We start from the raw sequence: 57,450 nt of genomic DNA on the forward strand, positions 1-57,450 counted from the left end.
CGGCCCCGGACGCACACGCATCCGGGGCCGCCCGGCACCTGTCAGAACCTATTTCTTAGAGCCGAACGCCCGCGTCCACGCCCAGCGGGTCAGCACCGCCGTGCCCACCGCAACCGCCATCGGCAGCCACGCACTCGCACCCTGACCCGTAAAACCAATCAACAACGTCAACGCAGACAACGGCGCATTCATCGACACACCCAAAAATGCCGCCGTACCCGTCAACGCCGCCGCATACAACACCATCGACGCGCCACCCGGCACCCCGCCCAAACCGGGGAACGCCCACAGCACCAGCGCCGCCACACAAAACGCAGCCGCCGCACCCAACGCCAAACTCGGCGTCAACGTACCGCCATACGAACCCGAACGCAGACTCACCACCACCACGGTAGCCTTCGCCACACACAACGCCAACACATACACTGCCGCCGCCGCAGACAAGCCGTCCGCCGCCGCATCCAGAGACGCATTAAACGTGTGCTGAGTCAGCAGACGACCATTGCCCAGAATCTCCGGAAGCCACAGCGAAACCACTGCGACCAGCACAAACGACAAAGGAATACGCCATAAAAGAGAACGGTCCTTCGCCTTAATCTTCTCCGCACGCTGCGACAACGCCCTAAAACCCAACGCCAACGGAGTCAACACCGCACCCGTTAGCGCCGCCACCGTCAGCGTCGTCGCATCCAACGGAAGCTGCGGCACCGGGTACGTCGGCTCATTGACAATCACCAGATTCGCCGTGACCGTCGCCGTCCACACCGTCACCGCACCCACATACAGCGACCACAAGCTCAAACCCGCAGCCATTGCCTCCACAAGGTACACCAGACCACCAATCGGCACCTGATACACCGCCGCCAAACCGGACGCCGCACCCGCCGCCACCAGCAGGCGACGCTCACAATCACCCAGCAGCGGCGAACCATCCGGGCGAGAGCCACCCACACGCTCCAGAAAACGCGCGCACCGACCCGCAGCCAGCGCACCCAGCTCACGAGGCGCGACCTCCTTACCCACCGGGGAACCCGCACCCACCGCAACAATCTGAATCACCGAATGCGAAATCTGCCGCCACAGTGACGGCGCACGATTCTCCTCAGTAGCACCCGCAATCTGCGACTTCACGCCGACCACACGCCGACCACCCGACTGCAGGTAATACCAAACTAGCGCCACAAATGGGCCCAACGCCGCCAGCAGCAGGGCACGACGCGCCGGGTCAGCGCCGTCAGTGACCATCGGGTGATGTCCCTCAGCCTGACCGAAAGTTAGCTCCTGCATAAAATCCAGAACATAATGCAGGGCAATCGCACCCAGGCCGCTGAACACGCCCGTGACCAGCGCGGCAAGGGTCAACACCAGAAGGAGGCGAAACAAAAAAGAGCGGGAACCAGCAGGATTCTGCGGGCTATTCGAAGAAGAACCAGTATGAGAAGACATAGAAAAAGGGGTGTGCGTTGCGTGCTGTGTGTTGTTGAAGGCTTCATGCCCGGCACAAACTGCCGCGGTTGAAGTTGCTTTCATTCTACGCCTGCACTTTTGGCGGCTTATGGGCGGGCCACAAGGTAGGAAGCTGAGCCCGGCGCGTTGGGACCCGGCGCATGGCGGCACGCTGAGTGAAGCCGCCACCCAGAAAGCCCGGAAGAAGCACGAACCAGGTCACAAGCCCGTAGCCGCACCCGCTATGCTGGAAGGGTACGCCTCCACACGTCCGCCGCGCACAGCACACCGCGCACCCGCAGGGCGCAGGCACCCCATTAGGAAGGATCAACGATGACCGCAACTATTGCTTTTCTCGGCACCGGCTCCATGAACGGCTCCATCGCCGCAGGTCTGCTCGCTGCAGGCCACGACCCCGCCCACATCCGCGCCACCGTGCGTAGCGAAGAATCTCGCGCCGCCCTCGCCCAGCGCCTCGGCGACAAGGTCGAAATCATCACCACCGGCGGCGAAGCTGACGGCAACCACAAGGCAACCGCCCACGCAGACGTCGTGCTGCTCGGCGTGAAGCCCTACGGCATCGTTGAGCTTGCCCGTGATATCGCACCCGCCCTCGCGCCGAACGCTGTTGTGGTGTCCGTTGCTGCTGGAGTGACCCTCGAAACCCTCGCCGAGTGCCTTCCCGCAGGTCAGCCCATTGTTCGCTGCATGCCGAACACCCCCTCCTCCGTGGGCAAGGGTGTGCTCGCCATCTCCACCACCGACACCGTGAAGGACGAGCAGAAGAAGCTCGTCGAAGAGGTCCTGGGCACCGTCGGCTTGGTTGTTGAGGTTCGCGAAGATCAGATGGATGCGGTCACCGCCGTCTCCGGTTCCGGCCCGGCATACGCGTTCCTGCTTGCTGAGGCGATGGCAGCCGCCGGCGAGAAGCTTGGCCTGGACGCAGACACCGCCCTCAAGCTTGCCAGCGCAACCGTTGCCGGTGCGGGCTTCCTACTCGACAGCAACCCGGATGCGCCCGCCCTGCGCCGCGCCGTGACCAGCCCGAACGGCACCACCGAGCGTGCACTGAACACTTTCGTGGACGGTGGCCTCTTCCAGCTGACCGAGGACGCGATGCGCGCCTGTGCGGCACGTTCGGCGGAAATGAGCCAGCTGTACACCGCTGACGAGGACTAATCAGCGGGAATTAACCAGTGGAAACTAATCAGCGGGGACTAATACCGTCCGGTAGCATCCCTCTGACTAGATGAAACTACAGAAAAACAGCCTCCTCCCGGCAGAACGGGAAGAGGCTGTTTTTCTATGTCTATTTGCGGGCTCCTCGAAACCAGCAGAGCTGGGGAAGATAATCGCCGCAGCGCGGAAAACTGCGCTTAGGGTCGCGCCGCAAAACGCTCGATCAAATCCACCTGACCGGACACAATCAGAATGTCGCGCGAGTGAATGCGGGTGGTCGCGTCCGCGTAGGTGAAGTCCTCACCGGGGGACTTAATACCGACCACGGACACGCCGTACTTGGAGCGAATATCCGACTCGGCGAGGGTGAAGCCGTGGGTTTCCTTCGGCGGGCGCATTTTCGCAATCGCGAAGTCGTCATCAAACTCAATGTAATCCAGCAGTCGACCCGAGACGAGGTGCGCGGCGCGGCGGCCGGCATCCGCCTCCGGGTAGACCACGTGGTGCGCGCCGATACGCTCCAGAATCTTGCCGTGCGCGGGGGTAATAGCCTTTGCCCAAATACGCTCCACGCCAATGTCCACGAGGTTCGCGGTAATCAGCACGGATGCCTCCACGGAGGTGCCCACACCCACCACGGCGGAACCGAAATCGTCCGCACCCAACTGGTGCAGGGTGTCGATATCGGTCGCGTCGGCGGAAACCACGTGTGTCAGCACGCCGGACCACTTCTGCGCGAGTTCGGGGTCCTTCTCAATGGCAAGGACCTCCTTGTTCTGCAGGCGCAGCTGCGCGGCAACAGCAGCACCGAAGCGGCCCAAACCGATCACGAGGACGGGGGCGTTATGTGCACTAGCCAATGGTGGGCCTTTCTTCGGGGAACTTGTAGAGGCGGCGGCGTGAACGCATCGCCAGGCCGGTTGCGGCGGTGGTCGTGCCGATACGGCCAATGAGCATGAGCAGGCTGAGCACGTACACACCCGCAGGTGGCAGGCTTGAGGAGAGCCCGCTGGACAGGCCGCAGGTGCCGAAGGCGGAGATGACCTCGAACATAACTTCCTTGAGGTCTGCGCCGCTGATCATGACCAGGGTCGCCGCGCCGATACACACCATGGTAGCGCTCATAACAAGCACCGAGATAGCAATGCGTAGGGACGACTCGGGGATCGTGCGGTTGAATGCGACGACCTTCTGGTCGCCTCGCGCTTCGGCGAGGATGGACAGGGCAATCACGGCGATGGTAGTGACCTTCACGCCGCCCGCGGTCGAGCCGGAGCCGCCACCGATGAACATGAGCACGTCGGTGAGGAGGGTGGAGACGGGCGTGATGGTGTCCATATCGACCAGGTTGAAACCGCCTGAACGCATCATCACGGAAGCAAAGATGGCGTTCAGAATCTTATCGCCGGAGGAATAAGAACCGATGGTTGCGGGGTTATTCCACTCGAAAAGGCCCCAGAAGAACGCGCCAAAACCGAAGAAGAAGGTCGTGGTGACCACGGTCAGCTTTGCGGTCAGCTGCCAGCGGGAGGGGTGGAACGGGTTGCGCTGAACCGCAATGAATACGGGGAACCCGAGCGAACCCAGGAACACGGCGGCGCAGATGGGGCCGAGGATGAACAGGTCGTGGCCGTAGGGTACGATGCCGTCGGAGTGCGGAGTGAATCCGGCGTTGTTGAAGGCGGAGATAGCGTAGAAAATGCCATGCCAGAGAGCCTGGTGCGGTGCTTCACCGAGCGCGAGGAATCGCGGGGTGAGGAGCATGGCAATGAACGCTTCGATGGAGAAAGACGCGTACGCCACTGCTTTGACGATGCCGCCAACCTCGCCGAGTCGGCTAATGTTCAGGTCTTCCTGCGCAATGAGTTTGGTGCGCAGACCCATTTTGCGGCCGATAGCCAGCGCCAGCAGGGAGGTGATGGTCAGCGTACCCAAGCCACCCACCTGGCAGGCGAGAAGAATCATTGCCTGACCGAAGGTTGACCACTGATCCGCAGTGGAGATGGTGGTCAGACCGGTCACGGTGACCGCGCTGGTAGACGTAAAGACGGCGTGGTGTAGCGCGATGCGCTGCCCGTCTGCTGAAGAAATCGGCAGGGACAGCATGATGGTGAAGAAAGCGATGACCAGGATGAAGGCGCTGATTGCGGTGCGCGAGGGTGACGCCAGAACGGAGGAGTCGATGAAGTCGCGGAAGCGTTCGAGGGTTTTCCGGTTGAGCTCTAGCGGGTTGTGTTTGCGTTGAGCGTCAGGGCTCTCGTGGCTGTGGTCGCGCAGGGCGGGCATGCGGTCGAGCTTAATACCGGGCACGCTGGTGAGAATGCTCAGGTTTTCGGCTTCGATGCGGTCGCGGCGGCTTCGTCGAACCTGTTGATTTTGTGGTTCGGAAGTGACACCGCTGAGGGTGTCCCAGCGGCGGTTGAGCTGGCCGTGGGGGTGGTTGCGTCGGCGCCGGGTGTGGCGGATGATGCGTCCCATGCGCCTCCTTCAGCGGGTGTCTGGGTGTTGGTGTGTTGGGTGGCGGTTTGAGCCTGTGTTTAACGCCTTCTAGTGTATCGCGCCGGGTCCTGCTGAGGGGGTTGAGGCTTTGGTGGTTTGGGGGTAAATATGTGAGCTTGGAGAAGGCATGGGGTTGGTTTTGTGGGTGGAACCACGAAAACTATATATTCTGCATTAGCTATATAAGTATTGAGGGTTTGAGTGGCTCGCATATGCCTAGGATGAGATACAGGAAATCTTCATTAGATGTGATAGACACTTTATGCTTTTCTCCCTTTCAGGGCTCCATGTTGGGCTAGTGTTCAGGGGGCTTTCAGAATTTTTGAAGGTAATTTCTGTATCAGCCTCATTCTAAGCTTGAGGCGCTACTTTATATGTCATAATCGCTATATGCATTCTGATGTTTTTTCTGTCATCGCGGATCCGACTCGCCGCCGAATTGTGCGTATTCTCGCTGAGCAAACCCACACGGTGGGCGCAGTGGTTGAAAAGCTGGGCATGAGCCAGCCGACCATTTCAAAGCACCTGAAAGTCCTTCGCGATGCAGATGTGGTCTCCGTGACCGTGGAGGGGCAGCGTCGCCTCTACTCCCTGAACCCGGATGTGTTCGCCACCGTGACCGAGTGGATTAACGAGACCGTTCAGATTGCACACCAGTCCAATGAGGCGCACGTACCCGTGGCACTGCCCGGTGGCGTGACTGCATCTGCCTCCGATAAGGCGACGGCTGAGAAGACCTCTGAAAAGAGCGCTCCGAAGCCCGTAGCCGAAGAGCCCGCTCAGAAGCTTGCACTCGCTGCGGCGGCACCGACTGTAACTGCGCCGGCTGCATCCGAGAAGAGCGAAACCGCGGAGAAATCCGAGGCGACCGACTCGGAGACTCTTGCCGTTGAGGCTCCCTCCGCTGAGGAAATCGAGCAGGCACGCATTCAGCGCGCCCGCGCCCAGTACCTGACCCCGAGCGCACGCATCTACTCGCGCCCGGCGGACCAGGCATCCGAAAGCGCCACCTCCGAAGCATCTGCTGAGAAGACCACTGCTGAGCCCACCTCGCAGGAAGAGGCAGCGGATAGCACCCCGATGCGCCCCTTCACTCCCGCATCGTACGGCTACGACGCTGGGGTGACCCCCGCAGCATCTGCAACCCCCGCCCAGCCCGCTACCCCTGCGGCACCTGCTGAGGTGAAGCCCACTGAGACCACCAAGACCACTGAGGCTAAGCCTGTCGTAGCGCAGAAGCCGGTGGTATTCCCTCAGCCTGCGGCTGCGGTGTCTTATGGCACCGACCCCGCTGCAGTTGTGGGTGGTTCGATTCAGCCTATTGCTGTGACCCCCGAAGCTCCTGCTGCCGAGGAGCCCGCGGTGGCTGAGAAGACTGTCAACGAACAGCCCGCAGAAAAGGCTGAGGAGAAGCCCCCGGTTGAAGAAACCGTAGCTACTGAGAAGCCAGCAGTTGAAGAATCTGCCCCCGAGAAGACCGCCGTAGAAGAGTCTGACAAGGCTGAAGACACGTCTGAGGCTTCCTCTGAGGAGACCGAGTATCAGACCATGCCCGCCTACGATTCGGTGTACCGCCCCAGCACTGAGACGACCAGTACCGAGGCAAAGGACAACCACCGCGGTGGCCTCTTCGGCTTCCTACGTGGCCGCCGCCGCTAAGACGCGCCCTGACGCCGTTCAACCTCCGGCATAACTCATCGATAAAGCACACACACTCTCACTCACCTTTATCTAACCGAAAGACGCATTCACGTGGCTATTCATCGTAAAATTCTGCGCTGGCTCGAGAACGAACTGTTCGAGGGTAACATTCAGCTGGGCCAGGACCTGCCCAGCGATAGCGAGATTGCACGCGCTATTGGTGTGAGTCGTTCCCGCACCCGCGAGGCTCTACGCACCCTGGAAGATATGGATCTGGTGCAGCTGTACAACGGCCGCGGCAAGGAAATGCTGGTGCACCTGAGTGATGAGCCTGCCGCTGCCGCGAGTGCCGCTCTGCGCCTGCACATGTCCAGCTCGCGTTACCCGACTCGTGATCTGGTGCAGACCCGTATTCTGCTGGAAAGCTGGGCGATTGCGCGTATTGACCCGAAGACCGCCTCCTTCGCGGAGATGGACGAGGTCCTGGAGCAGATGGAAGATTTCGATCTGTCGATTCGTGACTTCCTGGAGCTTCTGTTGACGTTCCACCACCAGGTGATGCGTTGTGCCGGTAATGAGCTGCTGGTGGGTCTGCTCGCATCGGTGCGTCAGCCTAGCTTTGAGTCGATGCTGTCGCTGGTGGGTCGTATGCCGCTGTGGAGTAGCGCTGTGGAGCGTCTGCGTGCTGAGAGTCGCGCCATTGCGGAGGCTCTGAAGGCTGGCGACGCTGCGACTGCGCGTGCCATGGTGATTGGTCAGCTGCGCGGCATGTATTCCGACGCCGGTATTGACCTGGAGCAGGAGGCAACCTCTGCGAATGGTCTGCCGGGTGAGCCGATTGCTTCTGAATTTGCGCCGGTTGATGTGGATGAGTTTGCCGCTGATGACTTTGACGATTTGATGCAGGACGATGCGTCCTTCGCCGATGTGGGGGCACTTCCTGCCGCTGAGGCTCCTGTTGCGGCGTCTGCTGAGCCGACTCAGGTTCCTGCTCCGGTTTCTGCTGCGGCGTCTGCGCAGTCTGCTGACGTGGAGTATGAGCAGTCTGAATCCGAGGCTGCCCACGTTGAGATTGTCTACATTGAGGAGACGGCGTCTGAGATTCCCTCCGCGCCGACTGATACCTCTGCTGAGACTACAACTGGTGCGGATGTTTCTGCTTCTGACAGGGTAGAACGTTCCATTCCCGCTGTTGCTCAGCCCGCATCTGCTGCAGCTCATGCTGCTCCCGCGCAGCCTGCCGCTCATTCGGTGAGCCCCGATGTGCCGCTGAGCTTCGGTACCCCGCGCCGCAGCACTCCGGTAGCGCAGACTGCCCCCGCTGCTTCTGCGGCTCCGGTATCTGGTGTCCAGGCGCCGGCCTCCCAGACTCTCGCTTCCCAGCCCCTCAGCTCGCAGACTCTCAGCTCCCAGACCCCCAGCGGTCAGTTGCCGAGCGTCCCTGATGCTTACGCGCAGGAAGAGGCTGAGAGCCCCGCGAAGGTTCTGCGTGCTTCTACGGCGGCTCCGCGTCGTCGTAGCGGTCAGATTATTTCTCCGGTGCGTGCGACCATCATTAAGCCCGTGGATCGCAGTAAGGTGCTGACTGCGCCTGCCCGTACCGCCCGTCCTGCGGCTGTTGTGACTGCCGCGGCGCCTGCGGAGTCTGAGTCGGCTGAGAAGGTTCTGCGTGCACCTGCGCGCCAGGAGGCGCCCGCTGCTGAGCCTGCTGAGCCTACCCGTCTTGAGGCGGCTGCGACCATTCACGATACCTACGAGAAGCTTCCGCATGATGAGCCGGTGCAGGAGCGCGGCGGTATCTTCTCGAAGATGAAGCGTTTCTTCGGTGTGGATGTGTACGAGCCTGAGCATGACGAAGCGCAGGAGAGCGCCGAGAAGAAGCAGGTTCTGAAGGCTGAAACGAAGCCCGAGTCCCAGCCTGAGCCTCAGCCCGTCATTGATGAGGAGGCGCTAGCTCGTGCCGAGGCTGAGCGTGCTGAGCGTTTGAAGGCGTTGCACGCGGCGGTTGAAGAAGAGGCTGCTGAGGAAAGCGCCATTGAAGAGGTTTCGGTGGAAGAGCCGGTTGAAGAACCCGCTGAGGCTTCTGATCCCGCGCAGGAATCGGTAGAGGCCGCCTCCCCGGCTGAGGAGAGTACTCCTGATGCTGCTGTAGCTTCTTCCGGTTCGGTGCTGTCTCATGGCGGTGCTAAGGGCTCGAAGAAGTCGAAGAAGAAGCGCCGTTAGGGCTACCGAATCCCCGTTTTCGCCCCGAGATATCCTCAATATACCCGCGGGAAAAGCGGAAATTCAGGGAAAAACTCCTGAAAAGCCGCTCTCGAATGGTGAAAATGGGGGTAAACCTAGTACTCTAGGTAGGTAGCGCTCTAAAACGCAAGGGTATTTCTGTGCCTAAAATGCGTTTTGGATCGGTTATACCGGTATAAATATCCCCGGGTAGCTACCGAGTCGAATGGCTCGGCCGGGTACGAGTAAAGTGAGGAAATCCTATGGGTTCCGTTATCAAGAAGCGCCGCAAGCGTATGTCCAAGAAGAAGCACCGCAAGCTGCTTCGTAAGACCCGCCACCAGCGCCGCAACAAGAAGTAAATAGACTTCTTTCGCCCCGCCCTCCGTATGGAGAGGCGGGGTTTTTGCGTTCCTACAGTTTTTGCGGGCCGGGTTTTGTATTTGTAGAGGGTATGTGCGGGTCACCTGTTTGGGGCGCGGCGCGCTATCTGAGAGACTGGGATTATGACTGAAACTTCCACCATTAAAGTTCACCTCATGCGTCACGGCGAGGTGCACAACCCCGAGCGTATCGTGTACGGCCGTCTGCCCGGCTACCGCCTGTCCGATAAAGGCCAGCAGATGGTGCGTCTGAGCGCTGAGGAGTTCGCGGCTCGTGCTGAGCGCGGTGCCCGTTTCGTGCATCTGGTCTGCTCGCCGTTGCAGCGTACCCGTGAGTCTGCCGCCCCGGTTGAGGAGCTGCTGTGCCTGACCGCGCAGCCGGATGAGCGCGTCATTGAGGCGGATAACTACTTTGAGGGTCTGCATGTGAACGCGCAGGAGCTGCTGAGGAACCCGCGTCACTGGACGAAGCTATACAACCCGGCGCGCCCCTCCTGGGGTGAGTCGTACCTGGATCAGATTCGCCGTATGGCTGCGGCTGTTCAGGATGCGGCGCGTACCGCCTACGAGCGCGGCGGCGAGGGTGCGGAGGCGATTATTGTGTCGCACCAGCTGCCGATTTGGATTACTCGCCTGGGCGTTGAGGGCCGCATGCTGCAGCATGACCCGCGTGCCCGTGAGTGCAACCTGGCGTCGATTACGACTCTGGCGTTTAGCACCACTGATTTTGAGCATGAGATGCCGCATTTTGTGGGGTATTCGGAGCCAGCGGCGCCGCTGTACGGTGGCGTGATTCAGCTACCCGGTAGCTAAAACATCCGGTAGCTAGTTCCTGAAGCTGTTTTTGAGCATAGAGAAGAGGCTGTGAGCCCATCCGTTGCGGATGCGCTCACAGCCTCTTGCTGTAAACCTTGAGGGCGCACGAGCTGCAAACCTAACTGTCCTGACTAGTTCTGCCCGTTACCCTGATTCGGCGTGCCGTCCTCAGGATTCTTATGCTCGGGGTCCTGCTTGTTGTTCGATTCTGCTTCGCGGCTGCGGCGTTCGCGTTCTGCTTTTGCTTTGAGCCAGCGCAGGTACTCTTCATCGTCGTCGGGGGAAGACACCGAGGGCGCCGGGGAGCTGCGTCGCTGACCGAAGCCGGGGCGAGGAGTGCCTGCTGCGGGCTGTGCTGCTGGCTGTGCCTTGGGGCGGCCCAGGATAAGCCACATGAGCGGGCCCACCACGGGGAAGAGCAGGGTGACGAGAACCCACAGCCACTTGGGCAGGGTTCGCGCCTCGTGTGCGGGGGTGCGGACGGCGTCCAAGAGGGTGTAAAGGGTCAGCCCCACGATGAGGGCGGCGCCGCCAATAATCAGCATGGCTCGAATCATAAGCACTACTATGACATACCGCCGCGTTATTGCGGAACTATGAACCGGGTGCCCGCCAACGGCGTAATGGCACGGTAAAAGAGCCCGATGCGAGGTAGTGCAGAACCGGAAGCCGGCTTAGTAGCCGGTGAATACCTGAACCTCGTGGCTAATAATATCCAGCGAGCCCAGCCACACGGCGAGGGCAAGAATAACCGAGTACACGAGCGCCACAATACCCGCCTGCTTGAGCACGGGAATCAGGTCGCGGCCGCCGCGCGTCCATACGGTCACGCAGGAGTGGATGGTCGGGCCGACCAACAGGAAGATCAGCAGGAACCAGGGGTTCTCATCGAGCAGGAGTACGCCCAGACCCAGTGCCAACGCCATCTCCACGATGTAGGTGATGCGAGACCAGCGTTCGCCCAGGCGGACCGCCATGGTCAGCTTGCCCGCCTCAATGTCGGTGGGAATGTCACGTACGTTATTCGCCATGAGCAGCGCACAGGAAATCAGACCAATGCCGATAGCACCAACCCAGCCGAGCAGGGTCAGGGTGTGTGCCTGCGTGTAGAGGGTGCCCAGGGTCGCAACCAGACCAAAGTAGACGAAGACGAACACGTCGCCCAGGCCCATGTAGCCGTAGGGGTGCTTGCCGCCGGTGTAGCCCCACGCCGCGAAGACGCTGGAGGCGCCAATCGCCAGGAACCACCACTGGTTCGCCAGAGCCACCAGGGCAAGACCGGCAAGCATCGCCAGGCCGAAGCAGGCGAAGGCGGCGTACTTGACGGAGCGGGGGCTTGCCACGCCGGAACCGACGAGGCGTAGCGGACCCACGCGGTCTTCGTCGGTGCCCTTGATGCCGTCGGAGTAGTCGTTGGCATAGTTCACGCCGACCTGCAGGAAGAACGCGACAAGGAACGCCAAGAACGCGTAGAGCGGCTTGAATTCGTTGACCTCGTAGGCGGCAGCTGAGCCGGCAATAATGGGGGCGACGGCGAGCGGCAGGGTGCGCAGGCGAGCGCCTTCAATCCATTGGGCGGCAGTTGCCACGGGGGTTCCTTCCGGGTCTAAATGCGTATGATGCGTGGGTTTTGTGCGTGACGGTCAGGGCGTGCGGGCGGCTGCGTGTGCGGGGTGAAAACCCGCGGATGAGCCTGCTTTAGCCCTGACGGTAGTCTCTGTCCAGGATACTGTATATTTCTGCGCGGTCCGGCTTGCCGGTGCTGGTGAGCGGGAAATCCGGCAGGATGCTCAGCTGCTTGGGGGCGGCGGGGGCGCCGAGCTTTTCGGCGCAGCGGGCACGCAGCAGGGCGCAGAGTTCTTCGTTCAGGGCGGGGCGATTCTCGGTAGGTGCAGCCGCTGCACCGGCAGAAGGTACGAGCGTGACCGCGGCGGCAATGGCTGTGCCCCAGCGGGCATCGGGCAGGCCGACTACGCAGGCTTCGCGTACGGCGGGGTGCTCTTCGAGGACAGTCGCCACGGCGCGGGCGGAGATTTTTACGCCTCCGCTGATGAGTACGTCGTCGCTGCGGCCGAGCACCTGCAGGCGTTGCTCACTACAGTTCTTGTTGCTGTCGGGAGCTAATAGACCGTAGTCGTCGGTGCGGTACCAGCGGGTGCCGTCGGCGGCGGTGAAGAAATGCTCGGCGGTGCGGGCGGCGTCGCCAATGTAGCCGCTGGCGAGGTGCGCGCCGCTGATCCAAATACGACCCACCTGTGCGGGCTTCCCACCGGTATCCGGCACGGCGGGCATACCTTCTTCGGGTACGAGCTCCACCCTCACGCCGGGCAGTACGGAGCCGGAGTAGACGCATCCGCCGGCGGTTTCGGCACTGCCGTAGGTGGTCACCGTGTTCAGCCCCAGGGCGGTGGCGGCGGCGAGCAGGTCGGCGCTGGCGGGGGCGCCTCCGAGCAGGATGCCGGTGAAGGAGCTGAGCGTCTCATGAATTTCAGCGCCCAGGTGCGGATCGGTGTCCGCGCTTTCGAGCAGCTTATGGAGCTGGGTGGGCACCAGGGAGATAAACCGGCGTGCCGAGCTCATGCGCTCAACCGCCTGCAGGAACACCTCGGGGCTAAAGTGCACGGGCTCAATGACGGAGCGGGCAATGACCGGGGCGGTGCCTGCGAGCACGGAGCGGGCGAGCACCTGCGCGCCAGCAATATAGTGCGCCGGAAGAGCCAGGAGCCACTGCGATGCCGCATCGGAGTTTGAGTCGAAGAAGCGTTCGGTGGCTGCCGCACTGGCGGCAAGAGCTCGCGCGGTCAGCGCGGTGCGTTTGGGGGTTCCGGTGGATCCGGAGGTTCCCACCACCAGGGCGATAGGCCCCGCAGCCGCATCCGCCGCGTACCCGCCCAGTAGCTGCTCAAAGGCACTCAGCATGGCGTGAGGGTCGGCGGGTTGATTGGCGCGCACCTGTACCGCCTGCGGGTGCAGGGCAGCCTCCTGCGGGGCGGGTGAGGGCATGAGCCCGGGTGCGGGGGTGTTCATCATGGCTAAATCCTTAGCGGCTGTTTGTAGCGGCTGCGTGCTGTTATGCGCCGGCGTCATATGCCGGTGTCATATGCCGGGGCGGCATCAAATGCGCCGGAGCCGGATTCTTAGCTGAGGTTCTCAGGGTTGAATCCGGCTCCGAGCCTATGCATCTGAAACTACTTCTGTAGAAGGGGCTGTCTCTTAGAAGTAGTAGGGGTAGTTGGACCAGTCCGGGTCACGCTTCTGCAAGAACGCGTCGCGACCCTCCACGGCCTCGTCGGTCATGTATGCCATGCGGGTTGCCTCGCCGGCGAAGACCTGCTGGCCGAGCATGCCGTCGTCGGGCAGGTTGAAGGCGTACTTGAGCATGCGGATTGCCTGCGGGGACTGGCGGGCAATGTGCGCTGCGTATTCCAGGCCCTTGTTCTCGAGCTCTGCGTGGGGGACGACGTCGTTGACTGCGCCCATTTCGTACATGCGCTGTGCGTCGTATTCCTTGGCGAGGAAGAAGATTTCGCGGGCGAACTTCTGACCCACCTGGCGTGCGAGCAGCGCCGAACCGTAGCCTGCGTCGAAGGAACCGACGGTTGCGTCGGTCTGCTTGAACTTACCGTACTCTTCGGAAGCGATGGTCAGGTCAGCAACCACGTGCAGGGAGTGGCCGCCGCCTGCAGCCCAGCCGGAGACGAGGGCGATAACGACCTTAGGCATGGTGCGGATGAGGCGCTGCACTTCCAGAATGTGCAGTCGGCCTGCGCGTGCCGGGTCAATGCTTTCTGCGGTGTCGCCGCTGGCGTAGTGGTAGCCGTCGCGGCCGCGGATGCGCTGGTCGCCGCCGGAGCAGAATGCCCAGCCGCCGTCCTTGGCGGAGGGGCCGTTGCCGGTGAGCAGCACGGTGCCTACGTTGGAGGTCATGCGGGCGTGGTCGAGGGCGCGGTAGAGTTCGTCCACGGTGTGCGGGCGGAATGCGTTGCGGACCTCGGGGCGATCGAATGCGATGCGCACGGTGGGCAGATCGCGTAGGATTTCGCCGTTTTCGTCGCGCTCAACCTGGCGGTGGTAGGTGATGTCGGTGAAGTCTTCGAAGCCTTCGACGACGCGCCAGTCGGCGGGGTTGAAGATGTCCGAGACCTTTTCGGGAAGTTGTGCAGTCATAGACCCTATTCTACGTTGCCCGGGCATATATGAAGGCCCGGACCGCGTGTGTGCGGCCCGGGCCTTAGAGATTGGGTAAGGAACCTTACCCGGTCTTGGTTACCTAGGGGTTACTTGACCTTTGCGAGCTCTACCGCGCGGTCGAACTCTTCGTCAATGACCTGGTTCTTCTTGTAGGTGACCAGGGAGACGATGATTGCGACCAGCATTGCCGACGCGAAGCCGGGAACCATTTCGTAGAGCACGGACTTCATCGGGCTCTGGCCCCATGCGAATGCCACAACGGCACCGGTGATCATGGAGGCGAGTGCACCCTGGGTGGTCAGCTTACGCCAGTAGAGGGAGAGCAAAACGGTCGGGCCGAATGCCGAACCGAATCCAGCCCAAGCGAATGCGACCAGCTGCAGAATGGAGCTGTTGGGGTTCCATGCCAGGGCACCGGCGACCAGTGCCACGATTGCCACGCCTGCACGGCCGAGCCACAGGGACTTGGATGCGCTGAGCTTCTTCGAGGAGAAGATGCCGTAGAGGTCCTCCACCAGAGCGGAGGAGCACACGATCAGCTGCGAGGAGAGGGTGGACATAATTGCCGCCAGAACCGCAGCCAGAATCAGGCCCGCAATGAGGGGGTGGAACAGAATCTGGGAGAGGTCCAGGAAGACCGACTCAGCGGTTTCCGGGTTGGTGAGGGATGCTTCGGGGTGGCGTGCAAAGTATGCGATACCCATGAATGCGCCGCTCAGTGCGCCGAACACGGTCAGGACCATCCAGCTGATGCCGATGCGGCGGCCGGACTTAGCGTCTGCGGGGGTGCGCAGCGCCATGAAACGCACGATAATGTGCGGCTGGCCGAAGTAGCCCAGACCCCATGCGAGGGACGAAACGATACCGGCGAAGGTGGTGCCTGCGAAGAGGCTCAGCGCATCGGGGCTTACCTGGCTGATGGACTCAACCACGGGGCCCACGCCGCCGAGGTCAATAATGGTGACGATCGGAACGGCAATGAGTGCTGCGAGCATGAGCAGGCCCTGAACCATGTCGGTGTAGGATGCGCCCATGAAGCCGCCGAAGAAGGTGTAGAACACGGTGATGCCTGCCAGCAGGAGCATACCGGTGTGGTATTCCTGTCCGAAGGAGGACTTGAAGAACAGGCCGCCGGACACCATGCCGGAGGAGACGTAGAAGGTGAAGAACACCAGAATCACGACGCCGGAGACGATGCGCAGCACGCGCTTGGTGTCATGGAGGCGGTTGCTCAGGAAGACAGGGACGGTCACGGCGTCGCCTGCTACTTCGGTGTAGCTACGCAGTCGCGGTGCCACGAACTTCCAGTTGCACCATGCGCCGATGGTCAGACCGACGGCGAGCCACGCCTGGGAGAGACCGCTGAGGTAGACGGCGCCGGGAAGACCCATGAGGAGCCAACCGGACATATCGGAGGCGCCCGCTGAGAGAGCGGCGACGGTGGGGGAGAGCTGTCGCCCGCCCAGCACATAGTCGTCAAGACTGTTGTTTTTGCTATTTGCCCATAGGCCGATTGCGATCATGGCAACAAAATAAATCGCCAGCGCGATGACCTGGTATGTACTCGCGGCCATAATGTTCCTTCTCTCCTGGTGATAGTGTGCGCCTGTGTGTATTTATGCGCTACCCCATAACTTTATGAGTGGCATAGGATACAGTCTAGGCTTTGAAGGGCTGAAAATAAAGTCTGTTTGACGTTTAGGAATGAGAAGCTGTGGAATAAATATGTGTTTGCTGTGTAAATTTTGTGGTCGTACAGGTGGGGTGCTGTGGGAGCGTGTGCGAAAAAGTGCCCGAAAAATCCCTGGATTTCAGGGTTTCGGGCACTTGAGTGAAAGATATGTAGTTGAAAAGCAACGCAAACGCTCAATGGCATATGCATCTAAAACGAATTAAACGAAAAATTTAAAAGCCGTTCGGAGTGTTGAACTGTTACACAACAATGTCACAGAGGCTTAGAGATCCCTCACGACCCATGGCTCAGAAGCCATACGAGCCGGGTCAAAACGCTCCAAAATCGCCGCCGCATTAGGCACCGGAACATCCGCGGAATGGGCGGAGCCATCAGCGTTATACACCGGAATAGACGCGGCAATCCAACCCAAAATCGTCGGAATCTCGACACCCGCCTCGCGCAGCTGCGGCAGGGTCACCGCACCGTCACGCTTCGCCAGGCGCTTACCCCCCTCGTTAAGCGCCAGCGGCACGTGAGCGTAACGTGGCTGCGTCAAACCCAAAAGCTGCGCCAAATACGACTGGCGAGGCGCCGAAGGGAGCAGATCATCACCGCGCACAATCTGCTCAACCCCCACAAATGCATCGTCCACCACCGAGGTCAAGTTATAGGCGTAGGTGCCGTCATTGCGCACCAGCACAAAATCATCCACCAGCCCCGTGTAAGCACCGTAAAAATCATCCTGCACCGTGTAGCTCGTGCACTCGGCACGCAGACGCAGAGCCGGCGAACGCTGAGCACGGCGCTCCTCCCGCTGCGCTTTGCTCAGCTCACGGCAGGTGCCCGGGTATGCGCCCGGCGCACCGTGCGGGGCGCTCGACGCCTCCTGAATTTCGCGGCGGGTACAGAAGCACTCATAGACGAGGTTTGCCTCGCGCAGCTGCGCAAGCGCCTGCTCATAGGCAGCAAGGCGCGTGCTCTGGTACAGCACACCTACTTCCTTGCCCTCGGCGCTTTCGCTGCCCTCAACGCGCTCTGTCGGGGCACCGGCTGCCGGGGTACCAGGGCTTGCATCCCAATCCAGACCCAGCACCGCTAAATCAGCAATCTGACGCTCTGCGGCACCCGGGCGCACGCGATCTAGATCCTCCACGCGCAGATAGAAGGGTTTGCCACCGCGGCGAGCCATCGCCCACGCCAAAATAGCGGTACGCAAATTGCCCAGATGCAAATCCCCCGAGGGGGAGGGGGCGTAGCGTCCGGTACCGCTGGGGAAAGGCAGGTTCGAAGGGGTGGAAGACGAGGTCGGGGAAGAAGTCATACTCCTATCCTATAGGGGTGTTAGATGCGGGTTAACCGTGCGCACGACTCTAGGTTGAGTGGCATCGTGGCATAAATATTGCTTCTACGGATGCGCGCCGGACTTTTCGAGGGGCTCCTTTGGCGATGATGTGCTGTTCAAACAAGCCGGAGAGGTTGATAAGGCTCACCACTTTCTTGTTGCTAGAGATAAGTTTGCGCAAAATAATGCACTTTCATTGCCTTGAATTGTTACCGAACCGTAAATTTCTGTTCTCTGAAGCCCGAATAACTCCTCAGCCGCTAAAAATTCCAGTAGGGTTGTATCTATGGCTCGTACTATTGAACTCGCAGACGGCGTGTACCGCATTGCGACCGACAACTACCGACTGAACACCGGCCTGGTCCTCGGACTGGACCGTGCACTAGTCGTAGATACCGGCGCAGGTCCCCGTCAGGCAACCGAAATTTATGATGAGGTTCGCCGTCTCACGCGCCTTCCTATTACCGTTGTAAACACTCACGGACACTATGAGCGTTTCTTCGGCAACGATGTTTTCGCGGCAATGGGTACCGAAGAATTCTGGGCGCATCCTCGCGCCGCGCGTGCAATCCGTAAATACGGTGAGGCGCAGCGTCCCTACGTCGAGACGCTGGAACCGGAAATGGCACACAATCAGGGTGCCGCCACCAATATTGTTGTTCCCAACCGCCTGGTCGCCAATAGGGGCGACGGCATCACTTTCACCCCCATCGACCTGGGTGAGCGTAGCGTAACCCTCATGTACATGGGTCCCGGCCACACCGACGGTGACATTATGGTCGGTGTTGAGGACGTGCTGTTCATGGGCGGTCTGATTGAAGAGGGTACCGACCCCTACTTTGAGGATTCTTTCCCCGACCGTTGGATTGATACTCTCGGTGCCGTGCTCGAATTTGATCGCTACCGCGTGTTTGTGCCCGGTAACGGTGAGCCGGTAGACCGCACCTTCGTGGAGCGTGAGCGTAACACCATGGTGACCGCTATTGAGTCGATTCGTTCCTCCACTTTAAATCGTGATGACGAGGCGACGACCGCGGCAATGTATAAGCTGCCGTATGCACCGGGTGCTACGCGCTTCCTGCTGGATCGTTTGGCTCAGCTTGAAGGCGCACCAGTAGCGGCGTACCTGGAGGCGGATCACCCGGATACCAGTGGTTTCACGGGTCCGATTACTCTGGGTCAGGCTTCGTACTAAAACCCCGTATGCAATATGCCTCATGGGGCACAAATACAGGTGAGGGCTGGTTTCTATGATAGAAACCAGCCCTCACCTTTTATATACCCATAACCTTAGGGCACGTATTTAGCGCTGAACGTACTGGGCGTGCATTGCCTCGCAATCAGCTGCCAAAGAAGCCGGGACTTCACCCATTGCCTCGCACAGCTGCACGAAACGATGACGCCAATCCAGGTGTTGCAGCGCCTGACGAATCTGCAGCTCACCCTGCGCCGGAGTCCAGCGGGAGACCGCATCGGCAACCTGCGCGAGGCCTGTGCGTGCATCCGCGTGATCAATGTCGATGGTTGCGCCATCCCAAAGAATTTCACGCACGGTGGTGGTGTTCGGAACCTTGCCGACCACGGTCACGCCCGAAGCCAGGGCGTCGGTCCAACGACCGGTGATGTACTCCTTGGTCGGGTGAGTGTATGGCGCCGGGCTGACCGAAGTGGAGAACGCCAGCAGGAACTTCGCGCGGTTCAGCGAATCCTGCAGGTGCTGAGCCGACTCGCGGTCATTTGCACCGAAGGGCGGGCGGCCCTTAAAACTCAGACCCAGCTCGCCGGCGAGGGCGGCGGTCGCCTCGTCATCTTCGTAGGCGGCGGGCTGACGGCCCACGCGCAGCAGGTCGGTGCTCTTCGAGCCCAGCGCAGCCAGACGGTCAGAGAAAGCACTCCAAACATCCGCACCCCAGGGCAGAACGCCGGGAGTCTTCACGCCCGCGGCAGTCCAGGGCTGAACGTCGTCAACGTCCGCAACGAAAATACGGTCGTAGGTGGAGGACTTAGCCACCGCGGGAATACGGTCATCCCAGAAGCTATCAATCACCCAGCCGTAGATTGCGCCGTAGCGGCGGAACGCGAAGGAACGCTGCGAAATGGCGTACAGCTGACCGGGATCAGAAGCAATCACCAGGCAACGCTTGGAGCCGCCCTTGAGGCGGGGCAGACGCGCCAGAAGCTTCGTTTCCTTGCTGAGGGATGCGCCCACATCCACGGTGTGGACGGTACCGCCGGTGTAGCGGGCGAGAAGCTCCGCCATGGCGTGTACGGGAACCCAACCGGCTCCGGAGGGGACAGCAACAATAATATCGAGTGAGCTCATGAGAATCCTTGGGAGCAACGCCCGCCGCAGGCACCGGGCTCACCGGGGTAAAACCTCGGGTCGCGGGCGGTGTGCATCAGCGGCGAGAGCGTGAATGTCAATAAATGATAGATAGGGTGCCTTGCGTCAGCAGGCGCGCAGAAAAACGCGAATGCAGCGGCGAGTGAAACCGCTACAACCGGCTAGCTTTCAGCCACGGAAGGCTACGGCACAGGTAGTTTTCAGTATATCGGTCAACCCTGCGCACGGGGCTTAGCCTGCAGCCTTTAGAAACGGCTTTAGGGCGTGTGAATGCGCACCTCAATGCCCGATTCGGTACCAAAACCGGCAGCCATGCGCGCCAGATCAGTATTCGGGGCGGCAACCACCGTGAAGAAACGATTCACAGCGGCGGTGAACTGCTTCTGACGAGCCATATCGCCGTGTTCAAGGGTCGTGAAAATACCGCCGCCGGCATCGTCAAAGACCTCAACCCGCAGTTCGGGCAGAAGCTCAGTATTCGGCAGGTTTAGTGAGGACACATCGTGCTGGAAAGTCAGGTCACCGCACAGCAGGGTCACCGGCAACGCGGCGCCGCCAATGACCGGGCGGGAGTTCTCATCCACGCCGGCAGGGTAGTAGCCCGACAGGGACACACCAATAGCGGTCGCAATCGTGCCGTCAATACCGGCAAGACCGCGATTAGCAAACACGCGCGCGGGGGCGGGCTCGCCCAGGGCGGGGGCTGCCGCATCCAAATCACGCACCAGGTTTGAGGATCCCAGTACGAGCAGGCGGCACTGAGCCACCGCATCCTGCCAGACGCGGCGGGCGTAGGAGCGGCCAGCGGTGCGGTTGCGGTAATCGGTGTAGTCAACCGAGCTCTCGGCATCGGGGTGTTCGTAGGCGGCAATGGCGTGCAGGCACTCATCCTGTAGCTTGCGGGCGGGCTCAACCCACTGCTCTAGCCAGCTCAGCTCGTCCACCAGCTCATCAGCGGTAGCAGAGGATGCGCACGCAAACTCGGCGAGCTCGTGCGGGGTCGACAGTTCCACGAAGGAGCGGGCGCCCGGCTCGTACCAGCTGGCGCGGCGCGGGGTGTAGAACGCGCACTGAATATCTTCGCGTTCCAGCAGCGCCGTAATCGGGCGCGAAAGCGTCGGGTGGCCGAAGAGCACCACACGCTCAATCTGCGCGGCGGGGGCGAACGAATCATCAGCGAGCAGCTGCGGGTAGTGAGGAATGGAGGTTACGCCGTGGCGCGCCTCGGAGGAAGGCTCCGCGAACAGCGGCAGGTTCAGCACGCGCGCGAACTCCGCCGCAAACTCGCCGGCACCGTCAGCGGCAACCACCACGGTGCGGTGCGCCGGAGTGAACTCCGCAAGGTCCGCCTGCGCCTCCAAAGAATCCAGAAGCCAACGCTGCTCGGCGCTGGAGAGCCCGGAACCCTCAGCGTGGACGGCGCGGGCGCGGCCCTCAGCCTGCGGGTCGTAATCCTCCAGCAGGCTCTGTGCCCACTGCGGCAGCATCTGCGCAAAACGACCCGAGGGGGTCAGCGGCGTATCGAAACAAATGTTCAGGTGCACCGGGCCAATCGGCTCGGCAGACTGCTTGCGCCAGTGCTCGGCGCTACGACCGGTCAGCGCATTCAGGCAAGCGGCAAAAGCCTGAGTCTGCTCGCCCTCCACCTGCTCGGGATAGGAGGTCAGATCGGCTTCAGCACGCACAAAAGGATGGAAAAAACTCGCCTGACGGGTCGTCTGATTCACACCGCTACCGCGCAGACGCACCGGACGGTCCGCGCTCAGCACCGCTAGGGGCACGCCGGCGTGGTACGCCTCCATGACGGCGGGCACGTACTCGCCCAGTGCCGTACCGGAGGTGCACACCAGGCCTACGGGCTGACCGGATGCCTTGGCAATACCCAGGGCGGTAAAGGCTGCACTTCGCTCGTCCACGCGCACGTGCGCAATGAGCGCGCCGGCTTCAGCGGCGGCGGCAATAGCGTACGCAAGAGGTGCGCTACGGGATCCCGGAGACACGACAACATGCCGCATACCGGCACGAATCAGCGAATCGAGCACGGATACTGCGGTGAGCATGGCGGGGGTTGAGCGGTTTTCAGTCACCGTACCATTCTAATGCCGTAAGGTTTTTCATTCAGTTATGGTTACCCTTCACAGGCGCGACCTTGAAAACTACAGTCTTCACAGTCCGCAGGCGCGTTCCAGAACCCGGTAGCAGGCGGTGATGCGCTCCACCCACCACTGGCGGGTCTGCTCATCGGTGGCAAGACGCTCCAGGCGCTGCGGGCTGGGGGTGATGGCGCGCAGATCCATGAACCCGTCGCGGGCGATGAGCGGCTCGTAGGTAACGTCCTCAGCCATGAGGGAGACCGTGCCCAGACCGCACCCGTACCTCAAGGTCGGTAGGGAGGCCGCCAGAGAGGCACCGGTGGCAATGCCCACCGAAGACTCCAGCGCAGAAGAAACTACCGCCGGAAGCTGCGCCTGCTCCACCAGCGCGAGCGCACGGCGTACACCGCCCAGCGGTGCCGCCTTAATAACCATCAGATCCGCGGCGTTTGCGCGCGCCACCTTCAGCGGATCTTCCGCTTTGCGGATTGACTCGTCCGCGGCAATGCGGGCGGGCAGCCCCTCCTTGGCGATGGCAAAGCGGAGCGACGCCATATCCTCGATAGTCGCCACCGGCTGCTCGGCGTAAATAATGCCGTACTCGCAGAGCTTGCGCAGTGCATCAAGGGCACCGGCGAGGGTGTAGCCCATGTTCGCGTCCACCTTCAGACGCGCATTCGGGAGGGCATCTCGTGCAGCCGCCACGCGGGCAATATCGTCGGCGAGGCTCTGACCCTTCTCCGCCACCTTGATTTTCAGTTCCTGAATCTCACCCTCGTACTTGGCGAGCACCTCCGGCACACGCTCGGCGGGCACCGCGGGCAGGGTCGCGTTCAGCGGGATGCGCGTACGCACCGGCTTCGGGGTGGGCAACCATGCCGCCTCTAGCGCGCAGGCAAGCCACGCGGCAGACTCCTGCGCACCATACTCGAGGAAGGGCGCGAACTCGCCCCAGCCGTGCGGGCCGCAAATCAGCGCGCTCTGGCGGCTATTGACCCCGCGGAAGGTGACCGTCATCGGAATTTCGACCGTGAACAGGTTCTCCAGAATCTCCTGCAGCGGCGGCAGGGGAGTGTTCGTGAGGTGAAAACCGTAGCCGAGAGGCGGCACGCTCATACTGGTGTTCAAGGTATCTGCCCTTCTGTGATGCGCTATGAGCTCACCATAGCATTCTAGGGGCGGGCGGGTGCGCTCGCACCCTGTCACGCATTCTCTGGAAACTCTCAGGTTGTGGTCGAAAAAACTTTAGTTTTTCATAGCTTAACCTGGAATAGTAGGTAGTTAAACCTGGGATAGTAGGTAGTTATTCGCCCGAGAACTCGGACGGTGCTTCGCATAAAACGGCAGCTTGAGGGCTACCGTTTTGAGGGGCTGGCATCTGCGGGCTCGGGTATCACTAACAGACATGAGGGCGAGAAGGTACAAAGGGTTATGAAGAAGAAAACACCGGCAAATACATCGGGTTCGGAAAACTCCGGTTGGGAGAGCTCCGAAAACCTCGATGCTACCAGTGTGCTTCACCCCGCTGATGTGCATGCGGCCGCTGCTGACAATGCGCCCACTACGGTGTTTTCCTCTGATGAGACTGCGGTGCTCTCTGATTATCAGGACCCGACTCAGGCGTTTTCTGATTATCAGGACCCGACTGCGGTGCTCTCTGATTATCAGGATGCTACCCAGGTGCTCACCTCCCACGAAACGGCTACCCCTGCCGCTACGCACAGTGATGACCGCACGAAAGTTTTGACGGATTACGATTCCTCGCCGGCTAACAAAACTGCGCCTGCAGGTTCCATGAATACCGGTTCCGCGAACGCTGAATCTGCGAATACCGAAGTTATTTCTTCGTATCCCGAACTTTCAGAGGTTATTGGCGCGACTCGTCCTTTGCCGCGCGCTTACCGCGCCCCCATTAAGATTCCTGAGACGATTCCCTCGCCGCAGGAGCGTGCTTCTCAGGGGAACTATAGTGCGGATGAACCGATGCAGGCTACGCGCCGCCTGGATCCGCCGAAGCCTCCGGTGAGCGGTTTCCCGCTGAACAATCAGATGGGTGCCTCCCCAATGGGTGCGCCTCAGATGGGTGCTCATCAGCCTCTTCCCATGCGTGCGATGCCTCCGCAGCCGGTGGCTTATCCTCCCGAGGCGTATCCTGCCGCCGCCTACCCGAACGGTGCGTATGTTCAGACCGGTCAGGTTCCCGTGGATGCTTCGGGCCGCCCGGTGAATCGTCCCGGCGAAGAGCAAGTGCATCATCTTCCGAGTACCGGTATTTTGATGCGTCACGTGATGGCGTTGCTGTTCTTGGGTCTGTCTCTCTACGGCGCGTTCGTGTTCTTCATTTACACGGCGACCGGCCAGCAGGTTGATGAGCAGGCGTACACCGAGTACGCGAACCAGTTCAAGAGTTACCGCGGCCCGACCCTGACGGCGCTGGATTCTCTTCCTGCGGTTGTCGGCGTGATTGCCGTGCTGGGTCTGGTTGCGGTGCTGATTTGGAAGCACCGGTTCCTGCCTTCGCTGATTGGTGTGCTGGCCGCGGCTGCGGCGGTGACGAGTACGTATCTGCTCAAGCACTACCTGATTGTGAAGCCCGACCTGGGTGTTCAGGAAGCGCTGAGCAACTCGGCGCCCAGTGGCCACACAACCTTCGCGGCGGCGGCTGGCACGGCGCTCTTCCTGGCGGCGCCTCGTTTCTTGCGGCCCACGGTGGCTCTCTGCGCGGCATTGGCGACCTGCCTGACGGGTGCCTCCACGATTATTAACGGTTGGCACCGCCCGGCGGATGTGGTGACCGCTATTCTGGTCACCGCCATCTGGACGGTTGTGGGTATGGGTGTGTTGCGTTATGTGCGTCCGGCAGATTTTGCGGTGCCGGCGCGTGGCGGTTTGGTGCTGGTGCCGTTGATGACGATTGCGACGCTGTTCCTGTCGTTCTGCGCGGTGATTCTGTACTTGATTGCGATTTTTGCACCGATTCCCGGCGGTGCTTTTACCGCGGCGACCTGCATGATTATTGCGGTGAGCTTTGGTACGACGGCGTTGATGGTGAACCTGTTGCGTCCGCGTAATAGTAATCGCTCCGCCTATTCGAAGGTGTGGAGTTATCAGTAGATGTTGTTCCCCTCCCTGCTCGGGGTGTTTTAGCTCGGTGTGAGTTGAGGTATTGTCCTGTTGCGGGGAGGGGAATACAATATAAATAATTTAGTATTTTAAATACCAATAATAGGGAGGGGGTGCGCGCCCCCTTTCACTCACCCCTCAAGAGAAAGGTGCGTACCATGGCAGGTACCCATGAAGGCCGCGTCCTCGTATTCCCTCAGCTCACCGAAGCGCTGACCCCCTTTGAAGATAAGCCCCAGGCCCGCAAGATCGTTGATGCCGACGGCGGCAACCTGACCCTCATGGAACTGGCAGCAGGCCAGTCCTGGCACGAGCACCACAGCGTACACCCCGTCTTTGTGCAGGTGCTCAAGGGCGAGGTGATTTTCCACGTGAAGGACCGCGATATTACCCTGGTGCCCGGCAAGCCGATTCACGTGACCGCCAAGCTGCTGCACTCCCTGCGCGCCGTGAAGGACTCCACCCTGCTGGTGACCATGCTGACCGGCGAATCGCACCCCGAACCCAAGGTCAATATTGACGTCGAAGAGGTCTAATCCCCGACCTCTAAACCCCTAACCCCAAAACATTAGCTCGCCGCCGTATCTGCACAGGATGCCGCGGCGAGCTTTTGTATGCCTTCCTGCCCTCACATATGCCCGCGAGAATACCCTTACGCTACGCCCTGAGCTTTCTGCACGCTCGTACACCCCGCGCGGGCGTACCCTGAGAAGTACACCTCCGCTATCATCACAGGGAACAACCCGAAAGGATGCGCAATGCCCAAGTCGCTGCAACGTCCCGTCGTTCTTCTCACCGGCGCCAGCTCCGGTATCGGCTACGACGTGGCGCCGCTACTGGTGCGCTACGGCTACATCGTCTACGGTGCCGCCCGCCGCGTTGAGAAGATTGAAGAGCTCGCCTCCGAGGGTGTGAAAGCGCTCAGTCTGGACGTTACCGATGAAGCATCCATGGAAGCCGCCGTACAGCAGATCATTGACGCAGAAGGCCGCATTGACGTGCTCATCAACAATGCAGGCTACGGATCCTACGGCGCCATTGAAGACGTCCCCATCGACGAGGCACGCCGCCAGTTCGAGGTGAACCTCTTCGGCCTCGCGCGCCTCACCCAGCTGGTGCTGCCGCATATGCGTGCACGGGGCAGCGGGCACATCCTGAACATCTCCTCGATGGCGGGGCGTATTACCTCGCCCCTGGGTGCCTGGTACCACGCCACCAAGTACGCCCTCGAAGCGTTCAGCGATGCACTGCGCATGGAGGCTGAAGAGTTCGGTATCGACGTGGCCATTATCGAGCCCGGCGGCATCAAAACCCCCTGGGGACTCATCGCGGCAGACCACCTCGAGGAATCCTCCCGAAACGGTGTCTACGCGGCTCAGGCGCAGCGGGTTGCGGCAAATATGCGTAAGCTCTACTCGCCCTCCTCCAACCTCTCAGAGCCCAAGGTTATCTCTAACGCTATTCTGCGAGCGTTGGAGGCGCGCCGCCCCAAGACCCGCTACCTCGTGGGATTCGGTGCTAAGCCCTCCGTGTTCCTGCATACCGTGCTACCGGACCGTCTCTTTGACAAGGTGGCGCGCCGTATCTTCTAGAACCGAAATAGCGGCGAACTAGAGCATTAAAACGCGGGCGGTGCTGCGCGAAACAGAATGTTTCGTACAGCACCGCCCGCTACGTTTTTCAAGAGCTAGTACTAGTCTACTACGGCGTGGGTCGGATCGAGCACGCGCGCCAAGAAAGCCTGAGTACGTTTGTGCTGGGGGTTGCCAATCACCTGATCGGCGGGGCCCTCCTCCACGACCACGCCATCGGCCATGAAGACGACCTTATCGGCGACCTCGCGGGCGAACGTCATCTCGTGGGTCACCACGATCATGGTCATACCCTCGTCAGCAAGGTTGCGCATAATGCTCAGAACCTCGCCGACCATCTCCGGGTCGAGCGCACTGGTCGGCTCATCGAAGAGCATCAGGTCCGGGTTCATGGACAGCGCACGTGCAATAGCCACACGCTGCTGCTGACCACCGGACAGCTGAGCCGGGAAGCGGTCTTCCTTGCCCTCCAGACCAACCTTGGCGAGCTGCTCGCGGGCAACCGCCTCCGCCTCAGCCTTGGAACGGCCCAGAACCTTAATCTGAGCGATCGTGCAGTTATCCAGAATGTTCAGGTGGCCGAACAGGTTGAACTGCTGGAACACCATACCCATGTGGGTACGCACGCGGTTAATGTCTACGTCCGGGTCGGTGACCTCGGTATCGCCCACCATGATGGTGCCGTCGTTCGGCTCCTCCAGCAGGTTCACGCAACGCAGCAGGGTGGACTTACCGGAGCCCGAAGGGCCGATAAGGCACACGACCTCGCCCGGCTTGACCTGCATGTCAACGCCCTTGAGAACCTGAACCTTGCCGTAGGACTTGTGCAGGTTAGAAATGCGCACCGAGGAGGCGGCCATGGATGAAGTTGAAACAGTCATAGTATCTTCCGTAATCCGTATCTGTCGTTGCGCTTACTTGCGGCCCGCAAGCTGGGTGCGGCGCTCAAAGTATGCGGAGAGCTGGCCCAGCGGAACAGTGATAATCAGGTAGCACAGACCCGCAACCACCAGAGGAGTCAGGCCCGCGTTAGCGGCGGTCAGGCCCTCACGGCCGAACTTCGCCAGCTCGTACTGAGAAACCGTCACGCCCAGCAGGTACACGAGGGAGGAGTCCTTGGTCAGCAGGATAACCTCGTTGGTCAGCGGAGGTAGAACCACTCGGAACGCCTGAGGAATAATGATCGAAATCATCGCGCGAGTGTGGGACATACCCAGGGAGCGTGCCGCCTCCATCTGACCCTTCGGGATCGCCTGCAGACCCGCACGCAGAACCTCACTAATGTAAGCTGCCGAAACCATACCCAGGGACAGGGTCACCGGAATCAGGTTATCCACGAAGCGGATCTTGAACGCCAGGGGAATGCCGTAACCGAACGCGAAGAAGACCAGCAGTGCCGGGATACCGCGGAAAAGCTCCACGTACAGGGTCGCAATCCAGCGGTAGGGGGCGATGGAAGAAATACGCATGAGCGCCAGCAGTAGACCGCCGGAGAGGCCCACAATGAAGCCCAAGGTGGTGTACAGCAGGGTGTTCTTCAGCGCCACGGTGATGACGTCGGGGAACTGCTTAGCCGCAACATCCAGGTTGAATACCTGCTGGCTGAGGGTCTTCCAATCAGCCAGAAGAATGGCTGCCAGGGCGATAACTGCCAGAAGGGCGTACTGCGCGTAGCGGAAGAGCTTCTGCTTCTGACGGGGTGAGAGTTTAGAGGACATGCGCTTTCTTATCCGTGTGCTGTTCGGTCAAGAGCGTTTTATACGCTCACAAGGGTAGAGGCCGGAGAATCCCCCAACCCAAAAGTAATAAGGGTACTCCTGAATTGGGGGAGAGACTAACCAGCTAGATTCTTAGGAAGCGGAGGAAGAGGCGCTCGCGGAGGTGGAGGAAGTGGTACCAACCCACTTGGCCTTCATCTTGTCGAGTTCGCCGTTTTCCTTGAGCTTGGCGATGGTAGCGTTTGCCTTGGCCAGCAGTGCCTTGTTGTCGGAGGAAACTGCTGCGGCAATCTGCTCGGTGTTCTCGGAATCCTGGTAGGCGATCTTGAAGGAGTCCGGGTCATTGGTCAGTGCCTCGGACACCACGGAGAGGTTCGCTGCGACTGCCTTGACCTGACCGGTCTTCAGAGCGGAGAACATGAGGGAGGTGTCTTCGTACTGGATGACCTCTGCACCGTTTTCCTTGGCGTAGGTTTCACCGCTGGTTGCCTGCTGCGCACCAACGCTCACGCCCTTCAGGGCTGCGGCGGAGGTGATGGAGGAACCCTTGGGGACCAGGATTGCCAGGTTGTCGTCGAAGTAGACGGTGGTGAATTCCATCTTGCTCTTACGTTCATCGGTCACGCCGATACCCGCCAGGGCGATATCGCACTGACCGGTGGCAAGACCGGTACCGGAGTCCAGACCCTCGAAGCTGATGGAGATCAGCTGAGCCTTCACGCCCAGGTCGGAGGCGATAGCGTTGGCGATGTCTGCATCCAGGCCGACGATGGTGCCGTTTTCTTCATATTCGAAGGGCTTGTAAGGGGTGTTGGTGCAGACGCTGAGGATGCCGGACTTGACGAGGCTGACCTCGCCGTTAGGGTCGGTGTTCTCGTTGGCGGTGGAGACACAGCCGGTCAGTGCCAGGGACAGTACTGCCAGCAGTGCGAGGGGCTTGAGGGATGCCTTCTTGAGGGATGCGGTGTTCATTGGGATGCTCCTGTGTGGGGTGTGCTCTATGAAATCTATGGTCTATTGTGCGCGCCTATGTTAAAAAATGCAAGCATACACATAAATATTCATAAATTTTTGCTGAATATGCATAATTCGCACCCCCAAAAACTGAATAAAACCCAGAATTAGCAACTCGAAAACCACTCCAGAACGCACCTTAACGCACCGTGCGACACTACTACGGTTTACCCAACTATCGAATCTAGTAACCTCCATGCCACAATTGAGAACGTGAACGCAGAGAAGAACACTCGCGCAACCCGCGCAACCCTAGACAAGAAAACCAGCGACATCGCCGCCATGTTCGATACCGTAGCCGAACGCTACGACCTCATGAACGGCATCCTCTCCCTCGGCCAGCACATCTACTGGCGCAAGCAGGCGGTCGCAGCCGTCGACGCGCACCCCGGCCAGAAAGTGCTGGACGTAGCCGCAGGCACCGGAGTCTCCTCCGAACCCTTCGCCGACGCCGGCGTGGACGTCATCGCAGCAGACCTCTCCGAAGGCATGCTGGATGTGGGCCGCCGCCGCCGCCCCGACATGACCTTCGTGCAGGCAGACGTCACCGCCCTACCCTTCGACGACGAAACCTTCGACGCGGTCACCATGTCCTACGGCCTGCGCAACGTCGCCAACTACCCCAAGGCACTGAGCGAAATCTACCGCGTGCTCAAGCCCGGCGGACGCATCGTCATCCTCGAGTTCTCCACCCCGATTTTCGCCCCCTTCGGCGCGGTCTACAAGAACTACATCATGAAGGCAATCCCGCCCATTGCCCGCGCAATCTCCTCCAACCCCGAATCCTACGAATACCTCGCCGAGTCCATCATCACCTGGCCCAACCAGCAGGAACTGGCGCAGAAGTTCAAGGAAGCGGGCTTCACCTCCGTGCAGTACCGCAACCTGACTGGCGGCATCGTCGCCATTCACCGCGGTTTCAAGCCTGAAGCACACAACGCATAGACACCGCGTTCACACACCACCGAAGACACCAACACCAAGAAGATAGAAGACACCGTGAGCAACGCAGAGCAGCCCATTGCCGCAACCGACCTGCTGGGAGACCTCGACCTGAAACTGCCCGCAGGCTTTGAACTCATCGCCGCTGACCCCAAGCTGGGTCCGCAGATTCTCTCCTCTCTCGCACGTATTGAGGAGCGCCTGGCAGAAGCCATCGCGCAGACCGACCACCTGGCGGATGTCGCATCCCGTCACCTGCTCTCCGCGGGTGGCAAGCGCGTGCGCCCCCTGCTGGCGTTGCTCTGCGCAGCCGTAGACGGCGAAATCAACGATGACGTCATCGAAGCCGCCGTGGTCGTTGAACTGACCCATCTGGCAACCCTCTACCACGACGACGTGATGGACGATGCCCCCAAGCGCCGCGGCGTGGACAGCGCCCAGATGATTTGGGGCAACTCCGTCGCGATTCTCACCGGCGACCTGATCTTCTCCCGCGCATCCTTGCTGGTGTCCGAGCTGGGTACCCGCCCCATGAAGATTCAGTCCCAGACCTTCGAACGTCTGGTGCTCGGCCAGCTCTTTGAGACCACCGGCCCCCGTGAGGGTCAGGACCTGCTCGACCACTACATCGCGGTCATTGAGGGTAAGACCGGTTCCCTGATTGCCGCTGCCGGCGAGTACGGCTCCCTGCTTTCGGGCGCTTCCGAAGATGTTATCTCCATGGTCAAGGCGTACGGTGAGCTGGTCGGCGTGGCGTTCCAGCTGGCTGACGACGTCATCGACATTGTGAGCGACGGTAAGACCAGCGGCAAGACCCGCGGCACCGACCTGCGCGAGGGCGTGCCGACCCTGCCGACCATCCTGCTGGACCGCGCGGTAGCCGCCGGCGACGAATCTGCTATCAAGGTTCGTGCACTGCTAGATGTAGACCTCAGCTCCGACAAGGCTCTGGAGACCGCGGTGGAGGCGCTCGCCGCCCACCCGGTCACCCAGGAATCATGGCAGATTGCCTACGACTGGGCGGACCGCGCGATTGCCGCGATTGCTCCGCTGCCTGAGTCCACTGCGAAGGCTGCGCTGGAGTCCTTCGCTCATGCTGTGGTTCACCGCGAAGGCTAAAACCTGCCGTGTAGTGTGTACTCGGGTCTAACGACTTCCGGGTGTCTCATACTTCAAAACCCCCGCTGAATCTGTCCGGATTCGGCGGGAGTTTTCTATGTTATGGCTAGTCAGCGCAGATTTTCGGGGTGGCTTGGGGCTCCTCTCACCCTCCGAAAGCTTCCGCATGCTGGGGTCTCCTTGACCGACCCCTACCTTTAAGGTAAACCTTATAGGCATGTCCGAGGTGCACATCCACCCCTCAGACGCCTGACGGCTCCCACACCCAACCCGTGTTGGAGAGCCGTTTACTATTTCTGGACGCGAGCAGAGCCCAATCACTCCGACGGGTTATTCTCGCCCCAACCATCCGCGTCCCCACACATTCGAGGTTTACAACTATGGGAGCATCTACCCCTAAGGCGCCCACGAAGCGCGAAGGCTTCTCCAGCCGTCGCGTCTTCATCTTTGCCGCCATCGGTTCTGCTGTTGGTCTGGGCAATATTTGGCGTTTCCCCTACATCGCATTTGATAACGGCGGCGGCGCCTTCATGATTCCCTATATTGTCGCCCTGCTGACCGCCGGTCTGACCTTCCTTTTCTTTGACTACGCTATCGGTCACCGTGCGCGTGCGTCGTCCCCGTTGGCTTTCCGCCGTCTGAACCGTAAGACCGAGTTCATCGGCTGGTGGCACATGGGTATTAACTTCGTGATTGCTATCTACTACGCCGCTATTGTGGCGTGGTCGCTACGTTACATGGTTTTCTCCTTCACTAATGCGTGGGGCGATAACCCGAAGGCATTTTTCCAGGGTGAGTTCCTGAAGGTTGCAGACACCCCCGGTGTCTCCCTGGACTTCAACATGGATGTTCTGGTTCCCATGGTGCTGATTTGGGGTGTGCTGCTGGCTGTGATGGCTCTGGGCGTTCAGAAGGGTGTTGGCGCCGCCAACATTGTCTTCATGCCGATTCTGCTCATCATGTTCGTTGGTCTGGTGATTTACTCCCTGACCCTGCCCGGTGCTATTGATGGTCTGAACTCTCTGTTCACCCCCAGCTGGGACTCCCTGGCTAACCCCGATGTGTGGGTTGCTGCCTACGGTCAGATTTTCTTCTCGCTGTCCATTGGCTTCGGCATTATGGTCACCTACTCTTCCTACCTGAAGCCTAAGACTGACCTGACCGGTTCCGGTGCTGTGGTTGGTTTCGCGAACTCCGGTTTTGAGCTTCTGGCGGGTATTGGTGTGTTCTCGGCTCTGGGCTTTATGGCTCAGGCTGCTGGCACCCAGGTGAGCGAGGTTGCAACCAGCGGTATTGGTCTGGCGTTCATCGCGTTCCCGACCATTATTTCTCAGGCGCCCGGCGGCGTGCTAATCGGTATCCTTTTCTTCGGCTCCCTGCTCTTTGCCGGTTTCACCTCCCTCATCTCGATTCTTGAGGTGATTATTGCCGGTATTCAGGATAAGTTCGCGACTTCCCGTGTCTTCTCCACTATCCTGGTGGTTGTTCCCATGGCGCTGATTTCGCTACTGCTGATGCCGACTACCACCGGTCTGTACGTGCTGGATATTCTCGATAACTTCGTAAACCTCTTCGGTATTCTGGCTGCTGGCCTGTGCGCCATTATCGTGGTTGCATACGTGGTGCGTGCACTGCCGGCTCTGGCTGAGCACCTGAACCGCTACTCCTCCATTAAGGTTGGCAAGATCTGGATGATTCTGCTGGCTGTCGTGACCCCGCTGGTTCTGGGCTACTCCCTGATTCAGAGCGTAATTAAGCTTGTGGCAACCCCCTATGAGGGTTACCCCGCGGATCTGCTGGCTATTTTCGGCTGGGGTATGAGTGCGTTCCTGCTGGTTGGCGCGATCGGTGTTTCTCTTCTGCCCTGGTCGAAGAAGTCTCGTGCGGCTGAAGAGCCTCCGGCACCTCCGGTGATTTCCGGTCAGGTGGAGCACGGCCACGTTGATTCGACCATTACCCGTTAGGAGCCCTCATGTCTTTCTCCGCAATTGTGATGCTCATTGTGGCAATCCTGATCATTTGGGGTGGCCTGGGTTTGGCTCTGCTGAACCTGCACCGTCAGCCGGATCTGGATGCTCTCGATGATGCTGCTGAAGCTCAGGGTTCTGAGCTTTAGAGTGTGAACGCGATATAAAGTGGTGCCCCGCAGGCGTTAGCCTGCGGGGCACCATTGTGTTTTGTGTGGGACTGTGTTTTGTGCGGATTTGGGGAGAGCTACTTGCTCTGTACGTCTTCAGCCTGTACGAGCGGGATCATGCCGGTTTCCGGGTCGGACAGCGCGGAGGCGCGGTAGGCGCGGGAGGCACGTAACGCATCCACGGTGAAAATGATGAGCGCAATCCAGATGAGACTCAGACCCAGCACCTTATCGGGGCTCATCTGCTCGTGCAGAACGGTGATAGCCAGAATGAACTGGATGGTCGGGCCCAGGTACTGCACCATGCCAATGACCGAGAGCGGCAGGGCCTTGGTAGCCGCCGCAAAGAGCATCAGCGGAACAACGGTGACCACGCCGGTGGACGCGAGAAGCCAGAAGTGCCCGGCACCTTCGCTGAAGAGGGTCATCTGACCCTGCGAGTTGAGAACAAAGAGGGCAGCAACGCCGAAGGGCGCCAGGATAAAGGTCTCCAGGGATAGCGAGACGATGGGGCTCACATCGTGGGCTACACGTGCCTTGAGCAGGCCGTAGATGCCGAAGGAGAACGCCACACCCAGACCCGTCCAGGGCACCTGGCCGTAGATGAGGCTCATCATCAGCACCGCAATACAAGAAATAGCGACGGACACCCACTGAGCGGCGCGTAGGCGCTCCTGCAGGAAAATCACACCCAGCACCACGGAGACCAGCGGGTTAATGAAATAGCCCAGGGATACGTCAATCGTGTGGCCGCTGGTCGTTGCCATCACGTAGATAAGCCAGTTTGCGCCGATGAGGAACGACGCCGCCGTCAGCACCAGCATGATGCGGCGGTCCTTGAGAGCGCGGCGGAAGTCCGCGGTTGCCCGCACAATCGGTAGTAGCAGGGCGCAGAAAATGAGGGAGAAGACCACTCGCGCCACCACGATCTCAATAGGTCCCGCCGGTGCCATCACCACAAAATACAGGGGGAGCATACCCCAAATGAGGTAGGTGCCGATGATGGTGATAAACCCGTTGCGGGTGGTGTGCTTCTGCGTTTCTGACATGGTTTCTTCTGACCTGATTCTTTAGTTACGTTCTTCTAATGCTAGTCGTCCGGATGCGCCAGCTGGGGCATTGATGCGCACCGAGGCTACTCTACCCGCCGGGTACGCCACAGGCGCGGTATCACGAGGATACCGCGCCTGAAGCGTTGCTGCGTATTCGGTTTAGAGGCCGAAGAAGCGGGAGAAGAAGCCCTTCTTCTTGGGCTGCTCTGCCTCGCGGCGTGCAGTTTCTTCCTGCTCGCGGCGGGCTGCCTCTTCGTGCTCTGCCTGCAGGTCGGGAGCCGCGCCAGCGTTGCGGATGGGCTCCACGTGCTGCTCCTCGTACTCTGCTGCTTCCTGCTCGACCTCGACGGGCTGCTCAGCTACAGTCTCAGCGGCGACCGGCTCCTCAGCGTACTCTGCGGAAGCCTCAACGGTCTCGTACTCGGGCTGCTCGGCGCCGATGGACTCGTCGGTGTAGACACGAGCCTGTTCGGTCTCTTCTGCCTCGTATTCGCCGGGCAGAGTCTCCACGGTGACCAGGCCGGGCTCTGCATACTCTGCCGGCTCCTGATCGAAGGGAGCCTCGTCGGCGGGGTAGAGGTTCTCGGTGCTCTCGACGCCGGGTACCTCGGTCTCTGCGACCGGTGCGTGCTCGGCAATCTCGACGGCGCGCTCTGCTTCGGCCTCGGCACGTGCGGCGGCGCGTTCTGCTGCCTCCTGCTCGCGCTGTGCGTTCTGAGCGGCTGCCTCTGCGGCTGCCACGCGCTCAATCTCGGCGCGCAGTGCGGCGAGGGATTCGCGACGCTGTGCGGCAGCGGCTGCGCACTGCTCCAGAATCTCGGGGCCAACCTGAGGCTCAGCCTGCTCGATGCCGCTAATACGACCCTCATCGAACCACAGGCGCAGGGCACCGTCGGTTGCGGTCAGCACGGCGGTTGCCTCGGTGTCCCAGGCGATGTGGAAGCCGCGCTGCTGAGCGTAGGAGTCCACCGCCAGAACCTGGTTGTGGATCTCTTCGCTCTGCAGAGTCTTAGCAATGACGCGACCGATACCCTTGTAGGTCGGGGCCTCGAGGGTCAGCTCGGCACCCTCCAGCAGGGTCCATGCGCGCACGCCAGCGCCCGCGGGTAGCGGGTAGTGTGCGTACAGGCCGCTGATGGTCTTGGCTGCCAGGGTCAGGCGGCGTGCCAGGGACTCGGAGAGGGGCAGTTCGTCGGTGGTCAGCTCGGTCAGGCCGTCACGCTCACCGGTTTCGCGCGCCTGAATAGCGGCGGAAACAACGGAGTCGGGGAAGTAGCCCAGCTGCTGCCAAGACCAAATCCAAGTACCGCGGTTCTCGGATTCGGTGCCCAGCAGGTGCGGCTTGAGCGAAAGCGGGGGAGTGGTCTCAAAATCCAGAGACTGGGAGGTGAAATCCACGTTCCACTCGGAGGTACCCACGAGCTCAGCGAGTCGAGCCTGGTACTCGGTGGAGATAAAGATCGATGCGTCGATAAGGTCCTGCAGAGAATTCGTCATGCTTCAAGATTATCAACCTTTTAGCGTTCACTATGCCGTGTATCCCCGGTTTTAGTGTGCGCTTTAGGCGTATTGGACGATAAGAGGGTCGATTGAGCCGTCTGTGAGAGGTGCAGGGGAGAGGTAGAGCATATATCTTTCGGCGTAAACTATCTGCGTTGAGTGCCTGTGTTCGTTAGAATCGAAGAGACGGCTTCTTCCGGCACCCTGTAAGCCGACACTACGACCGAACACGGATGCCTCCAGCCGCGCCGTATTCACACTCAAGGATGTATGAACTATGACTGAACCCCGCCTCGCCGAGACGAGTAGCCGCGCCGCGCGCATCCAGGACGCGCTGAACAACATTGGAAGCTGGCTGCTGGATGTCGTTAGTGTTGACCCCGGCTGGAGCGAAATGGTGCTGGACGTCAAACCCCTGGCAGGTCAGATTTTCGTGCGCGTGCGTGAATTCCGCAACGGTGAAGAGTTCATCGGCACCATCGGCCCGCTCAAGGACGGCTCGCCCATTATTGCTGAGGTTCGTAAGCTGCAGCGCGCCGCCTACGACGGTAACCGCGGTACCTGGTTTACCGCCTCCATCGTGGTGGCGGCTACCGGCTGGCCCAACCCGCAGTTCAGCGTGGGTGCCTCCTACAACCGTGACGACGAGCCTGCTAGCTGGAAGAACGAAGGCACTCTGACCGCAACCGACGTGCGTGAGCACCTGGCGGAGTTCCCCCGTGATGCTTCGCGTATCCCGGCATGGGCTCGTGAGCGTATGGAGGGCCGTGCCCGCCACTCTGCCGCTGCATCATTGTCTTCGAGCGAGCATGAGATTCCGAACCCCTACTTGGTTGCTGCTCTGGAGACCTTCCGCAACGACGTGCAGGAGCGAACCCTCATTAACGTGGTTCGTACGATGCTTGGTGGCGACGTTCTACTTGATGCGACCGGCTCCCTGCTGATTCCCTCCGAGACTGACCCGATGGGCCCCGAGTCGGTACTGGCCCACCAGGTCATTCGCATGCCCGAGACCGGCATGCAGGCGCTGTGCGTGTTCTCCTCCTCCGAGCACATTGGCAAGAGCTACGTGCGCCAGGAATCCGAGGGAGATGAGCTGATTCTGCGCGAACCGGCGATGAAGGTCTTCATTGACTTCCTCAGCAATGAGGCGCTGGACTTGATCGTGGTTGACCCCGGCACTGACCACGAGTGCTACATTGAGCGCGCTCAGGTGCACTGGATTGTCACTTCTCCTCGCAATGACGGCGCGAAAATGGCGCTTGTGCAGGACAATATGCAGATGCTGCTCGGCTCCCTGGTGTCCCCGGCATCCGTGCTGCTGGTGGGCGTTGACCCGGCCGACCCTTCCGGTACCTCCTTCGTGTTTGACCCGGACGAGAACGGCAACCCGAAGAGCCTGCTGGTGTTCACCTCGCCCATTGAGATTGCGGCGCTGGACCCGCATATTGAGGTGCGTTCGGCGAATGCCCTGGATATTCTGCGTTACGCCCTGGAGATTGGCGCACCGAGCGTGAAGGTGAACGCAATTAACCCTTCCACCGTGTTGAGCGCGGCGCAGATTCGCGAGCTCCTCGATATTGTGGGTGAATAGGAAGCGGTCTTCGGCGCTTCTCCCGCTGGTGCTAGTGCATCCGCATAGTTCGTAAAACCCGTCACGTAAAATCGCCCGGAAGAGACACCCACACGGTGTTGTCTCTTCCGGGCGATTTTTGTGTTTGGAGAGGGTTGTAATCCTGCAAACGGGTTTAAAATATGGAGCCGGTGACTCCACCTTACTGAAAGTCACCGACCCCATAGTAGTAGCCAGCTGTGCGTCATGTTCTCGAATCTACAGGAGAACAGACGCTGCCGTATCTTATGAACCAGATGCGGCGGCTGCCACGGCCTCGCGAACGCGAGAACCGAGCTCAGGGTGAACGCTATCCCAGTATTGGAACGCGCGTTCACGAATCTCGTCGGAACGAACAGCGCCTACGTGACCGGAGATGTTGCTGATCAGGCGCTCGCGTTCTTCGTCGTTCATGGTTACCTCGTAGAGGGTGCGAGCCTGCGAGAAATCATCATCATCCGGGCGCAGGGTGTAGGCGGTGCGTACCAGCTCGCCATCAGACTCCCAGCTACCTTCGCCAGCGCGTTCCGCATCCGCATGCGGTCCACCCAGACTATTCGGCGCGTAGGTCGGAACGGAGGGGTCGTTGAAGTTATAACGCATCGAACCGTCATGCGAATAGTTGTTCACCGGCGCTGCGTGTGGTGCGTTCACGGGCAGCTGTGCGAAGTTGGTGCCGATGCGGTAGCGATGCGCATCCGGGTAGGAGAAGATACGACCGAGCAGCATCTTATCGGGCGAAGCCGCGATACCGGGCACAAAATTCGAGGGGGAGAAGGCTGCCTGCTCGATTTCGGCGAAGAAATTCTGCGGGTTGCGATCCAGCACCATGCGGCCCACCTTGATCAGCGGGTAATCCGAGTGCGGCCACACCTTCGTCAGATCGAAGGGGTTAATACGGTAGGTCTTCGCGTCCTCATAGGGCATGATCTGCACATAGAGCGTCCAGGCGGGGTAGTCGCCACGCTCGATAGCCTCGCGCAGGTCGCGGCGGTGGAAGTCAGCATCCTTACCCGCCATTTCATCGGCCTGAGCCTGGGTGAAGAACTCGTTGCCCTGCTCGGTCTTGAAGTGGTACTTAACCCAGAAGCGCTCACCCTCGGCGTTAATCCACTGGTAGGTGTGAGAGCCGAAGCCGTCCATGTGGCGCAGGGTGCGGGGCAGGCCGCGGTCGCCCATCAGCCAGGTTACCTGGTGCGCCGATGCCGGATTGAGGGTCCAGAAATCCCACTGCATATCGTGATCGCGCAGACCCGAACCGGGCATACGCTTCTGCGAGTGGATGAAGTCGGGGAACTTAATGGCATCGCGAATGAAGAAGATAGGAGTGTTGTTGCCTACCAGGTCGTAGTTGCCTTCGGTGGTGTAGAATTTCACCGCGAAACCGCGTGGGTCACGCCAGGTATCGGGGGAGCCGGATTCGCCCGCCACGGTTGAGAAACGAATCAGCAGCTCGGTTTTAACGCCGGGCTGAAAGAGCGCCGCACGGGTGTACTGCGAAACGTCTTCGGTGGTTTCAAAGTAGCCGTATGCGCCGGTTCCCTTCGCGTGCACCACACGCTCGGGCACACGCTCACGGTTGAACTGAGCGAGCTTTTCAACAGTGTAAGCATCGTGCAGAACGATGGGACCATCGGCGCCCACGGTGAGCGAATGATCATCTGAAGCCACCGGCGTGCCAGTGCTCGTGGTGGTGTAAGAACCGGGCTGAATGGGGTTCTGCGGGGTCTGATACATATTTGCTTCTCCTTGTGTTTTTGGTGATGCTATGTGGTTTTCGACGAGCATTCTTCCTGTTTTAGGGTGCAGCTAACGAACACTGAGGCGCTGTTTCACGCCCGGAGTAAGGTGTGGGAATGTGGTTCGTTAGTGCTGAACGCTCGCTGCGGCTTGCACCTGGCTCTTCGCCAGTTCTGCTTCTGCCTCAGTTTGACAGTCTACGCACACGCCCTGATAGAGCACGTCTGCGCTGAAGAGCGCCATGCCGTGAAAATTGCTGGGGGTCAGGCAGGGCGCGGAACCGACCGCGCAGTCCACGTCTTCGACCTTGCCGCAGCGTATGCAGAAGGCATGGTGGTGGTTGTCGCCCGTGCGGGTTTCGTAGAGCGCGGGGGTTCCCGGCGGCTCAAACTTGCGCAGTAGGTCGATGTCGGTCAGATCGGCAAGAATCACGTAGACCGACTGAACGGTGATGGCGGGGATGCGCTCGCGGACTGCCTGCACGATGGTGTCGGCGGTGGAGTGCGGGTGATCCTGTACTGCGTGGAGTACGGCGAGGCGCTGCTTGGTGACGCGTCGGCCCTTGGTACGCAGGCCGGTGGTCCATGCTTCTTCGAGCTGTTCGGGGCTCATTGCGGAGAGCAGGGGTAGGCCGGTGGTGTGGGCGCAACCAGTATTATGGTGGTCTGGATGCTGGGTCTTCTTCGTATCGGAGGTTGTCTTTGCGTCGGTCATAGGTATAAGTCTACACGTTATTATGAGAAATTCATCATTATCTTATGAAAAACTCATAATAAGCCGATGGAGCGTCCTTTTCATCCACTCTGTGGCGCTTCTCCTCACCCCTGCCTCGGGTGTGAAAAGATGCCGTACAATCAAAGAACCTAGAGTAACCCGCACCGGCGATTACCATCAAGGAGGATAGGGTCATGGTGTACGACTTTACAAACCCCATCTACATTCTGCTGATGGTTCTACTCTTTGGTGTACCCATTGTGACCCCGGTGATTTACGGTCAATACCGCAGTACTACCACCGGTTTTGATCTGGAGGGTCAGCTGATGCTCGGTCTGCTCTTCATCCTTTTTCTGGGCGTGTACGGCACGATTCTGCTACTCGGTATTTTCCCGACTGCTACGGCGCAGGTGATGGAGCAAGTGCCCCTAGTGAATATCCCTGGTGCTATTCCCTAACCCCTCCCGCATAGTTCAGTGCGCCGGTGACGCTCTGGGTGAATCCGCGCTCCAGAAGGTGCACACGCGGGTGCTTGCACGTATTCTATAGAGTCAAGTACACGCTGTACGCACTGACCTAATTGTTCAGGAGGATACCCATGCACAGCCATAACAACGGACTGAAAACTGCCCTGTTGATGGGCTCCATGGTGGGCATGATGCTGCTCATCGGTGGCCTGCTTTCGGCGACTTTCCGCACCTCCATCTTCATTTGGGTTATGGGCCTGTTTAGCTTGGGTTCGGTCATCTACACCTACTGGAACTCCGATAAGCTCGCCCTGCGCTCCATGAACGCCTACCCGGTCAGCCGCGAAGAGGTTCCGGTGCTTTACGACATTGTGGAGGAGCTTTCCTCCCGCGCGGGTCAGCCCATGCCTGCCCTTTATGTGGCACCGACCATGACCCCGAATGCGTTTGCAACCGGTCGTAACCCGCAGAACGCGGCGGTGTGCTGCACCGAGGGTATTTTGCAGTTGCTGGATGAGCGTGAGATGCGCGGCGTGCTCGGCCACGAACTGATGCACGTGTACAACCGCGATATCCTCACTTCCTCCGTTGCGGCGGGTATCGCCTCCATCATCGGTACCGTGGCTCAATTCCTCTCGTTTGGTGCGATGTTCGGTGGATCCAACCGCGATGGTGAACGTTCCAACCCCCTCGCCATGTTCGTGGTTGCAGTGCTGGCTCCCATTGCTACGCAGGTCATCCAGATGGCTATTAGCCGTACCCGTGAATTTGATGCCGACGAGGATGGCGCACGTCTGACTGGCGACCCGCTGGCTCTGGCTTCGGCGCTGCACAAGCTGGAGAGCGGCGTGTCCATGTACCCGATGGACCCGAACAACCGTAGCACTGAGGCGGCGAGCGCCATGATGATTGCGAACCCCTTCGGTTCGGTGAAGAACATGCTCTCTACCCACCCGCCGATGGATCAGCGTATTGCGCGTCTGCAGCAGCAGGCTCGTGAGATGGGTCAGTACTAAGTCTTTTCTCGCCCTCGTCACCGGGCGTGAATGTGACGCTGTATGAATATGGCGTTGCATGAATATGACCCGCGATGACGATTGTTACCCGCGATGACGGGTCGGCAGACAAAAAATCCTCGGGGTGGCTACTGTGGAAGTAGCCACCCCGAGGACTTTTGCGTTTCGGCTTCTAGCCGTCTCTCCTCACCCATCGCTGGGCGGGGGAGCCTCGCCTGAGCTTAGCGGTAGTTGACGAACTGCAGGTCAATCTCAAGATCAGCGGACTTGAGCATTGCAATGACTTCCTGCAGATCATCGCGGGACTTAGAGGAGACGCGCAACTCGTCGCCCTGGATGTTCGCCTTTACGCCCTTGGGGCCCTCTTCGCGGATCATCTTGGAGATTTTCTTTGCCTGATCCTGCGCGATGCCTTCCTTGATGGAGCACTCGATGCGGGTTTCCTTACCGGATGCGTAGGGTTTTCCGGAGTCTAGGGACTTTAGGGAGATGCCGCGCTTGACCAGCTTGGACTGGAAAACGTCGAGCACTGCCAGGGCGCGCTCTTCGGCGTTTGCCTTGATTAGGATCTTGTCGCCGGAGTAGTCGATTTCTGCGCCAACGCCGCGGAAGTCGTAACGCTGGGAGATTTCCTTCTGGGCCTGGTGCAGTGCGTTGGAAACTTCCTGCTTGTCCACTTTGGACACAATGTCGAATGACGATTCGCTAGCCATGGGCTTTCCTTTCGTGAATGAGGTGCTACTGGCACCGGTTAGTACTAGCCTACCGGGTTGGGGCTCTTGTTCACAGCTAACTAACAGAAATACGGGCCTGTTTTACAGGCGTTACCAATCTAAAAAGAGGACAATAGAGATATGACTATTCATAACCTGTCTGCAACGGACGCACGCACGAGCGAGGAAGCTCGTGACCTGCAAACCCTGCTCTTCATTGACTTGCATACCTCTCTGGGCGCTGAGCCCGAAGGTATTCCTGAGGCTGAGTGCCTCAGCGAGCCTGACCACCACGATATTCACCTTGACCTGCATTCGGAAGAGTCTAAGCATTCTCCTTTTGAAGGCATTGGTATTACTCTGACTGAGCCTTCGCTGGTGGCACGTTTCCGTGGCGTTCGCCGTGACCTGGAACGTGAGATTGCCGGTGACATGTGCACTGTGGAGCAGGCGCGCCGCTACCTGGAGCACCTGGAGATTGTGCTTCTGCTTGAGCAGGATGGCGATACTCCTTCCCGCTCCTTCTAAAACTGCTGTAGGCGGTGGCTTTATTCACGGCTTTATTCATAGGGTGAGAGCGCGGGCGCTGCGATAGATACGGGTGAGCGTGCGCTGACGCTCTTGTGTGACGAAAAGATGATAAATACAACCAGATATATAACCTTCGTCACAAAACCTTATGTGAAGTGTACAAGTCCCTAAAAGTGCTGTAGAGTAGTCTCTGTTCGCTTGAGCGAGCAACTAGCACCTAGCTAGGCGGCAGGTTACCCGAGCGGCCAAAGGGGGCTGACTGTAAATCAGCTGGCACTGCCTACGGGGGTTCGAATCCCTCACCTGCCACAAATAGCCCGGTTACGAAAGTAGCCGGGCTTTTGTGTATCTAAAAACCAAATTCATGACAGACTCAGTGGCGGCGAGGCACAGCCTGCTGAGCTTCTCGGTAAAACTCTTGCGGAGGCTTTCGGTAGCCCGGTGGGGCGCCTCCATCATCGGATGCAGGGACATTCGCCAGAGTATTTGCGACACGCCCGTGAACCGGCTGAAACAGCCGCAAAAAGTATTTACTATGACCGCAATTTGTCATATCTTTCACAATGGTTGAATCCCAGGGCGAACAATTAGCGATTGGGGTCTTGAGGGTGTAGCTTTATCTCATGGCTACTATTGAAATTACTCAGCAGAACCTGACTGCTACCATCGAGAGCAACGACATCGTCTTCCTGGACTTCTGGGCAGATTGGTGCGGTCCCTGCAAGCAGTTCTCCCCCGTCTACGAGGCGGCTTCGGAGAAGCACACCGACATTGTTTTCGGCAAGGTCGACACCGAGGACCAGGGTCAGCTCGCTCAGGCAGCAGGCATCACCTCCATCCCCACCATCATGGGCTTCCGTGGCGGTATCCTGGTTTATCAGCAGGCTGGCGCACTGCGCGAAGACCAGCTGGAGACCGTAATCGGTTCGATCCGCGAACTCGACATGGACAAGGTCCGTGCAGAGATCGCAGCAGCAGAGGGCTCTGCAGAGAAGAAGTAAGCTCACCACCACAAAAGAGCTTGAACGGGGCGCACCCGCCGGTACAACCGGCAAGGGCGCCCCGTCCCCTTTTCACCTAGTGAGGGTGCGTTAGCGGTCGCGGTGGTCCTCAATGGTCATGCGCGCCCCGAAGCGCTGCTTCGAAAAGCCCGAAGCATGCATGAGCCGCACCAGACGCTGCCGATGCGGGCTGTAGGGTGCCAGCAGGGTGAGCATTCCCGCATCATCGGTGCGCTGACCGGTGAATAGCTCACCGACCGCGTGCGCCAGATGGTAGTCGCCCACGCTGATGGCGTCAGGATGCCCGCATACACGCTGCAGAGCCTCAGAAATGCTCCACGGGCCCACGCCGCGCACAGTGTGTAGGGTCCGCGCCAGAAGCGCCACGTCGCCTTCTGCCGCAATGTTTTTCAGAGACTCTGCGGAACGAGCATAAGCGTACACGGCATCGTAGCGGCTTTTATCAACGCCCGCCCGATGCCAATCCCAGGTAGGAATCGTCGCCAGGGTCCGGGCGCTTGGGTAGACGCGCATCCCCTCCGGCTGATGCCCCAACCCGGTCGAAGGGGCGGGGGAACCGTACTTTCGCAGAACCCAGCCCAAGGTCCTGAACGCTTCGGTCTGGGTGATGCGCTGCTCCACAATGGTGTTGAGCATCTGCCGGTCCATCTGCCCCGAAGCGCTGAGGCGGAGCCCCGGATTCTGCCGCCACGCCTGCTGAACACGCGGCGGAAGAGACTCAAAAGAAGATAGAGCACCGAACTGTTCGGCGGGGTCGTGCAACCCCAGCCAGTACGTCATTTCCTGCGCTAACGCCTGAAGGTCGGCTCGCGCCTGCATCTGCTGATCAGCGGCACTATAAGAAGCCCAGATGCGAATACGCACCGGGCGCATCAGCAGACGATGCAGGGAAGGGAGAGCCTCGGGAAGCTTAGCTGGCTGTGCCAATCGTTCGGCGTACAGCACCGCCGGGAACTCGTGAAACGGAGTGCGAGCCGTCACCCAGATTCGCTCGGCACCATCTGCGCGGCTCAGCGCACGATACGAAAGATCCTGAGCACCGCGGCGCAATGACCCCAACGTCTGCGCCAACTGCACCGGAACCTGAGGCTCAATCACAACCTCGCACGCCTCGGGAGCCAGGGCACCGGGAAGGGGCGAAGCTGCGGGGGAGAGAGTACGAACCTGAACGCGCGGCTGGCTAAGAATGGTAGGCTCCTGAAGAACATCCGCAAGCGCCGGCGCATAGGGTACACCAGCTGCCGCCAAAGGATGCCGGATGCGCCGTGCACCCGCTGCCGGGCGGCTACCGGGGGTGGCACCATCAGGGGGCGCGCCGCCGGGGGTTGAGGAAGGAAACATACTCACCCCACCAGTCTATTCCCTCATCGACGATGCCCCACCAATCTGCGCCCCACAGCTAAAGCGCCAGAAATACTCGGCAGGGCAGGCGCACCGCTAATGCGATACCCTAAAGGGTAGAAGGAGAACGAACGCAAACTCCGCCACTTGCACGACATAGGCGATGCGTTCCACCCGTTCTGTGGGCGCCTGTAGCCCGGACACACACCCCGAGAAAAGGACGCCTATGGCAGCGGAAGCACAAGAAGCATCCTCGAATACTGACGCACCTGAACAGAAGAACAACACCGCCACCAGCGCGGGCTGTACTCAGCGCGCCAAGAAACAGTCGCGTCAGTCCCTCACCGAGCGCGTCAAGAGCATCCGCCCCCTCGAACTACTACCCGGTCTGCTGCTTGCCGCCGCCGTCATGGCGTTGTACACCTACTACTCGCTGCAGCAGGTGAAGCACTGGATTACGCCCTCCTGGGACCTGGCGATTTTCACCCAGATGGCGCAGGCGTACTCGCACTTCTCCGTGCCCATTGTGCCCATTAAGGGGCCCGACTTTAACCTCTGGGGTGATCACTTCCACCCGATTCTGGTGCTCCTGGGACCCGTCTACGCGCTGTTCCCCTCACCGACCACGCTGCTGGTGGTGCAGAACGCCCTGGTCGCCTTCGCAAGCTTCGCCATTGTGCGCTTCACTCAGCGTGCCTTCGCGCTCGCCCAAAAAACTGAAGGTGCGCAGAAGAGCGAACCCGCGCAGAACGCTCAATCCGCAAAACTTCAGGGCGTTATCTCGACCTTCACCGGTCTGCTACTCGGCGCCGGATTTGCCCTCAGCTTCGGCGTTCAGCAAGCTATCGCCGCCCAATTCCACGAAGTAGCCTTCGCCGTGCCGCTACTGGCCATGAGCCTCGGCTACCTGGTGCTCGCTTCGCGAGTGAGCGGCACCGAACGTGCACGCTACCTCGCCTACGCCTGCTGGTGGGCTCTACCCATTGCCTTCGTCAAAGAAGATATGGGCATTACTGTCGCGGCCATCGGCCTCATTATCTTTATCCGCACCGGCTGGCTGAGCACCGCGGTAGACATTCTGATGCCGCGCCTCTCCGCGGGCACCCCCGCCCCCATGCGAATTCGCGTGCATCAGCTCTACTCCTCCTGGGCGCGCACCCCCGCCGTCGCCGAATCCACCATGGTCATGATTTGGGGCGTATTCTGGTCCGCTGTCGCCATCTACGTGATCCTGCCCTACTTCAATAGCGGCGGAAACTTCGACTACGCCGACAAAGTGAATTTCTCCGCAGCCCTGGGCGACCCCTTCGGCTCAGCGTTGCAGATGCTCAGCAACAACACCAAGCTGGCAACCCTCGGCCTGCTGCTCATTACCGGAGCAGTCCTCTGGGTGATTTCCCCGCTCGCGGCAATTGCCCTGCCAACCCTCGCCTGGCGTCTGCTCTCTACCATGGAATCCTACTGGGCAAGCACCTGGCACTACTCGCTCGTGCTCATGCCCGTCGTCTTCCTCGCCTTGCTGGATGCCGTCGTGCGTGTACGCTACGGCGTGGTTCCCGCCACAATTCCGGTACGCTCGGCTGCGCGAGTAGCCGATAGCGCCTCCGCCGAGGAATCCCAGACCAACACCGAACCCGGCCGCCTCAGCGCCCTGGCACGCCGCATACCCGTATGGGCTCTGCCCGCCGTGGCGCTCTTCCTTGCCGCGTCCCCGATTTTTGTGGCAGGCTCCCAGCAGCCCCTCGCATCCCTGGGCAATGCGCAGTTCACCGCCTCCGCGCTGACCACCACTGACCAGATGAAGCAGGATGCCGTGCAGAAGGTACCCGAAGGGGTGACGGTTGCCTCTGACCTGTCGATTCTGACTCAGCTGATTCCCGGTCGCACCGTCTACTGGATCGGTCACACCGGTAAGCCCGCACCTGATTACGTGGTCATCGACCGCATGAGCAACTCCTGGGGTGGCAACCCGCCGACCAACGCCGCACAGTACGCGGCTGACCGCTACGGCAGCTCCTACGCTAAGTACGCGACCGTCGGCACGATTGATATTGTGCGTCGCGTAGATTAATCCCATGACTACATAGGCAGATGCGTGCCTGAAAAGCGCCCACCCTCCGGTTGCGAAGGTGGGCGCTCGCCGTTAAGAGATGAGGTTTTAAGCACCTTTTGGGGTTAAACGGGTGACGCTAAGGTAGACTAGGTAGAACACGGGAACCCCCGATGAAGGTCTTGTGCGCACCCGGCACCCAAGGTGGTGCTGGAATTGTAGGTGCGCCGTACTCACCATCACCGATTGATACGCCCCATAAACTTGCGGTTTACGCCGTACACGCGGGCTTCTCTTAACGATCTCTGGTCCAGCCTCTATGTTGCGTCTGCTGTAACAGACACACCACCGCCGTGTAAGCGGGAAGGCGAACCACCAGGAATACGTGACATTGCATGTGAGCATTACCCACCCTGTACAGCCCTGATTCACAGGGACTACTGTGCGCCAAGCGCAGAGTACGAACAGGCGTGCGGATAATGTGCCGAGAAATTCAAGACCACCCCCAGCAAAAGCCGCTACCCGCAGCATCCGCAGAACACCTCTGCAGAATGCGCCGGTAACGGAGGACCCCTGGACGTTCTACTCCCCAGGGGATGATGTGTGGCTGGGCCGTGAAGGGGACACCCGGTAAGCGCCGAAAAGCGTGCGCTTCCACCCCTACCGTATAGAGGAAAAATTGACTGAGAATACTGCTACCCCGGCCGAACTGAACGCCGAGGCAGAGACCGTTGTGACCACCGAGAACATCACTGAGAACACCGTTGAGAGCCCTGCTGTAGAAGCAGAAGAAACCACCGCAGAAGCTACTGCAGAAGCACACGCCGCAGAAGAAACCGCCGAAAAGGCTGAAGAAGAAGGCGTACGCTTCACCGACCTGGGCCTGGACGCCCGCGTCCTGGCTGCCCTGGAAGAGGTAGGCTACGAGAAGCCGTCCCCCATTCAGGAACAGACCATCCCCCTGCTGCTTGACGGCCACGACGTGGTTGGTCTGGCACAGACCGGTACCGGTAAGACCGCAGCATTCGCGCTGCCGGCACTGTCCCGCATGGCTGAACTCGCCGACATCAACGGCGTCTCCCGCGACACCCAGGTTCTGGTCCTGGCACCCACCCGCGAGCTGGCTCTGCAGGTTGCAGAAGCCTTCTCCTCCTACGCAACCCACATGGAGGACTTCACCGTCCTGCCCATCTACGGTGGCTCCCCCTACGGCCCGCAGCTGGCTGGTCTGCGCCGCGGTGCGCAGGTCGTCGTCGGTACCCCCGGCCGTGTGATTGACCACCTGGAGAAGGGCTCCCTGGATCTGTCCAACCTGCAGTACCTGGTACTCGATGAGGCAGACGAAATGCTGCGCATGGGCTTCGCCGAAGACGTGGAAAAGATCCTCGAAGGCACCCCCGACAACAAGCAGGTTGCGCTCTTCTCCGCAACCATGCCCAACTCGATCCGCAAGATCGCTCAGCAGTACCTGAACGACCCCGTCGAGGTTCGCGTCAAGGCTAAGACCACCACCAGCGCAAATATCTCCCAGCGCTACATGCAGGTCATGCACTCCCACAAGCTGGACGCAATGACCCGCGTGCTCGAGGTCGAAAACTACGACGGCATCATCGTCTTCGTGCGCACCAAGAAGGAAACCGAAGAAGTTGCCGACAAGCTGAAGGCACGCGGTTTCGCGGCAGCAGCGATTAACGGTGACATCCCCCAGCAGCTGCGTGAGCGCACCGTTGACGCCCTGCGTGACGGCCGCATCGACATCCTCGTGGCAACCGACGTGGCGGCACGCGGTCTGGACGTTGAGCGCATCTCCCTGGTCGTCAACTACGACATCCCCCACGACACCGAGTCCTACGTGCACCGCATCGGTCGTACCGGCCGTGCAGGTCGTGAAGGTGCCGCAATCCTCTTCGTCACCCCGCGTGAGAAGTACATGCTGCGTCAGATTGAGAAGGCAACCCGCCAGAAGGTCGAGCCGATGCACATGCCCACCGCAGAGGCAGTGAACGAGACCCGTAAGCAGCGCTTCGCACAGCAGATTACCGAGACCATCGAGTCTGAGGACCTGAGCTTCTTCCGCGAGATTATCGAGGACTACGAGAACGAGCACGACACCACCGCTGAGGACATTGCAGCTGCACTGGCTGTTATCGCCCAGCAGGGTCGCCCCTTCTTCCTCGATGAGAGCGAAGATATCGCTAACAAGTCCCGCCCCTTCTCTGACGAGGATTCGGATCGCGGCGGCCGCAAGGCAAAGCGCGCGCACAACGACGAGGGCATGGTCAACTACAAGCTGAACGTTGGCCGTTCCTCCCGCGTGACCGCAGGCGCTATTGTGGGTGCACTGGCTAACGAGGGTGGCATTAAGGGCTCCCAGATTGGTTCCATCGACATTCGCCAGCACTTCACCATTGTTGGCCTGCCCGAGGACCTGCCCCGCGACTTCTTCGATCGCTTGCGCGACACCAAGATTGCTGGCGAGTTCATCAACATCCGTAAGGACAACGGTCCCAAGGGTGGCGGCGGCGGCCGCAGCTTCGGTGGTGGCCGTCGTGAGGGCGGTTTCCGCGACTTCGATCGCCGCGAGGGTGGCCGTCGTGAAGGCGGCTACCGCGGTAACCGTGAGGGTGGCCGTGACTTCGGCGGTGACCGCGACTTCAAGCGTGGCGGCCGTGATTTCGGTGGCAAGCGCAATGACCGTGACTTCGGTGGTCGTGACTTCGGCGGCCGTGATAACCGCCGTGAGGGTGGCTACCGTGGCAACCGTGAGGGTGGCCGTGACTTTGGCGGTCGCGACTTCGGTGGCCGTGATAACCGCCGCGATGACGGCTACCGCGGTAACCGTGACGGTGGCCGTGACTTCGGCGGCCGCGGCAAGCGCTACTAAGATTCCGGCTAAGCATGAATTTGCGGTAGGAGGGGCTTGCTGAGTCTATCGGCTAGCAGCCTTGTCATCCGCAGATGAGTCAAAGACCGGCAGGGGAGCGATAAGCTCTCCTGCCGGTCTTTTGTATTTGTGTGTTGATGTGTTTGCATCAGCTGTTGCGCGGCGCCTGGTCATTACTGGGGCTCCTGATTATTACTGGGGCTCCTGGTCAAAGCTGGGCTATCATGCGGCAGGGCGGAGAACAGGAAAACGTTAAATGTGGTGCATGCCATAGCTTCTCCGCTTGCGAGCATTCTTGAAGACCTGTATAGTTTTACCTGTTGCCCCGATAGCTCAGTGGTAGAGCGCCATCTTGGTAAGATGGAGGTCCCGGGATCGATTCCCGGTCGGGGCTCTCTCATTAATTCATGCGAGAGCACGTATTAATGATGTGGCGGTGTAGCTCAGCTGGTTAGAGCGCACGACTCATAATCGTGAGGTCGACGGATCGAGCCCGTCCACCGCTACGCCCCGATAGCTCAGTGGTAGAGCGCCATCTTGGTAAGATGGAGGTCCCGGGATCGATTCCCGGTCGGGGCTCAGATAAGCCTGTCTCTTCGGAGGCAGGCTTTTTTGTTTGCCATTTTGTCTGCCTATTTTCTTTGCCTGAAGCCCGGTCTGCATGTGCTCAATAGGTACTCAGCCCCGCGGCCCGATGCCGGGCATAGCAAAGCCCCCGAGAAAAATACTCGGGGGCTTCATCTTTATGCTCTGATCGAAGCGTTAGGAGGCGCGGCGCACCACCGGCAGCTGGGACAGCAGCTCGTAGGAGCGCAGACGGTCCTCGTGCTCCCACGCCTCGGTCATGACGATGAGCTCGTCAGCGCCCGTGCGCGCCACCAGGTCCTCAATACGAGCCTGTGCGGTGGCGGGGGAGCCTACGATTGCTTCGGCGGTCATGCGTTCAACGTGCATCTTCTCCGCGTCGGTCCAGACGGCGTCCATATCTTCCACGGGAGGTGCGAAAGACAGATTGCCGCGCACCACGCCTAGGAAATGCTGTTGCTGGGTCGTGTACAGGTAGCGTGCTCGCTCGTCGGTATCGGCGAGCATTGCGGTTGCACCCACCATGACGTAGGGCTGTTCCAGGTGCTCGGAGGGCTTGAAGTTCGCGCGGTAGGCGTCCACTGCCTCCTGCAGCATTGCGGGCGCAAAATGCGAAGCGAATGCGTAGGGTAGACCCAGCTGTGCGGCAAGCTGCGCACCGAACAGGGAAGAACCCAGAATGTACAGGGGCACATTCGAACCCTGACCGGGAATGGCGTGCACGCGGTGCATGGGGGAGGGCTCACCCAGGAAGTGCTGTAGCTGCTGCACCTCGGCGGGGAAGCTCATGGCGGCAGAATCGTCGCGGCGCAAAGCGGCGGCGGTCATCGGGTCAGTGCCGGGCGCACGGCCCACACCCAGGTCAATACGACCCGGGTGGAACGCGTTGAGAGTACCGAACTGCTCCGCCACCACGTAGGGTGCGTGGTTGGGGAGCATAATGCCTCCCGAGCCCACGCGAATACGCTCGGTTGCGGCGGCAATCTCCGCCATGACCACGACGGTCGCCGAGGACAGCAGGGAGCCGGCATTGTGGTGCTCGGCGACCCAGAAACGCTCGTAGCCGTAGGACTCAGCCGCGCGGGCGGCATCGATGGTGTTGAGCATGGTCTGGTGCTGACGCTGATCGGGGCGGTGCGGCATCAGGTCAAGTACCGAAATTTTTACATTGGAAGACATAACTTTTCCTTCTTGATTGATTGCGGGTACTCATTCAGCCTACGCCTGCTTGGGCTGTACGGGTAGGGGCGCGCCGGGCGCCTTCGCTAGCAGGTAAAAAATGCGACGAAATACTACACGCCTGCATTCTGGTTGCCTGCATGCCGATTACCTGCACAGCGGTCTGTCCACTCTATGGTCTGTTCACTCTGTGCGTTCGAGCTGAACACTGTGCATAAGAGCGGTAGACTGAAATCATGAGCATTAACCCTGAGATTGTGGGCAGAGTCTACTCGTCCGAGAACATCTACGTTGTCGGCCGTGAAAAGATCCGCGAATTTGCCCGAGCAGTTCACGCAGAAAACCCCCTCCACCACGACGTTGAGGCAGCCCGCGCGGCAGGGTACGCAGATGTGATTGCCCCGACGACCTTCGCCATTATCCTGGCACAGGTAGCTGACGCGGCACTCATCAACGACGATTCCGCCGGTATTGATTTCTCCCGCGTGGTGCACGCCGACCAGCGCTTCACCCACCACCGCCCCATCGTTGCCGGTGATGAGCTGCGTACCGAAGTTCACGTGGACTCCGTGCGCGTTATGGGCGCCGGCGCAATGCTGACCACCCGCGAAGAAATCGTTGACGCGCAGGGCGAGCCGGTCACCACCTGCATTTCTTCCCTGCTGGTTCGTGCTGAGGAGGAAAACTAATGGTGCGTTTTGAAGATCTTGAAAAGGGCCAGGACATCGGTTCGCGTACCGTGGAGCTCTCCCGCGCTTCGCTGGTGCGTTACGCTGGCGCATCCGGTGACTTCAACCCGATTCACTGGAACGAGCGTTTTGCACAGTCGGTGGGCCTGCCCGGCGTGATCGCTCACGGCATGCTGACCATGGGTACCGCCGTGCAGCTCGTGAGCGACTGGGTGGGCGACCCCGGCGCGATCGTGGACTACCAGACTCGATTCACCAAGCCCGTTCCCGTGGCGGATGCACCCGGCGGCGAAAACCCCGACACCCCCACGAACGCCCTGACCATTAGCGGTAAGGTGGGTGCCCTGAATGAGGAGGAGCGCACCGCCCGCATTGACCTGACCGTCACCGCTCGTGATGAGGAAGGCAAGGAGCAGAAGGTTCTGATGAAGAGCCAGGCTGTGGTTCGTCTCTCGGCATAGAGTTTCTGTGCTTGCAGATAGCCGTGTGAAAGCAACCATGTGAAAGCAACTATGCGAAAGCCCTGGCGCTACCCCGATGAGGTGGTGCCGGGGCTTTTGTGCGCTCGGCTGTTTGTTCGGCTGCGCGCTCGCTGGCGGGTGGCGGCGCTTCTTTTTGTGGGGAGGCGCGCCGGAAAATGAAGGCAAAATCACCATAAGGTTTTCATGACTTTAACGCGTGGTGGGTGCTGACCCCGCACAACGACCGGTATTCTTAACCTATGACTGAAAAGCTGTTGAGCGAACTGACCACCGCCCAGGTAGGCGGCCCCGCTAAGACCTACGTCCGCGCCACCTCCGAAGCAGAAATTATCGAAGCAGTCTCCGCTGCAGACGCCGCAGGGGAACCCGTCCTCATCGTGGGCGGCGGCTCCAACCTGCTGGTTTCCGACGAAGGCTTCAACGGAACCGTCGTGCACATCGCCTCCGAAGGCGTAGAGATTCTGCCCATCCCCGCATGCGGCGGCGCGAACGTGCGCGTGCAGGCGGGCACCATCTGGGACGACTTCGTGAAGCTCAGCATCGAGAACGAATGGGTTGGCCCCGCGGCTCTCTCCGGCATTCCCGGCACCGTGGGTGCAACCCCCGTGCAGAACGTCGGCGCATACGGCGTTGAGGTGGGAGAGTTCATCGCCTCCGTACACACCTGGGACCGCGAAAAGAACACTCGGAAGACCTTCGCGAGCGCAGACCTGCGCTTCGGCTACCGCGACTCGGTGCTCAAGCGCGCAACCGTCAACGGCTCGCCCCGCTACGTGGTGTTGACCGTTGATTTCCAGTTCACCCTCGGTAGCCTGTCTTCCCCGATTCGTTACGCCGAGCTGGCGAGGAGCCTGGGCGTTGAGCCCGGCCAGCGCGCCGAATCCGCCCTGGTACGCGAAAAGGTGCTGGAGCTGCGCGGTTCCAAGGGCATGGTGCTCAACCCCGAGGACCGTGACACCTTCTCCACCGGTTCCTTCTTCACCAACCCGATCGTTCCGCGCTCGACCCTGGATTCCCTGCCGGAGGGCGCCCCGAACTTCCCGGTGGTCGTGAAGACTTCCCCGTTCACCGCGGGTGTCGAGGACCCCGATCACGTGAAGCTCTCGGCTGCTTGGCTGATTCAGCACGCAGGCTTCGAGAAGGGCTTCGGCCTGGAGGGTGAGTCCCGCGAAATCGCTCAGGGCCGCGCAAGCCTGTCGACCAAGCACACCCTGGCGATTACGAACCGCGGCGGCGCATCCGCTGAGGACATCTTCGCTATCGCCCGCGCTGTGCGCGACGGCGTGCGTGAACGTTTTGGCGTGACCCTGGTTCCTGAACCTGTCGTGGTCAACGGCGAAATCTAAACGCTCAACTTCTCGCCTCTCGTAGCGCGAGGACGCATAGAATAAACGCTTCGGGCGGTCTCTGATAAAAGAGGCCGCCCGAAGCGTTGTATTGACTTACTGAGCTAGTGGCGAGGTGAGGAGATGCGCACCTGCCCCGGCAGGTAGGGCCTGCGTTTGGGTGCTGTGCGCGTTGCCGCAAGGGGAGCGGCAGGCAGGTGCTCCATCAACACCTGAACCGCCAAGGGAAGCTTCTGCGGCGGGCTGGGGGCGTGGAAAATCGGCTTATGGCGCGTGGGTCGGTACGGGTAGTATTCCGCGTCCTCGCTGTGCGACCAGACAAGGTTGCCGAACTCGCCGGGAACGGGGGAAAGCACGTTGGCGTAGTAGGCGCGCGTCTGCAGGTCGGCACGCTCGGAGGTACCGGTAGCGGTGCCGGTAGATACACCGCTGGGCACACGGTCCTGCTCAATGATGAGGGCGCGGACCATGCCGCCTACGGTGCTGATCGCGTTTACGTGTAGGGCGAGCAGATCCCCGTCCTTGTGGTCGACCTGTACCTGCCCGTCCGCGAGGATTTGGGTGCCCATTGTGATGCTGCTGGCGATTCCTTCGCAGAAGGCACGGACGAGCGCCATGCGTGCTGGGTAGAGGTCTGCGATATCCCAGCCGATGAGGGCGGGCGCGGCGGAATTGCCTGCGTAGTCCTCGCAGGATTCGTAGGATGCGACATCCACGTAGCCGCGGGCGATGGGCTCACGGTCGTAGGGGCGGCCGTCGCGCTGCTCCCAGAAGCTGAGGGCGGTTGCGGTGAAGACAGCCTGACCGTCGCGTACGGCGACGCTGAGCGTAAAGTCCTGCGGGTAGCCATTTTTGGTGCGCGGGCGCAGGGTGATCGCGCGGGTGTATTCGTTGAATTCCTCGGGCCAGTCCAGGTAGTAGCTCATTTTTGCCCCGTCGCCACGGTGCACGGTGAGTTCGCCCGGCAGCAGCATGGCTTCGGGCACGCCGCCGGCACGTTCGGTGGCGTAGTGTTCGCTCACGGGCCAGGGGCTGAACTCTGTGCGGTAGGGGCTGGAGAGGAAGGAATCGAGCATAGACGTTATCCTCTCATAGTTTGAGGTTGTGGCGCATGGATAGGGGGCTTAAAAGACAAATGAGCTGTCCCTTCTGATGGCTCGGAAAGAGTGTTCAGGAGGGACAGCCCATCATGTAGGCTAGGCGGCTCGTTAGAGGGATTCGCCGCGGCGTTCAGGCAGCAGGAACACGGTGGTTGCCGCTACCAGGAACGCGGTGGAGAAGAGCGTAAAGAGCAGCGGGGTTCCACCGAATGCGACCAGCGGCGGCACAATGAGCGGCGCCGCGATGGAGGCGATACGGCCGATACCGGCGGCGGCACCGGTTCCGGTTCCGCGCAGGTGGGTCGGGAAGATTTCCGGGCTCAGGGCGTAGAGGGCGCCCCACGCACCGAGGTTGAAGAAGGAAAGCATACAACCGGCGAGGATAATGAATACCTCAGCGTGCGCCATACCGTAGCCAGCCGCTGCGAGGGCGGAGCCGAGCAGGAAGGTCGCCAGGGTTGCGCGTCGGCCCCACTTTTCGATGAGGTAGGCGGCGACCGCGTAGCCGGGCAGCTGTGCGAGGGTCATGATGAGCGTGAACGCGAAGGACTTCACGAGGCTGAAGCCCTGGGCGTTCAGCAGCGCCGGAATCCAGATGAACGCGCCGTAGTAGGAGAGGTTGATGCAGAACCAGATGATGCACAGGGCGATGGTCTTGCGGCGCTGACCGGCAGCCCAGATGGAGTGGATTTTTGCGGATTCTGCGTTGTCAGCACTTTCTGCGACCCCGTGTACGGAAGCGTCTTCGGTCTGCTTCTTACCGGTTCGGGAGAAGAGCGCGGGGGAGGCCTCGAAACGTTCGACGACCTGGCGTGCCTGATCGTGCTTGCCGACCGACTCCAGGAAGCGCACGGACTCGGGGGTTCCCATACGGATTACGAGCGAGTAGATGGCGGGAATCAGACCGATGGCAAGCGCCCAGCGCCAGCCATTCGCCTGCGGAACGATAAAGGTACCGATGAGAGCGGCGAGGATCCAGCCCAGAGCCCAGAAAGCCTCCAGTGCGACCACGACGCGGCCGCGAATAGCGCGAGGCGAGAACTCAGAAATCAGAGTGGATGCCACGGGAAGCTCCGCGCCCAGACCCAGACCGACCAGGAAACGGAAGACGAGCAGCACACCCAGGGAGGTCGCCAGGGCGGAGGCGCCGGTCGCCAGACCGTATACCAGCAGGGTGAGGGCGAAGATGTAGCGGCGGCCGAGCTTATCGGCGAGTAGGCCGCCGAAGGTTGCGCCGAGCGCCATGCCGGCGAATCCGATGGATCCGAGCCAGGAGGCTTCGGTGGGGCTGAGCTGCCATTCCTTGATGAGGGCCGCCATGACGAAGGAGATGAGGCCAACGTCCATGGCGTCCAGTGCCCAGCCGAGACCCGAGATGCCCAGGAGCTTGCCGTGGGCGCGGGTGAAGGGCAGGTTTTCGAGGCATTCGTTGAGGGTCGGTGCGGCGTTGCGTTCAGCAGCGGGTGCAGAGGTACCAGCGGGTGCAACAGCGTTGGTGCGGGATGAGTCCGTTGATACGGGACGGAGGGAGGACACGGTAGTGGGTCGCTTCCTTAGTGTTTAGGCGTAGTGCCGGGCGAATTGTTCCCTTACAGTGTATAAAGGTACTTTCGACTTGAACACTATTGAAACAAAAAAATTTTGAAGATGACGGAAAAATCTCAACATGAAGAAATCTTTCACAGCCGCCGCCCAGCGGTAGGTGCTATTCTCTAACCACCGCCGCCCGGTGAAACTCACCTACGGCACGTTTGGAAGGACCACCCCTGAAAACCATTGAAGATGAAGTCAACGAAAGCGAGACCAGCCGCTTTCACCGCTGGCTCGAAGCCCGCAAGGAACGCATGCACGCGCATCCGGTCATGCGTCATCTCTACAAGCCCCTCGTCATCGGCGTGGGCGCCTTCTGCTTTATCGCCGGTCTGATTATGCTCGTCACTCCCGGCCCCG

48 protein-coding genes and 4 tRNA genes (1 of these 52 only partly in view) are annotated in these 57,450 nt (G+C 60.3%); 28 read left to right on the forward strand and 24 right to left on the reverse strand.

All coding sequences use genetic code 11. From position 1 onward, the window contains the following. Positions 1-48: 48 nt before the first annotated feature. The gene (locus HMPREF2779_RS04465) at positions 49-1,446 is read right to left on the reverse strand and encodes a chloride channel protein (protein WP_070685813.1); all 1,398 of its coding nucleotides are present in this window, start codon (positions 1,444-1,446) and stop codon (positions 49-51) included. A 333-nt stretch (positions 1,447-1,779) separates the two neighbouring features. Here HMPREF2779_RS04465 and proC point away from each other — a divergent pair, with 333 nt between their 5' ends. After that, positions 1,780-2,625 (forward strand): pyrroline-5-carboxylate reductase, encoded by an 846-nt coding sequence (gene proC, locus HMPREF2779_RS04470; RefSeq protein WP_105360934.1) that lies wholly within the window; start codon positions 1,780-1,782, stop codon positions 2,623-2,625. A gap of 197 nt (positions 2,626-2,822) precedes the next feature. Here proC and HMPREF2779_RS04475 read toward each other — a convergent pair whose 3' ends face one another. Then, entirely contained in the window at positions 2,823-3,485 is a 663-nt protein-coding gene (locus tag HMPREF2779_RS04475) for a potassium channel family protein (protein ID WP_070685809.1), read from the reverse strand. Further along, positions 3,478-5,103, reverse strand: a complete 1,626-nt coding sequence (locus tag HMPREF2779_RS04480; RefSeq protein ID WP_105360935.1) for a TrkH family potassium uptake protein — start codon at positions 5,101-5,103, stop codon at positions 3,478-3,480. Before HMPREF2779_RS04480 ends, HMPREF2779_RS04475 begins: the two co-directional genes overlap by 8 nt. Before the next feature lie 411 nt (positions 5,104-5,514). Between HMPREF2779_RS04480 and HMPREF2779_RS04485 the strand changes: the two genes are divergently transcribed. The 4 genes from HMPREF2779_RS04485 to HMPREF2779_RS04500 all read left to right on the forward strand — a co-directional run bounded on the left by HMPREF2779_RS04485 (position 5,515) and on the right by HMPREF2779_RS04500 (position 10,184). Further along, positions 5,515-6,783, forward strand: a complete 1,269-nt coding sequence (locus HMPREF2779_RS04485) for a metalloregulator ArsR/SmtB family transcription factor (RefSeq protein WP_070685805.1) — start codon at positions 5,515-5,517, stop codon at positions 6,781-6,783. Positions 6,784-6,876: 93 nt separating this feature from the next. Then, entirely contained in the window at positions 6,877-8,988 is a 2,112-nt protein-coding gene (locus tag HMPREF2779_RS04490; protein WP_070685803.1) for a FadR/GntR family transcriptional regulator, read from the forward strand. A gap of 263 nt (positions 8,989-9,251) precedes the next feature. Next, positions 9,252-9,350 carry a 30S ribosomal protein bS22 gene (locus HMPREF2779_RS04495; protein ID WP_005504750.1) on the forward strand — a complete coding sequence of 33 codons (99 nt, stop codon included), beginning with the start codon at positions 9,252-9,254 and terminating at the stop codon, positions 9,348-9,350. Positions 9,351-9,494: 144 nt separating this feature from the next. Beyond that, positions 9,495-10,184: a histidine phosphatase family protein gene (locus HMPREF2779_RS04500; protein WP_070685801.1), complete on the forward strand. Its 690-nt coding sequence runs from the start codon at positions 9,495-9,497 to the stop codon at positions 10,182-10,184. 134 nt (positions 10,185-10,318) lie between these two features. Here HMPREF2779_RS04500 and HMPREF2779_RS04505 read toward each other — a convergent pair whose 3' ends face one another. The 6 genes from HMPREF2779_RS04505 to gluQRS all read right to left on the reverse strand — a co-directional run bounded on the left by HMPREF2779_RS04505 (position 10,319) and on the right by gluQRS (position 17,374). Then, a complete protein-coding gene (locus tag HMPREF2779_RS04505; RefSeq protein ID WP_070685799.1) occupies positions 10,319-10,744 on the reverse strand; it encodes a PLD nuclease N-terminal domain-containing protein in 426 nt (141 codons plus the stop codon). A gap of 117 nt (positions 10,745-10,861) precedes the next feature. Then, complete coding sequence (locus tag HMPREF2779_RS04510) at positions 10,862-11,776, reverse strand: 1,4-dihydroxy-2-naphthoate polyprenyltransferase (RefSeq protein WP_005508295.1); 915 nt, start codon at positions 11,774-11,776, stop codon at positions 10,862-10,864. 109 nt (positions 11,777-11,885) lie between these two features. Continuing rightward, positions 11,886-13,217, reverse strand: coding sequence for an AMP-binding protein (locus tag HMPREF2779_RS04515; protein WP_070685797.1), 1,332 nt, complete (start codon positions 13,215-13,217; stop codon positions 11,886-11,888). A 183-nt stretch (positions 13,218-13,400) separates the two neighbouring features. Further along, complete coding sequence (locus tag HMPREF2779_RS04520) at positions 13,401-14,354, reverse strand: 1,4-dihydroxy-2-naphthoyl-CoA synthase (protein ID WP_005508297.1); 954 nt, start codon at positions 14,352-14,354, stop codon at positions 13,401-13,403. A 110-nt stretch (positions 14,355-14,464) separates the two neighbouring features. Further along, the gene (gene putP, locus HMPREF2779_RS04525; RefSeq protein WP_105360936.1) at positions 14,465-15,952 is read right to left on the reverse strand and encodes a sodium/proline symporter PutP; all 1,488 of its coding nucleotides are present in this window, start codon (positions 15,950-15,952) and stop codon (positions 14,465-14,467) included. A 381-nt stretch (positions 15,953-16,333) separates the two neighbouring features. Continuing rightward, complete coding sequence (gluQRS, locus tag HMPREF2779_RS04530; protein WP_070685792.1) at positions 16,334-17,374, reverse strand: tRNA glutamyl-Q(34) synthetase GluQRS; 1,041 nt, start codon at positions 17,372-17,374, stop codon at positions 16,334-16,336. Between the two features lie 307 nt (positions 17,375-17,681). On the opposite strand from gluQRS, the gene HMPREF2779_RS04535 reads away from it, so the two are divergent. Further along, positions 17,682-18,590 carry an MBL fold metallo-hydrolase gene (locus HMPREF2779_RS04535; RefSeq protein ID WP_070685790.1) on the forward strand — a complete coding sequence of 303 codons (909 nt, stop codon included), beginning with the start codon at positions 17,682-17,684 and terminating at the stop codon, positions 18,588-18,590. Between the two features lie 108 nt (positions 18,591-18,698). On the opposite strand, the gene HMPREF2779_RS04540 is transcribed toward HMPREF2779_RS04535, so the two are convergent. The 3 genes from HMPREF2779_RS04540 to HMPREF2779_RS04550 form a co-directional block, all read right to left on the reverse strand. After that, complete coding sequence (locus HMPREF2779_RS04540) at positions 18,699-19,718, reverse strand: glycosyltransferase (protein WP_070685788.1); 1,020 nt, start codon at positions 19,716-19,718, stop codon at positions 18,699-18,701. Positions 19,719-19,996: 278 nt separating this feature from the next. Continuing rightward, positions 19,997-21,826: a 2-succinyl-5-enolpyruvyl-6-hydroxy-3-cyclohexene-1-carboxylic-acid synthase gene (gene menD, locus HMPREF2779_RS04545; protein WP_105360937.1), complete on the reverse strand. Its 1,830-nt coding sequence runs from the start codon at positions 21,824-21,826 to the stop codon at positions 19,997-19,999. Positions 21,827-21,904: 78 nt separating this feature from the next. Further along, complete coding sequence (locus HMPREF2779_RS04550) at positions 21,905-22,948, reverse strand: o-succinylbenzoate synthase (protein ID WP_105360938.1); 1,044 nt, start codon at positions 22,946-22,948, stop codon at positions 21,905-21,907. 315 nt (positions 22,949-23,263) lie between these two features. On the opposite strand from HMPREF2779_RS04550, the gene HMPREF2779_RS04555 reads away from it, so the two are divergent. The 3 genes from HMPREF2779_RS04555 (at position 23,264) to HMPREF2779_RS04565 (ending at position 26,547) form a co-directional block, all read left to right on the forward strand. After that, positions 23,264-24,946, forward strand: coding sequence for a phosphatase PAP2 family protein (locus HMPREF2779_RS04555; protein ID WP_105360939.1), 1,683 nt, complete (start codon positions 23,264-23,266; stop codon positions 24,944-24,946). Positions 24,947-25,113: 167 nt separating this feature from the next. Continuing rightward, positions 25,114-25,491 carry a cupin domain-containing protein gene (locus HMPREF2779_RS04560; RefSeq protein WP_005504776.1) on the forward strand — a complete coding sequence of 126 codons (378 nt, stop codon included), beginning with the start codon at positions 25,114-25,116 and terminating at the stop codon, positions 25,489-25,491. 222 nt (positions 25,492-25,713) lie between these two features. Continuing rightward, positions 25,714-26,547 carry an oxidoreductase gene (locus HMPREF2779_RS04565; RefSeq protein ID WP_105360940.1) on the forward strand — a complete coding sequence of 278 codons (834 nt, stop codon included), beginning with the start codon at positions 25,714-25,716 and terminating at the stop codon, positions 26,545-26,547. 101 nt (positions 26,548-26,648) lie between these two features. Here the strand turns inward: HMPREF2779_RS04565 and HMPREF2779_RS04570 are convergent, their stop codons facing one another. The 3 genes from HMPREF2779_RS04570 to HMPREF2779_RS04580 all read right to left on the reverse strand — a co-directional run bounded on the left by HMPREF2779_RS04570 (position 26,649) and on the right by HMPREF2779_RS04580 (position 29,237). After that, positions 26,649-27,428, reverse strand: coding sequence for an amino acid ABC transporter ATP-binding protein (locus HMPREF2779_RS04570; protein ID WP_105360941.1), 780 nt, complete (start codon positions 27,426-27,428; stop codon positions 26,649-26,651). 33 nt (positions 27,429-27,461) lie between these two features. Next, the gene (locus tag HMPREF2779_RS04575; protein ID WP_070685775.1) at positions 27,462-28,265 is read right to left on the reverse strand and encodes an amino acid ABC transporter permease; all 804 of its coding nucleotides are present in this window, start codon (positions 28,263-28,265) and stop codon (positions 27,462-27,464) included. A gap of 132 nt (positions 28,266-28,397) precedes the next feature. Then, complete coding sequence (locus tag HMPREF2779_RS04580) at positions 28,398-29,237, reverse strand: ABC transporter substrate-binding protein (protein WP_105360942.1); 840 nt, start codon at positions 29,235-29,237, stop codon at positions 28,398-28,400. A gap of 255 nt (positions 29,238-29,492) precedes the next feature. Here HMPREF2779_RS04580 and HMPREF2779_RS04585 point away from each other — a divergent pair, with 255 nt between their 5' ends. From HMPREF2779_RS04585 to HMPREF2779_RS04600, 4 genes are all read left to right on the forward strand, one after another. Beyond that, entirely contained in the window at positions 29,493-30,224 is a 732-nt protein-coding gene (locus HMPREF2779_RS04585; protein WP_070685771.1) for a demethylmenaquinone methyltransferase, read from the forward strand. Positions 30,225-30,278: 54 nt separating this feature from the next. Further along, complete coding sequence (locus HMPREF2779_RS04590) at positions 30,279-31,340, forward strand: polyprenyl synthetase family protein (RefSeq protein WP_070685769.1); 1,062 nt, start codon at positions 30,279-30,281, stop codon at positions 31,338-31,340. 380 nt (positions 31,341-31,720) lie between these two features. Continuing rightward, positions 31,721-33,304: a sodium-dependent transporter gene (locus HMPREF2779_RS04595; RefSeq protein WP_105360943.1), complete on the forward strand. Its 1,584-nt coding sequence runs from the start codon at positions 31,721-31,723 to the stop codon at positions 33,302-33,304. Positions 33,305-33,312: 8 nt separating this feature from the next. Beyond that, positions 33,313-33,456 carry a methionine/alanine import family NSS transporter small subunit gene (locus tag HMPREF2779_RS04600; protein WP_105360944.1) on the forward strand — a complete coding sequence of 48 codons (144 nt, stop codon included), beginning with the start codon at positions 33,313-33,315 and terminating at the stop codon, positions 33,454-33,456. Between the two features lie 98 nt (positions 33,457-33,554). On the opposite strand, the gene rarD is transcribed toward HMPREF2779_RS04600, so the two are convergent. Beyond that, complete coding sequence (gene rarD / locus HMPREF2779_RS04605) at positions 33,555-34,526, reverse strand: EamA family transporter RarD (RefSeq protein ID WP_105360945.1); 972 nt, start codon at positions 34,524-34,526, stop codon at positions 33,555-33,557. A gap of 162 nt (positions 34,527-34,688) precedes the next feature. Further along, positions 34,689-36,026 carry a DUF6882 domain-containing protein gene (locus HMPREF2779_RS04610; protein WP_105360946.1) on the reverse strand — a complete coding sequence of 446 codons (1,338 nt, stop codon included), beginning with the start codon at positions 36,024-36,026 and terminating at the stop codon, positions 34,689-34,691. 280 nt (positions 36,027-36,306) lie between these two features. On the opposite strand from HMPREF2779_RS04610, the gene HMPREF2779_RS04615 reads away from it, so the two are divergent. Continuing rightward, the gene (locus HMPREF2779_RS04615; protein WP_105360947.1) at positions 36,307-37,623 is read left to right on the forward strand and encodes an SseB family protein; all 1,317 of its coding nucleotides are present in this window, start codon (positions 36,307-36,309) and stop codon (positions 37,621-37,623) included. Between the two features lie 264 nt (positions 37,624-37,887). Here the strand turns inward: HMPREF2779_RS04615 and HMPREF2779_RS04620 are convergent, their stop codons facing one another. Continuing rightward, on the reverse strand, positions 37,888-39,378 hold the full coding sequence (locus tag HMPREF2779_RS04620; protein WP_049356300.1) for a catalase: 1,491 nt from the start codon (positions 39,376-39,378) through the stop codon (positions 37,888-37,890). A gap of 129 nt (positions 39,379-39,507) precedes the next feature. Beyond that, positions 39,508-40,095 carry a Fur family transcriptional regulator gene (locus HMPREF2779_RS04625; protein ID WP_105360948.1) on the reverse strand — a complete coding sequence of 196 codons (588 nt, stop codon included), beginning with the start codon at positions 40,093-40,095 and terminating at the stop codon, positions 39,508-39,510. A 194-nt stretch (positions 40,096-40,289) separates the two neighbouring features. On the opposite strand from HMPREF2779_RS04625, the gene HMPREF2779_RS04630 reads away from it, so the two are divergent. Together HMPREF2779_RS04630 and htpX are read left to right on the forward strand one after the other, a co-directional pair. Continuing rightward, positions 40,290-40,553, forward strand: coding sequence for a hypothetical protein (locus HMPREF2779_RS04630; protein ID WP_105360949.1), 264 nt, complete (start codon positions 40,290-40,292; stop codon positions 40,551-40,553). Positions 40,554-40,693: 140 nt separating this feature from the next. After that, positions 40,694-41,578: a zinc metalloprotease HtpX gene (gene htpX / locus HMPREF2779_RS04635; RefSeq protein WP_105360950.1), complete on the forward strand. Its 885-nt coding sequence runs from the start codon at positions 40,694-40,696 to the stop codon at positions 41,576-41,578. Positions 41,579-41,799: 221 nt separating this feature from the next. Here htpX and HMPREF2779_RS04640 read toward each other — a convergent pair whose 3' ends face one another. Beyond that, entirely contained in the window at positions 41,800-42,291 is a 492-nt protein-coding gene (locus tag HMPREF2779_RS04640; protein WP_005504808.1) for a YajQ family cyclic di-GMP-binding protein, read from the reverse strand. A 141-nt stretch (positions 42,292-42,432) separates the two neighbouring features. Between HMPREF2779_RS04640 and HMPREF2779_RS04645 the strand changes: the two genes are divergently transcribed. From HMPREF2779_RS04645 to HMPREF2779_RS04655, 3 genes are all read left to right on the forward strand, one after another. After that, positions 42,433-42,819, forward strand: coding sequence for a hypothetical protein (locus HMPREF2779_RS04645; protein ID WP_105360951.1), 387 nt, complete (start codon positions 42,433-42,435; stop codon positions 42,817-42,819). 230 nt (positions 42,820-43,049) lie between these two features. After that, positions 43,050-43,131: transfer RNA gene (locus tag HMPREF2779_RS04650), tRNA-Tyr, on the forward strand. Between the two features lie 314 nt (positions 43,132-43,445). After that, positions 43,446-43,823, forward strand: a complete 378-nt coding sequence (locus HMPREF2779_RS04655) for a thioredoxin family protein (RefSeq protein ID WP_105360952.1) — start codon at positions 43,446-43,448, stop codon at positions 43,821-43,823. A 90-nt stretch (positions 43,824-43,913) separates the two neighbouring features. On the opposite strand, the gene HMPREF2779_RS04660 is transcribed toward HMPREF2779_RS04655, so the two are convergent. Continuing rightward, positions 43,914-45,185 carry a DNA-3-methyladenine glycosylase family protein gene (locus tag HMPREF2779_RS04660; RefSeq protein ID WP_233992288.1) on the reverse strand — a complete coding sequence of 424 codons (1,272 nt, stop codon included), beginning with the start codon at positions 45,183-45,185 and terminating at the stop codon, positions 43,914-43,916. 226 nt (positions 45,186-45,411) lie between these two features. On the opposite strand from HMPREF2779_RS04660, the gene HMPREF2779_RS04665 reads away from it, so the two are divergent. From HMPREF2779_RS04665 to HMPREF2779_RS04685, 5 genes are all read left to right on the forward strand, one after another. Beyond that, positions 45,412-47,256: a DUF2079 domain-containing protein gene (locus tag HMPREF2779_RS04665; RefSeq protein WP_105360954.1), complete on the forward strand. Its 1,845-nt coding sequence runs from the start codon at positions 45,412-45,414 to the stop codon at positions 47,254-47,256. Between the two features lie 658 nt (positions 47,257-47,914). Continuing rightward, positions 47,915-50,119: a DEAD/DEAH box helicase gene (locus HMPREF2779_RS04670; protein ID WP_105360955.1), complete on the forward strand. Its 2,205-nt coding sequence runs from the start codon at positions 47,915-47,917 to the stop codon at positions 50,117-50,119. A gap of 322 nt (positions 50,120-50,441) precedes the next feature. Beyond that, positions 50,442-50,513, forward strand: a tRNA-Thr gene (locus HMPREF2779_RS04675). Between the two features lie 38 nt (positions 50,514-50,551). Next, positions 50,552-50,625: transfer RNA gene (locus HMPREF2779_RS04680), tRNA-Met, on the forward strand. A 1-nt stretch (position 50,626) separates the two neighbouring features. After that, positions 50,627-50,698 (forward strand) — tRNA-Thr (locus tag HMPREF2779_RS04685). A gap of 183 nt (positions 50,699-50,881) precedes the next feature. Here the strand turns inward: HMPREF2779_RS04685 and HMPREF2779_RS04690 are convergent. Further along, positions 50,882-51,883, reverse strand: a complete 1,002-nt coding sequence (locus HMPREF2779_RS04690; RefSeq protein ID WP_105360956.1) for an LLM class flavin-dependent oxidoreductase — start codon at positions 51,881-51,883, stop codon at positions 50,882-50,884. A 236-nt stretch (positions 51,884-52,119) separates the two neighbouring features. On the opposite strand from HMPREF2779_RS04690, the gene HMPREF2779_RS04695 reads away from it, so the two are divergent. The 3 genes from HMPREF2779_RS04695 (at position 52,120) to HMPREF2779_RS04705 (ending at position 54,400) form a co-directional block, all read left to right on the forward strand. Continuing rightward, positions 52,120-52,572: a MaoC family dehydratase N-terminal domain-containing protein gene (locus HMPREF2779_RS04695; protein WP_105360957.1), complete on the forward strand. Its 453-nt coding sequence runs from the start codon at positions 52,120-52,122 to the stop codon at positions 52,570-52,572. Beyond that, positions 52,572-53,033: a MaoC family dehydratase gene (locus HMPREF2779_RS04700; RefSeq protein WP_105360958.1), complete on the forward strand. Its 462-nt coding sequence runs from the start codon at positions 52,572-52,574 to the stop codon at positions 53,031-53,033. Before HMPREF2779_RS04695 ends, HMPREF2779_RS04700 begins: the two co-directional genes overlap by 1 nt. 260 nt (positions 53,034-53,293) lie before the next feature. Further along, positions 53,294-54,400: a UDP-N-acetylmuramate dehydrogenase gene (locus HMPREF2779_RS04705; RefSeq protein WP_105360959.1), complete on the forward strand. Its 1,107-nt coding sequence runs from the start codon at positions 53,294-53,296 to the stop codon at positions 54,398-54,400. 104 nt (positions 54,401-54,504) lie between these two features. Here HMPREF2779_RS04705 and HMPREF2779_RS04710 read toward each other — a convergent pair whose 3' ends face one another. Next, positions 54,505-55,476, reverse strand: coding sequence for a histidine kinase (locus HMPREF2779_RS04710; RefSeq protein ID WP_105360960.1), 972 nt, complete (start codon positions 55,474-55,476; stop codon positions 54,505-54,507). 132 nt (positions 55,477-55,608) lie between these two features. After that, positions 55,609-57,036, reverse strand: coding sequence for an MFS transporter (locus HMPREF2779_RS04715; RefSeq protein WP_105360961.1), 1,428 nt, complete (start codon positions 57,034-57,036; stop codon positions 55,609-55,611). 215 nt (positions 57,037-57,251) lie between these two features. Between HMPREF2779_RS04715 and HMPREF2779_RS04720 the strand changes: the two genes are divergently transcribed. Further along, positions 57,252-57,450, forward strand: the 5' portion of a protein-coding gene (locus HMPREF2779_RS04720) for a PGPGW domain-containing protein (RefSeq protein WP_105360962.1). It continues 191 nt past the right edge of the window; only the first 199 of its 390 coding nucleotides appear in the window; the start codon lies at positions 57,252-57,254; the stop codon falls past the right edge of the window.

Origin of the sequence: Rothia sp. HMSC069C03 (genome assembly GCF_001811075.1) — a bacterium.
Taxonomy (GTDB): Bacteria; Actinomycetota; Actinomycetes; order Actinomycetales; family Micrococcaceae; genus Rothia; species Rothia mucilaginosa.

Bases quoted from the DNA above. Each gene is read 5' to 3' on its own strand.
- HMPREF2779_RS04595 (WP_105360943.1), top strand. From the start codon at position 31,721: ATGGGAGCATCTACCCCTAAGGCGCCCACGAAGCGCGAAGGCTTCTCC.
- HMPREF2779_RS04565 (WP_105360940.1), top strand. From the start codon at position 25,714: ATGCCCAAGTCGCTGCAACGTCCCGTCGTTCTTCTCACCGGCGCCAGC.
- HMPREF2779_RS04705 (WP_105360959.1), top strand. From the start codon at position 53,294: ATGACTGAAAAGCTGTTGAGCGAACTGACCACCGCCCAGGTAGGCGGC.
- HMPREF2779_RS04615 (WP_105360947.1), top strand. From the start codon at position 36,307: ATGACTGAACCCCGCCTCGCCGAGACGAGTAGCCGCGCCGCGCGCATC.
- HMPREF2779_RS04630 (WP_105360949.1), top strand. From the start codon at position 40,290: ATGGTGTACGACTTTACAAACCCCATCTACATTCTGCTGATGGTTCTA.
- proC (WP_105360934.1), top strand. From the start codon at position 1,780: ATGACCGCAACTATTGCTTTTCTCGGCACCGGCTCCATGAACGGCTCC.
- HMPREF2779_RS04500 (WP_070685801.1), top strand. From the start codon at position 9,495: ATGACTGAAACTTCCACCATTAAAGTTCACCTCATGCGTCACGGCGAG.
- HMPREF2779_RS04515 (WP_070685797.1), bottom strand. From the start codon at position 13,217: ATGATGAACACCCCCGCACCCGGGCTCATGCCCTCACCCGCCCCGCAG.
- gluQRS (WP_070685792.1), bottom strand. From the start codon at position 17,374: ATGACTTCTTCCCCGACCTCGTCTTCCACCCCTTCGAACCTGCCTTTC.
- HMPREF2779_RS04575 (WP_070685775.1), bottom strand. From the start codon at position 28,265: ATGTCCTCTAAACTCTCACCCCGTCAGAAGCAGAAGCTCTTCCGCTAC.
- HMPREF2779_RS04600 (WP_105360944.1), top strand. From the start codon at position 33,313: ATGTCTTTCTCCGCAATTGTGATGCTCATTGTGGCAATCCTGATCATT.
- HMPREF2779_RS04710 (WP_105360960.1), bottom strand. From the start codon at position 55,476: ATGCTCGATTCCTTCCTCTCCAGCCCCTACCGCACAGAGTTCAGCCCC.
- HMPREF2779_RS04620 (WP_049356300.1), bottom strand. From the start codon at position 39,378: ATGTATCAGACCCCGCAGAACCCCATTCAGCCCGGTTCTTACACCACC.
- HMPREF2779_RS04485 (WP_070685805.1), top strand. From the start codon at position 5,515: ATGCATTCTGATGTTTTTTCTGTCATCGCGGATCCGACTCGCCGCCGA.
- HMPREF2779_RS04640 (WP_005504808.1), bottom strand. From the start codon at position 42,291: ATGGCTAGCGAATCGTCATTCGACATTGTGTCCAAAGTGGACAAGCAG.
- HMPREF2779_RS04665 (WP_105360954.1), top strand. From the start codon at position 45,412: ATGGCAGCGGAAGCACAAGAAGCATCCTCGAATACTGACGCACCTGAA.
- HMPREF2779_RS04695 (WP_105360957.1), top strand. From the start codon at position 52,120: ATGAGCATTAACCCTGAGATTGTGGGCAGAGTCTACTCGTCCGAGAAC.
- HMPREF2779_RS04700 (WP_105360958.1), top strand. From the start codon at position 52,572: ATGGTGCGTTTTGAAGATCTTGAAAAGGGCCAGGACATCGGTTCGCGT.
- HMPREF2779_RS04480 (WP_105360935.1), bottom strand. From the start codon at position 5,103: ATGGGACGCATCATCCGCCACACCCGGCGCCGACGCAACCACCCCCAC.
- HMPREF2779_RS04655 (WP_105360952.1), top strand. From the start codon at position 43,446: ATGGCTACTATTGAAATTACTCAGCAGAACCTGACTGCTACCATCGAG.
- htpX (WP_105360950.1), top strand. From the start codon at position 40,694: ATGCACAGCCATAACAACGGACTGAAAACTGCCCTGTTGATGGGCTCC.
- HMPREF2779_RS04645 (WP_105360951.1), top strand. From the start codon at position 42,433: ATGACTATTCATAACCTGTCTGCAACGGACGCACGCACGAGCGAGGAA.
- HMPREF2779_RS04580 (WP_105360942.1), bottom strand. From the start codon at position 29,237: ATGAACACCGCATCCCTCAAGAAGGCATCCCTCAAGCCCCTCGCACTG.
- HMPREF2779_RS04555 (WP_105360939.1), top strand. From the start codon at position 23,264: ATGAAGAAGAAAACACCGGCAAATACATCGGGTTCGGAAAACTCCGGT.
- HMPREF2779_RS04660 (WP_233992288.1), bottom strand. From the start codon at position 45,185: ATGTTTCCTTCCTCAACCCCCGGCGGCGCGCCCCCTGATGGTGCCACC.
- HMPREF2779_RS04690 (WP_105360956.1), bottom strand. From the start codon at position 51,883: ATGTCTTCCAATGTAAAAATTTCGGTACTTGACCTGATGCCGCACCGC.
- putP (WP_105360936.1), bottom strand. From the start codon at position 15,952: ATGGCCGCGAGTACATACCAGGTCATCGCGCTGGCGATTTATTTTGTT.
- HMPREF2779_RS04610 (WP_105360946.1), bottom strand. From the start codon at position 36,026: ATGACGAATTCTCTGCAGGACCTTATCGACGCATCGATCTTTATCTCC.
- HMPREF2779_RS04520 (WP_005508297.1), bottom strand. From the start codon at position 14,354: ATGACTGCACAACTTCCCGAAAAGGTCTCGGACATCTTCAACCCCGCC.
- HMPREF2779_RS04625 (WP_105360948.1), bottom strand. From the start codon at position 40,095: ATGACCGACGCAAAGACAACCTCCGATACGAAGAAGACCCAGCATCCA.
- HMPREF2779_RS04570 (WP_105360941.1), bottom strand. From the start codon at position 27,428: ATGACTGTTTCAACTTCATCCATGGCCGCCTCCTCGGTGCGCATTTCT.
- rarD (WP_105360945.1), bottom strand. From the start codon at position 34,526: ATGTCAGAAACGCAGAAGCACACCACCCGCAACGGGTTTATCACCATC.
- HMPREF2779_RS04550 (WP_105360938.1), bottom strand. From the start codon at position 22,948: ATGAGCGTGCCGCCTCTCGGCTACGGTTTTCACCTCACGAACACTCCC.
- HMPREF2779_RS04535 (WP_070685790.1), top strand. From the start codon at position 17,682: ATGGCTCGTACTATTGAACTCGCAGACGGCGTGTACCGCATTGCGACC.
- HMPREF2779_RS04560 (WP_005504776.1), top strand. From the start codon at position 25,114: ATGGCAGGTACCCATGAAGGCCGCGTCCTCGTATTCCCTCAGCTCACC.
- HMPREF2779_RS04505 (WP_070685799.1), bottom strand. From the start codon at position 10,744: ATGATTCGAGCCATGCTGATTATTGGCGGCGCCGCCCTCATCGTGGGG.
- HMPREF2779_RS04540 (WP_070685788.1), bottom strand. From the start codon at position 19,718: ATGAGCTCACTCGATATTATTGTTGCTGTCCCCTCCGGAGCCGGTTGG.
- HMPREF2779_RS04495 (WP_005504750.1), top strand. From the start codon at position 9,252: ATGGGTTCCGTTATCAAGAAGCGCCGCAAGCGTATGTCCAAGAAGAAG.
- HMPREF2779_RS04465 (WP_070685813.1), bottom strand. From the start codon at position 1,446: ATGTCTTCTCATACTGGTTCTTCTTCGAATAGCCCGCAGAATCCTGCT.